Source organism: Pseudomonas sp. PDM27 (genome assembly GCF_019219205.1).
GTDB lineage: Bacteria > Pseudomonadota > Gammaproteobacteria > Pseudomonadales > Pseudomonadaceae > Aquipseudomonas > Aquipseudomonas laurylsulfatiphila.
This window is the reverse complement of record NZ_JAHUWF010000001.1, coordinates 399781-456406: the sequence shown is the minus strand read 5'-3', so window position 1 is coordinate 456406 and position 56626 is coordinate 399781. Positions and strand designations below refer to the sequence as shown.

51 protein-coding genes and 1 pseudogene (2 of these 52 running past the window's edge) are annotated in these 56626 nt (G+C 60.8%); 16 read left to right on the top strand and 36 right to left on the bottom strand.

The features are described 5' to 3' along the window. From KW838_RS02150 to KW838_RS02110, 9 genes are all read right to left on the bottom strand, one after another. Window positions 1-744: the start of a methyl-accepting chemotaxis protein gene (locus KW838_RS02150; RefSeq protein WP_218500203.1), read on the bottom strand. It extends 885 nt beyond the left edge of the window; the window shows 744 of its 1629 coding nt (coding positions 1-744); the start codon lies at window positions 742-744; the stop codon falls past the left edge of the window. 66 nt (window positions 745-810) lie between these two features. Continuing rightward, the gene (locus KW838_RS02145) at window positions 811-1962 is read right to left on the bottom strand and encodes an acyl-CoA dehydrogenase family protein (protein WP_218500202.1); all 1152 of its coding nucleotides are present in this window, start codon (window positions 1960-1962) and stop codon (window positions 811-813) included. Between the two features lie 18 nt (window positions 1963-1980). Next, window positions 1981-3069: an enoyl-CoA hydratase/isomerase family protein gene (locus KW838_RS02140; RefSeq protein WP_218500201.1), complete on the bottom strand. Its 1089-nt coding sequence runs from the start codon at window positions 3067-3069 to the stop codon at window positions 1981-1983. A gap of 2 nt (window positions 3070-3071) precedes the next feature. Then, window positions 3072-3962 (bottom strand): 3-hydroxyisobutyrate dehydrogenase, encoded by an 891-nt coding sequence (gene mmsB / locus KW838_RS02135; RefSeq protein WP_007978273.1) that lies wholly within the window; start codon window positions 3960-3962, stop codon window positions 3072-3074. Between the two features lie 89 nt (window positions 3963-4051). Further along, window positions 4052-5560 (bottom strand): CoA-acylating methylmalonate-semialdehyde dehydrogenase, encoded by a 1509-nt coding sequence (locus tag KW838_RS02130; RefSeq protein ID WP_218500200.1) that lies wholly within the window; start codon window positions 5558-5560, stop codon window positions 4052-4054. Between the two features lie 107 nt (window positions 5561-5667). Beyond that, window positions 5668-7371, bottom strand: a complete 1704-nt coding sequence (locus KW838_RS02125; RefSeq protein WP_218500199.1) for an AMP-binding protein — start codon at window positions 7369-7371, stop codon at window positions 5668-5670. Window positions 7372-7659: 288 nt separating this feature from the next. Beyond that, window positions 7660-8910 (bottom strand): OprD family porin, encoded by a 1251-nt coding sequence (locus tag KW838_RS02120; protein ID WP_218500198.1) that lies wholly within the window; start codon window positions 8908-8910, stop codon window positions 7660-7662. A 173-nt stretch (window positions 8911-9083) separates the two neighbouring features. After that, window positions 9084-10733: a cation acetate symporter gene (locus KW838_RS02115; protein WP_218500197.1), complete on the bottom strand. Its 1650-nt coding sequence runs from the start codon at window positions 10731-10733 to the stop codon at window positions 9084-9086. Further along, window positions 10730-11059, bottom strand: coding sequence for a DUF485 domain-containing protein (locus KW838_RS02110; RefSeq protein WP_095966912.1), 330 nt, complete (start codon window positions 11057-11059; stop codon window positions 10730-10732). Before KW838_RS02110 ends, KW838_RS02115 begins: the two co-directional genes overlap by 4 nt. Before the next feature lie 394 nt (window positions 11060-11453). Between KW838_RS02110 and KW838_RS02105 the strand changes: the two genes are divergently transcribed. Next, window positions 11454-12431: a LysR family transcriptional regulator gene (locus tag KW838_RS02105; protein ID WP_218500196.1), complete on the top strand. Its 978-nt coding sequence runs from the start codon at window positions 11454-11456 to the stop codon at window positions 12429-12431. 701 nt (window positions 12432-13132) lie between these two features. Here the strand turns inward: KW838_RS02105 and KW838_RS02100 are convergent. The 5 genes from KW838_RS02100 to KW838_RS02080 all read right to left on the bottom strand — a co-directional run bounded on the left by KW838_RS02100 (window position 13133) and on the right by KW838_RS02080 (window position 18355). Continuing rightward, window positions 13133-13921 (bottom strand): SDR family oxidoreductase, encoded by a 789-nt coding sequence (locus tag KW838_RS02100; RefSeq protein WP_218500195.1) that lies wholly within the window; start codon window positions 13919-13921, stop codon window positions 13133-13135. 46 nt (window positions 13922-13967) lie between these two features. Beyond that, window positions 13968-15515, bottom strand: a complete 1548-nt coding sequence (locus KW838_RS02095; protein WP_218500194.1) for an amino acid ABC transporter permease/ATP-binding protein — start codon at window positions 15513-15515, stop codon at window positions 13968-13970. A gap of 64 nt (window positions 15516-15579) precedes the next feature. Beyond that, a complete protein-coding gene (locus KW838_RS02090; RefSeq protein ID WP_218500193.1) occupies window positions 15580-16374 on the bottom strand; it encodes an ABC transporter substrate-binding protein in 795 nt (264 codons plus the stop codon). A 44-nt stretch (window positions 16375-16418) separates the two neighbouring features. Then, window positions 16419-17489, bottom strand: a complete 1071-nt coding sequence (locus KW838_RS02085) for an isopenicillin N synthase family oxygenase (protein WP_218500192.1) — start codon at window positions 17487-17489, stop codon at window positions 16419-16421. Between the two features lie 14 nt (window positions 17490-17503). Further along, on the bottom strand, window positions 17504-18355 hold the full coding sequence (locus KW838_RS02080) for a sugar phosphate isomerase/epimerase (protein ID WP_218500191.1): 852 nt from the start codon (window positions 18353-18355) through the stop codon (window positions 17504-17506). A gap of 416 nt (window positions 18356-18771) precedes the next feature. Here KW838_RS02080 and KW838_RS02075 point away from each other — a divergent pair. Further along, window positions 18772-18891: pseudogene (locus tag KW838_RS02075) on the top strand (hypothetical protein); the annotation flags it as partial. A 6-nt stretch (window positions 18892-18897) separates the two neighbouring features. Here the strand turns inward: KW838_RS02075 and KW838_RS02070 are convergent. The 3 genes from KW838_RS02070 to KW838_RS02060 all read right to left on the bottom strand — a co-directional run bounded on the left by KW838_RS02070 (window position 18898) and on the right by KW838_RS02060 (window position 21447). After that, window positions 18898-20112 (bottom strand): aldose 1-epimerase family protein, encoded by a 1215-nt coding sequence (locus tag KW838_RS02070; protein ID WP_218500190.1) that lies wholly within the window; start codon window positions 20110-20112, stop codon window positions 18898-18900. Between the two features lie 171 nt (window positions 20113-20283). Next, window positions 20284-20769 carry a MaoC family dehydratase gene (locus KW838_RS02065; RefSeq protein WP_218500189.1) on the bottom strand — a complete coding sequence of 162 codons (486 nt, stop codon included), beginning with the start codon at window positions 20767-20769 and terminating at the stop codon, window positions 20284-20286. 60 nt (window positions 20770-20829) lie between these two features. After that, entirely contained in the window at window positions 20830-21447 is a 618-nt protein-coding gene (locus KW838_RS02060; RefSeq protein ID WP_218500188.1) for a LysE family translocator, read from the bottom strand. A 151-nt stretch (window positions 21448-21598) separates the two neighbouring features. Between KW838_RS02060 and KW838_RS02055 the strand changes: the two genes are divergently transcribed. The 3 genes from KW838_RS02055 (at window position 21599) to KW838_RS02045 (ending at window position 23649) form a co-directional block, all read left to right on the top strand. Continuing rightward, window positions 21599-22051, top strand: coding sequence for an Lrp/AsnC family transcriptional regulator (locus KW838_RS02055; protein ID WP_095967251.1), 453 nt, complete (start codon window positions 21599-21601; stop codon window positions 22049-22051). 169 nt (window positions 22052-22220) lie between these two features. Continuing rightward, window positions 22221-22610 carry a YkvA family protein gene (locus KW838_RS02050; RefSeq protein ID WP_102702418.1) on the top strand — a complete coding sequence of 130 codons (390 nt, stop codon included), beginning with the start codon at window positions 22221-22223 and terminating at the stop codon, window positions 22608-22610. A 229-nt stretch (window positions 22611-22839) separates the two neighbouring features. After that, the gene (locus tag KW838_RS02045) at window positions 22840-23649 is read left to right on the top strand and encodes a hypothetical protein (RefSeq protein ID WP_218500629.1); all 810 of its coding nucleotides are present in this window, start codon (window positions 22840-22842) and stop codon (window positions 23647-23649) included. 144 nt (window positions 23650-23793) lie between these two features. Here the strand turns inward: KW838_RS02045 and arsH are convergent, their stop codons facing one another. Genes arsH through KW838_RS02025 form a run of 4 tightly spaced genes read right to left on the bottom strand, consistent with a single transcriptional unit; the run spans window position 23794 to window position 26654 of the window. Further along, window positions 23794-24489, bottom strand: a complete 696-nt coding sequence (gene arsH, locus KW838_RS02040) for an arsenical resistance protein ArsH (RefSeq protein WP_218500187.1) — start codon at window positions 24487-24489, stop codon at window positions 23794-23796. 11 nt (window positions 24490-24500) lie between these two features. Continuing rightward, window positions 24501-24971, bottom strand: coding sequence for an arsenate reductase ArsC (locus tag KW838_RS02035; RefSeq protein ID WP_218500186.1), 471 nt, complete (start codon window positions 24969-24971; stop codon window positions 24501-24503). 28 nt (window positions 24972-24999) lie between these two features. Next, the gene (locus tag KW838_RS02030) at window positions 25000-26283 is read right to left on the bottom strand and encodes an arsenic transporter (protein WP_007978309.1); all 1284 of its coding nucleotides are present in this window, start codon (window positions 26281-26283) and stop codon (window positions 25000-25002) included. Between the two features lie 23 nt (window positions 26284-26306). Then, complete coding sequence (locus KW838_RS02025) at window positions 26307-26654, bottom strand: metalloregulator ArsR/SmtB family transcription factor (protein ID WP_218481940.1); 348 nt, start codon at window positions 26652-26654, stop codon at window positions 26307-26309. Window positions 26655-26798: 144 nt separating this feature from the next. On the opposite strand from KW838_RS02025, the gene KW838_RS02020 reads away from it, so the two are divergent. Next, window positions 26799-27302 (top strand): GNAT family N-acetyltransferase, encoded by a 504-nt coding sequence (locus KW838_RS02020; RefSeq protein WP_218500185.1) that lies wholly within the window; start codon window positions 26799-26801, stop codon window positions 27300-27302. Between the two features lie 30 nt (window positions 27303-27332). Here the strand turns inward: KW838_RS02020 and KW838_RS02015 are convergent, their stop codons facing one another. From KW838_RS02015 to KW838_RS02000, 4 genes are all read right to left on the bottom strand, one after another. Further along, a complete protein-coding gene (locus tag KW838_RS02015; RefSeq protein ID WP_218500184.1) occupies window positions 27333-28172 on the bottom strand; it encodes a DUF2950 domain-containing protein in 840 nt (279 codons plus the stop codon). Between the two features lie 80 nt (window positions 28173-28252). Continuing rightward, window positions 28253-29803: a DUF3300 domain-containing protein gene (locus tag KW838_RS02010; protein WP_218500183.1), complete on the bottom strand. Its 1551-nt coding sequence runs from the start codon at window positions 29801-29803 to the stop codon at window positions 28253-28255. A gap of 168 nt (window positions 29804-29971) precedes the next feature. After that, the gene (locus tag KW838_RS02005) at window positions 29972-31249 is read right to left on the bottom strand and encodes a tyrosine/phenylalanine carboxypeptidase domain-containing protein (RefSeq protein ID WP_218500182.1); all 1278 of its coding nucleotides are present in this window, start codon (window positions 31247-31249) and stop codon (window positions 29972-29974) included. A 39-nt stretch (window positions 31250-31288) separates the two neighbouring features. Beyond that, window positions 31289-32200: a LysR family transcriptional regulator gene (locus KW838_RS02000; protein WP_218500181.1), complete on the bottom strand. Its 912-nt coding sequence runs from the start codon at window positions 32198-32200 to the stop codon at window positions 31289-31291. A 130-nt stretch (window positions 32201-32330) separates the two neighbouring features. Between KW838_RS02000 and KW838_RS01995 the strand changes: the two genes are divergently transcribed. Beyond that, window positions 32331-33161: an oxidoreductase gene (locus tag KW838_RS01995; protein ID WP_218500180.1), complete on the top strand. Its 831-nt coding sequence runs from the start codon at window positions 32331-32333 to the stop codon at window positions 33159-33161. 46 nt (window positions 33162-33207) lie between these two features. Here the strand turns inward: KW838_RS01995 and KW838_RS01990 are convergent, their stop codons facing one another. The 4 genes from KW838_RS01990 to KW838_RS01975 all read right to left on the bottom strand — a co-directional run bounded on the left by KW838_RS01990 (window position 33208) and on the right by KW838_RS01975 (window position 39938). Further along, window positions 33208-35334, bottom strand: a complete 2127-nt coding sequence (locus tag KW838_RS01990) for a TonB-dependent receptor domain-containing protein (RefSeq protein WP_218500179.1) — start codon at window positions 35332-35334, stop codon at window positions 33208-33210. Window positions 35335-36473: 1139 nt separating this feature from the next. Next, entirely contained in the window at window positions 36474-38213 is a 1740-nt protein-coding gene (locus KW838_RS01985; RefSeq protein WP_218500178.1) for a dipeptidase, read from the bottom strand. 160 nt (window positions 38214-38373) lie between these two features. Beyond that, window positions 38374-38673: a DUF4189 domain-containing protein gene (locus KW838_RS01980; protein ID WP_104448432.1), complete on the bottom strand. Its 300-nt coding sequence runs from the start codon at window positions 38671-38673 to the stop codon at window positions 38374-38376. A gap of 347 nt (window positions 38674-39020) precedes the next feature. Beyond that, window positions 39021-39938 (bottom strand): LysR family transcriptional regulator, encoded by a 918-nt coding sequence (locus KW838_RS01975; protein WP_218500177.1) that lies wholly within the window; start codon window positions 39936-39938, stop codon window positions 39021-39023. Window positions 39939-40184: 246 nt separating this feature from the next. Here KW838_RS01975 and KW838_RS01970 point away from each other — a divergent pair, with 246 nt between their 5' ends. Further along, on the top strand, window positions 40185-40949 hold the full coding sequence (locus tag KW838_RS01970) for an SDR family NAD(P)-dependent oxidoreductase (protein ID WP_218500176.1): 765 nt from the start codon (window positions 40185-40187) through the stop codon (window positions 40947-40949). A 44-nt stretch (window positions 40950-40993) separates the two neighbouring features. On the opposite strand, the gene KW838_RS01965 is transcribed toward KW838_RS01970, so the two are convergent. Then, complete coding sequence (locus tag KW838_RS01965; protein ID WP_218500175.1) at window positions 40994-41896, bottom strand: helix-turn-helix domain-containing protein; 903 nt, start codon at window positions 41894-41896, stop codon at window positions 40994-40996. A gap of 153 nt (window positions 41897-42049) precedes the next feature. Here KW838_RS01965 and KW838_RS01960 point away from each other — a divergent pair, with 153 nt between their 5' ends. From KW838_RS01960 to KW838_RS01945, 4 genes are all read left to right on the top strand, one after another. Further along, window positions 42050-42490 carry a DoxX family protein gene (locus KW838_RS01960; RefSeq protein ID WP_218500174.1) on the top strand — a complete coding sequence of 147 codons (441 nt, stop codon included), beginning with the start codon at window positions 42050-42052 and terminating at the stop codon, window positions 42488-42490. Window positions 42491-42565: 75 nt separating this feature from the next. Beyond that, complete coding sequence (locus KW838_RS01955) at window positions 42566-43489, top strand: NADP-dependent oxidoreductase (protein ID WP_218500173.1); 924 nt, start codon at window positions 42566-42568, stop codon at window positions 43487-43489. A 132-nt stretch (window positions 43490-43621) separates the two neighbouring features. After that, window positions 43622-44359 (top strand): SDR family oxidoreductase, encoded by a 738-nt coding sequence (locus KW838_RS01950; RefSeq protein ID WP_218500172.1) that lies wholly within the window; start codon window positions 43622-43624, stop codon window positions 44357-44359. A gap of 15 nt (window positions 44360-44374) precedes the next feature. Then, a complete protein-coding gene (locus tag KW838_RS01945; protein WP_015094817.1) occupies window positions 44375-44632 on the top strand; it encodes an Atu4866 domain-containing protein in 258 nt (85 codons plus the stop codon). Between the two features lie 79 nt (window positions 44633-44711). Here the strand turns inward: KW838_RS01945 and KW838_RS01940 are convergent, their stop codons facing one another. The 5 genes from KW838_RS01940 to KW838_RS01920 all read right to left on the bottom strand — a co-directional run bounded on the left by KW838_RS01940 (window position 44712) and on the right by KW838_RS01920 (window position 50207). Beyond that, on the bottom strand, window positions 44712-45782 hold the full coding sequence (locus KW838_RS01940; protein ID WP_218500171.1) for a low specificity L-threonine aldolase: 1071 nt from the start codon (window positions 45780-45782) through the stop codon (window positions 44712-44714). 111 nt (window positions 45783-45893) lie between these two features. After that, a complete protein-coding gene (locus tag KW838_RS01935; protein ID WP_218500170.1) occupies window positions 45894-46709 on the bottom strand; it encodes an AraC family transcriptional regulator in 816 nt (271 codons plus the stop codon). Between the two features lie 115 nt (window positions 46710-46824). Further along, window positions 46825-48039 carry a sodium/glutamate symporter gene (gene gltS / locus KW838_RS01930; protein ID WP_102699731.1) on the bottom strand — a complete coding sequence of 405 codons (1215 nt, stop codon included), beginning with the start codon at window positions 48037-48039 and terminating at the stop codon, window positions 46825-46827. Between the two features lie 232 nt (window positions 48040-48271). Beyond that, a complete protein-coding gene (locus KW838_RS01925) occupies window positions 48272-48832 on the bottom strand; it encodes a YSC84-related protein (RefSeq protein WP_218500169.1) in 561 nt (186 codons plus the stop codon). Window positions 48833-49100: 268 nt separating this feature from the next. After that, window positions 49101-50207: an acyltransferase gene (locus tag KW838_RS01920; protein ID WP_218500168.1), complete on the bottom strand. Its 1107-nt coding sequence runs from the start codon at window positions 50205-50207 to the stop codon at window positions 49101-49103. A 503-nt stretch (window positions 50208-50710) separates the two neighbouring features. On the opposite strand from KW838_RS01920, the gene KW838_RS01915 reads away from it, so the two are divergent. The 4 genes from KW838_RS01915 to KW838_RS01900 all read left to right on the top strand — a co-directional run bounded on the left by KW838_RS01915 (window position 50711) and on the right by KW838_RS01900 (window position 55569). Further along, on the top strand, window positions 50711-52846 hold the full coding sequence (locus KW838_RS01915) for a calcium-binding protein (RefSeq protein WP_218500167.1): 2136 nt from the start codon (window positions 50711-50713) through the stop codon (window positions 52844-52846). 85 nt (window positions 52847-52931) lie between these two features. Then, window positions 52932-53384 (top strand): VOC family protein, encoded by a 453-nt coding sequence (locus tag KW838_RS01910; RefSeq protein WP_218500166.1) that lies wholly within the window; start codon window positions 52932-52934, stop codon window positions 53382-53384. Window positions 53385-53760: 376 nt separating this feature from the next. After that, window positions 53761-54042, top strand: a complete 282-nt coding sequence (locus KW838_RS01905) for a hypothetical protein (protein ID WP_218500165.1) — start codon at window positions 53761-53763, stop codon at window positions 54040-54042. Window positions 54043-54369: 327 nt separating this feature from the next. Next, window positions 54370-55569: a patatin-like phospholipase family protein gene (locus tag KW838_RS01900; RefSeq protein WP_218500164.1), complete on the top strand. Its 1200-nt coding sequence runs from the start codon at window positions 54370-54372 to the stop codon at window positions 55567-55569. Between the two features lie 174 nt (window positions 55570-55743). Here KW838_RS01900 and KW838_RS01895 read toward each other — a convergent pair whose 3' ends face one another. Further along, a protein-coding gene (locus KW838_RS01895; protein ID WP_218500163.1) for an acyl-CoA dehydrogenase family protein crosses the window boundary here: on the bottom strand, window positions 55744-56626 show its 3' portion. The gene runs 260 nt beyond the window's last position; the window shows 883 of its 1143 coding nt (coding positions 261-1143); the start codon falls outside the window, past its right edge — the gene reads right to left on this strand; its stop codon occupies window positions 55744-55746.

Genomic DNA, 56626 nt, shown 5'->3' with positions numbered 1-56626 from the left:
GTCTGTCAGTTCATCACGCCAGCGGTTATCCAGATGGCGGGTCAAATCGGCTTCGCCGCTGGCGATGTTCTCCATGGCATCGACCACCCGCGCCAGTGGCGAGGCGATGCTGCGGGCAATCAGCAGGATCAGCGTACTGAGCAGCAGGGTGATCGTCAGCAATATGACGAAAGCCTGGAGCAGCTGGCGGCGGAATTCGACCTGCACGTCGTCGATGTAGATGCCCGAGCCGACAATCCAGCCCCAGGGCTTGAACAGTTCGACGTAGGAAACCTTCTCCACCGGCGCGTCGGAACCCGGCTTGGGCCAGCGGTAGTGCACCAGGCCGGCACCATCGCGTTTGGCCGTGGCGACCATTTCGTCGAACAGCGCCTTGCCGTCCGGATCGAGCGTGCCGGCCATGCGCTTGCCCTCGAGCTTGGCATTGGGGTGCATGACCATGCGCGTGTCGAGGTCTTCGAGCCAGAAGTAGTCCTGGCGGTCGTAGCGCAAGTCGCGCATGACCGCGATGGCCTGCTGCTGCGCTTGCTCACGACTGAGGCCCTGGGCTTCCAGGCTCTGGAAGTGGCGCAGGATGCCGCTGGCAGTCTCGACCACGTGGCGGGTTTTCAGCGCCTTGGCCGCATACAGGTCGTCATGGCTCTGCTTGAGCATCAGGCCGGCGAGAATCAGCAGCATCAGGATGGATGTCAGCAAAATCAGCCACAGACGACGGCTAATGGAAATATTGCGCAAGCCGGGCATGGGCAACTCCGCGAGAGGGAAGGCAGGTGAAAGCCGGAGGCGGCAGTCGCGTCCGGCTCGAGGGGGTCAGAGTGCGTAGTGGTTCAGTTCGCGGGCGATCAGCAGGCGCTGGACTTCGCTGGAGCCTTCGTAGATCTGGGTGATGCGCGCGTCTCGGTAGTAGCGCTCCACCGGGTAGTCTTCCAGGTAACCGTAGCCGCCATGGATCTGCATGGCGCTGGAACACACACGCTCGGCCATTTCCGAGGCGAACAGCTTGGCCTGGGAGGCTTCGGACAGGCACGGTTGCCCGGCGCTTTTCAGGCGCGCGGCATGCAGGACCATCAGGCGGCTGGCGTTGAGCCGGGTGTGCATGTCGGCGAGCAGGTTGGACACGCTTTGGTGTTCGATGATCGGCTTGCCGAACTGGACGCGTTCGCGGGCATAGCCCAGGGCGGCTTCGAAGGCGGCGCGGGCGATTCCCAGGGCCTGGGCGGCGATGCCGATGCGGCCGCCTTCCAGGTTCGACAGGGCAATGGCCAGGCCCTTGCCGCGTTCACCCAGCAGGTTGGCTTCGGGAATGGTGCAGTTGTTCAAGGTCACGGCGCAGGTATCGGAGGCCTTGATGCCCATCTTGTGTTCGCGTCGGTCGACCACGAATCCGGAGTTGTCAGTGGGGACCAGGAAGGCCGACAGCCCTTTCTTACCCAGTTGCGCATCTGTGACGGCGAAGACAATGGCCAGCTTGGCCCGCTCCCCGTTGCTGACGAACTGCTTGGCACCGTTTAGAATCCACTGACCGTCGCGCAGTTCGGCACGGGTACGCAGGTTGTGCGCTTCGGAGCCGGCCTGTGGCTCGGTCAGGCAGAAGCAGCCGATCGCTTGACCACTGACCAGCTGCGGCAGCCAGCTGTCCTGTTGCGCGGGGGTGCCGTATTTCAGCAGGGGGCCGCAGCCCACCGAATTGTGGATGCTCATCAGCGCGCCGAGGGCTCCGTCACCGGCCGAGATTTCTTCAACGGCCAGGGCGTAGGCCACATAGTCGGTATAGCTGCCGCCCCAGGTGTCCGGTACGACCATGCCCAGCAGGCCCAGCTCGCCCATCTGCGCCACCACGGCGTCATCGATCCAGCCGGCCTTCTCCCAGGCCTGGGCATGCGGCGCGACTTCGCTGCGGGCGAAGTCGCGCGCCATGTCGCGGATCATGCGTTGTTCTTCGGTCAATTCGATATCGTGCATTGCAAAGTCTCCTGCCGATCAGGCGGTGCGTACGGGCTTGCCGGAGGCGCGTTCAAAGTCGTTGAAGAAGGCTTGCACCTGGGCAGGTGCCAGTTCTGTCAGGGTTGGCGGGTTCCAGCGTGGGCACTTGTCCTTGTCGATGATCAGGGCGCGCACTCCCTCCATCAGGTCGCCCTTGTCGAACCACTGGTAGTCCAGGTGCAACTCAAGGGCGAAGCACTCGGCCAGGCTCAGGTCACGACCACGGCGCAACAACTCGAGCGTCGTGGCCATCGCCAATGGTGAGCGGCTGTCGAGCAGCTTCACCGTCTGCTCGGCCCAGTCTTGCAGCTCGGGGCGTTGTTCGCGCTGCAGCGCGGCGTGAATGGCCGGGACATCGGGCAGGGCGAAATACTCGTCGATCGCCTGGCGACAGGCCTTGAGCTCGGAACCGGCAAGTCGCTCGGTGGCCATGTCGGCGAGCAGGTCCTGCAAGTCTTCGACGGGCGCAGCGGTCCAGTTCAGGTGGTCGAGGCAGGCATCCAGCTCGGCCAGCCGTTCGCTGGGCAGGTAGTAGTCGGCAAGGTTCGCATAGAGGGCATCGGCGGCACGCACCTGGCAGCCGGTGATACCCAGGTAGGTTCCCAGTTCACCTGGCAGGCGCGGCAGGAAATAGCTGCCACCGACATCGGGGAAAAAGCCGATGCCGACTTCCGGCATGCCCATCCGCGTGCGTTCGGTGATCACCCGCAACGAGGCGGCCTGGGCCAGGCCCATACCGCCGCCCAGGACAAAACCATCCAGCAGTGCCAGCACTGGCTTGGTGTAGCCATGCAGGTACTCGTCGAGGGCGTACTCTTCCTCGAGGAACAGCTCATGCAGGTTGTCGCCGGCCTTGTAGCTGTCGTACAGCATGCGGATGTCGCCACCGGCGCAGAAGGCCTTTTCACCGGCGCCGCGAAGGGTCACGGCGACGATCTCCGGGTTCTGCTCCCACGCCCACAGGTGCCGGCAGAGCAGGCGCACCATGGGCAGGTCCAGGGTGTTCAACGCGCTTGGCCGATTCAGTGTCAGGTGGCCGACACGGTTGCGTACGCTGGCCAGCACCGGGGCTTGCTGCTCGCTCATGTTCAGGCTTCTCCGCGGAACAGGTTGATGATGGCGGAGAAATCCAGACCGCCGTTACCTTGCAGGCTGAAGGTCTGGTACAGCTGCTGGGCTACGGCACCGAGCGCGACCGGTTGGCGCGCGTGCCGGGCCGCTTCAGTGGCCAGGCCCAGGTCCTTGAGCATCAGGTCGCTGCCAAAGCCGCCGCTGTAGCCCCGTGAGGCGGGCGCGTTTTCCAGTACGCCCGGGAACGGATTGTTGACCTCCGAGCTCCAGCAGCGACCGGTGGAGGTGTTGATGATCCCGGCCAGCACCTTGGCGTCGATCCCGAGGGCTACACCCAGGGCCATGGCTTCGGCGACACCGACCATGGAGATGCCGAGCAGCATGTTGTTGGCGATCTTGGCCACTTGGCCGTTGCCTGCTGCGCCGCAGTGCACGATGTTCTTGCCCATCGCCGAGAGGATCGGCAGGGCCTGGTCGAACACGCTGTCCGGGCCACCGACCATAAAGGTCAGGGTGCCTGCCGCCGCACCGCCGGTGCCACCGGATACCGGCGCGTCGAGCATCGGGTTGCCTTGGGCGAGGGCGTATTTGGCCACCTCGCGGGTGCTCAGCGGGTCGATGGTCGAACTGTCGATCAACAGCACGCCCGGGCCGATATTGGCCAGCAGTCCATCCTTGCCGCGATAGACCTGCTTCACGTGCTCGGCGGTCGGCAGCATGGTGATGATCACCTCAACCCTGGCCTTGGCCACGGCCGCGGGTGAGTCGGCGGCGCTGGCGCCGGCCTCCACCAGGGCGGCGACCGCCTGGGGGAAGGGATCGAAGACGGTCAGACTGTGGCCGGCCTTGAGCAGGTTGCGGGCCATTGGGCCGCCCATGTTGCCGAGGCCGAGAAATCCGATATGCATGTTGGCTACCTTTTACGAGTGGGGGCAGTGGCGCAGGAAACCCTGCGCGCGCTTGTCGTCGGCCGACGCAAGGCGCCGGCCGGCAAAGGTCATTTCAGGGTGATGGTGGTGTTCACCGCGCCGCCGGTGTCGTCCTCGTCGAACCAGCGCTGGGTGATCGTCTTGGTCTGGGTGTAGAAGGTCACCACTTGCTTGCCGTAGGGGCCCAGGTCGCCCAGCTTGGAGGCGCGCGAACCGGAGAAGGAGAACAGCGGGACCGGTACCGGGATTGGCACGTTGATGCCGACCTGGCCGACGTCGATCTCTTCCTGGAAGTGCCGCGCGGCAGCGCCGGAGCGGGTGAACAGGGCCGTGCCGTTGCCGTTCGGGTTGGCGTTGATGATCTCGATCGCCTCCTCCAGGTTGGCGGCGTGCATGACGCACAGCACCGGGCCGAAGATCTCTTCGCGGTACACCGACATTTGCGCGGTGACGCCGGAGAAAATGGTCGGGCCGACGAAGTTGCCGTCCTGGTAGCCCGGCACGCTCGGGTTGCGCCCATCCAGTTCGAGGCGGGCGCCTTCTTCGATGCCACTGGCGATCAAACCGTTGACGCGCTCCAGGGCGGCGCAGGAAATCACCGGGCCGATGTCGGTGCCCGGCTCGGTGCCGCCATTGATCTTGAGAGTCTTGGTTCGTTCGATCAGGTCCGGCAGCCAGGTCTGCGCTTCACCCACCAGGATCACCACTGGCAGGGCCATGCAGCGCTGGCCGGCAGCGCCGAAGGAGGCGCCTAGCAGGTTGTTCAGGGTCTGTTGTTTGTTGGCATCAGGCAGGACGATGGCATGGTTTTTCGCGCCCATCATGCACTGCGCGCGCTTGCCGTTCTGGGTGGCGCGGTTGTAGACGTGGGTGCCGACTTTGGTCGAGCCGACGAAGGACACGGCCTTGATGTCCGGGTGGTCGCAGATCAGGTTCACCGCGTCGACGCCGCCGTGGATGACGTTGAGCACGCCCTTGGGTACCCCGGCTTCCAGCGCCAGTTCCACCAGGCGCATGGTCACCAGCGGATCCTGCTCGGATGGCTTGAGGACGAAGGTGTTGCCGGTGGCAATGGCCATCGGGAACATCCATAGCGGGATCATCGCCGGGAAGTTGAACGGGGTGATGCCGGCGCACACGCCCAGCGGCTGCAGCAGGGTGTAGGTGTCGACGCCGTTGGCTACATTGTTGGCCAGTTCGCCCATCTGCAGATTGCCGATGCTGGCGGCGTGCTCGACCACTTCCAGGCCGCGGAACACGTCACCTTCGGCATCCGGCAGGGTCTTGCCCTGCTCGGCGGTGAGCAGGGCGGCCAGTTCCTTGATGTTCTCGCGGATCAGTTGCTGGTACTTGAGGAAGACACGGGCACGCACACCGATCGGGGTCTTGCGCCAGGTCTTGAAGGCTTGCTTGGCGCTGGCCACGGCGGCGTCCATTTCCTCGGCGGTGGCGAAGGGCACACGGGCCAGGACTTCCTGGGTGGCCGGGTTGACCACGTCGCGCCACTGGGTGCTGCGCGATTCGACGAATTCGCCGTTGATGAGAAGCTTGACGTTGGGAACGATGGAAGAGGTCATTTACGGGTCCTGCCTGCTTTCGTTGGGTCGAATGAGTCCCCTCGGCGTGGTTGGCCGAGTGGTCGGGTCTGGATTCGGGGGAGGGGCCGGCATGCCGGCCCCGGGGGTCAGCCTTTGAGTTGCGGGAAGTCTTCTTCGAAGTATTCCTGCGGGCCACGTGCGTCGCCCTGGCGACGTAGCACTTCCATTTGCCGCAGTTCCACCCGGCGGATTTTTCCGGAGATGGTCTTGGGCAGCTCGCTGACAAATTCGATGCGCCGTACCCGCTTGTAGGGCGCCAGGTGCTCGCGGGCGAACGCGAGGATGCTGCCGGCCAGTTCGTGACTGCCCTGTGCGTCATGGGCCAGGATCAGATAGGCCTTGGGCACTGCCAGGCGCACGGGGTCGGGGCTTGGCACCACGGCCACTTCCATCACCGCCGGGTGTTCGATCAGCGCGCTTTCCAGTTCGAAGGGGCTGATGCGGTAGTCGGAGGCCTTGAACACATCATCGGCACGGCCGACGAAGGTGATGTAGCCCTCTTCGTCGATCTGTGCGGTGTCGCCAGTGCGGTAGTAGCCGTCGCGCATCACTTCGGCAGTCTTTTCCGGGCTGTCCTCGTAGCACAGCATCAGGCCAAGGGGGCGTACGTCCAGCGGCAGGGCCACTTCGCCTTCGTTGCCCGGCACGCCATCAGGATCGAGCATGGTCACCCGGTAGCCCGGCAACGGACGGCCCATGGAGCCCGGCTTGAGTCGCTGGCCAGGCGTGTTGCCGACCAGTGCGGTGGTTTCCGACTGACCGAAGCCGTCGCGCAGCAACAGGCCCCAGGCATGCAGGATCTGCTCAATGATCTCCGGGTTGAGCGGCTCACCGGCGCCCACCAGTTCGCGCAGGCGCAGACGAGACTTGTAACTGGCCAGGTCTTCCTGGATCAGCATGCGCCACACGGTAGGCGGCGCGCACAGGCTGGTGACGCCGTAGCGCTCGAGCACGCCGAGCAGGGCTGGCGCGCTGAAGCGTGCGGTGTTGTGGATAAAGATGCAGGCACCGGCATTCCAGGGTGCAAACAGGCAGCTCCAGGCATGCTTGGCCCAGCCCGGGGACGAAATGTTCAGGTGCAGGTCGCCCGGCTGCAGGCCAATCCAGTACATGGTCGAGAGGTGGCCGACCGGGTAACTCTGGTGACTGTGCAACACCATCTTCGGCTTGGAGGTGGTGCCGGAGGTGAAGTACAGCAGCATCGGGTCGGTGGCCAGCGTGCGACCCTCTGTTTCGAACTGCTCGGAATGCTCGCTGGCGGCGCTGTGCGGGGTCCAGCCGGCGGGGGACTGACCGACGCAGATGCGGCTGCAGTCTTCACCCAGCCCGTCGAACTTGTCGACATGGGCGCTACCGACCACCAGGTGGCGGACATGGCCACGCTCGATGCGGTCGCGCAGGTCTTCGGGGGTCAGCAGAGCGGTAGCGGGAATGACCACGGCGCCGAGTTTGAAGGCGGCCAGCATGGTTTCCCACAGGGCGACATCGTTACCGAGCATCAGCAGGATGCGTTCGCCACGGCGCACGCCAAGGGCGCGCAGGTGATTGGCCACCTGGTTGGAGCGCGCTGCCAGTTGCTGGAAGCTGTAGCGTTGTTCGCTGCCGTCCTCTTCGACGATCCACAGGGCGTTGGCCTGGTTGCCCTCGGCCATGGCATCGAAGTAATCCAGCGCCCAGTTGAATTCGTGCAGTTGCGGCCAGCGGAAGTCACGTACGGCGGTGGCGTAGTCGGTACGGTGGGCCAGCAGGAAATCACGAGCGGCCAGGAAGGGTTGGCAGTGGTTGTTCATTGGAGGCTCCCAAGACGCGCGCGGGTACCTGAAAGTGGGGAGACGACGGCAAGCAAAGATAGCTTCACGGTGGGTGCCCTATTTATTTTTATTGGGACTGACCGGGTTCATGGCCAGGTGGTTGAATCGAGTATAGGCAGGCATAAATCAAATAAGAATGCTCAAAAAATCCCGTATGTTGTGCAAAAAAGCATGGGCCTGCTGCATCGTTGAATCGACAGAAGTGCACAAGGCGTGCGCTGTCCGCACCGTCAAGCGATGCAGGCAGCGCACGCCTTGTGCGGGGACTTACCAGAGCGCCAGGCTATAGCTGAGGATCAGGCGGTTTTCGTTGAGGTCGTTACCGAAGTGGGCGGTGCGCACCGTAGCGTTGCGCCACTTGAGACCGAGGTTTTTCAGCGGGCCGCTCTGGAGCACGTAGCCGATGTCGGTGTCGCGCTCCCATTCGTGGCCGTCGGGCTTGCCGGCGCCTAGGTCGATGCTGTCGCCGGATAGGTAGCGGGTCATGAAGGTCAGGCCGGGAACGCCGAGGGCCGCGAAGTTGTAGTCGTAGCGCGCCTGCCAGGAACGCTCGTCCTTGTTGGCGAAATCGTTGATCTGCACGAAGTTGACCAGGAAGGCGTCGGTGCCATTGACGTAGGCAAAGCCGGTGTCGCCGCTCATGCGTTGGTAACCGAGACCGAAGGCATGGCCGCCGAGGGCATAGGTGAACATGGCGCCGAAGGCATTGTTGTCGATGTTGCTGTGGCCATCGTCGGTGGAGCGGGCGTAGCGCAGGTCGCTCTTGAGCGTCTGGCCTGTGCCCAGCGGCAGCACGTGGACCAGACTGAACTGGTGCTGGTGATAGAAGTCGTCCAGGCCGCCGTAGTTGTAGCCCGTGTTCAGCCGCTCGTTCCACTGGTAGGCCAGGCCGGCGAAATTGAAGGCGTCGCTGCGGGCCTGGCCACCGACAATGCCCTTGGCGCCGGTGGTGGTGATGGTCATTTTCTCGTAGTCCGAGGAGTCGCGCTGGTTGACCCGATCCAGGCGCCCCGCATCGACGCTCAGGCCTTTGATCTCCTGAACATTCAATTGGCCACCGCGGAATGTTTGCGGCAACAGGCGCGAATCATTGGCCAGCAGCACCGGTAACTTAGGGGCCAGGGTGCCAAGCTTGAGCACGCTGTTGGACGCTTTGAACTTGGCCGTCAGGCCCAGTTCGCCATACTCGTCCTTGGCGCGCCTGGGCGGCTGGCTGTCGCGTTTGAGCAGGCCGGTGCCGGCGCGATCGGGGCTGGAATCGAGCTTGACGCCGAGCTGGCCGAGGGCATCGATACCGAAACCGACCGTGCCATCGGTATAACCGGATTCGTAGCGCAGCAGGAATCCCTGGGCCCATTCTTCTTGCTTGGACTGGGCGGCATTAGCCTGGCGGAAGTCGCGGTTGAAGTAGAAGTTGCGCATCTCCAGCCTGGCCGTGCTGTCTGCCAGGAAGTCGGCATGAGCCTGTGCAGCGAGGCCGCTGCCGGCCAGGAACAGAGTGAGGGTGGTGGGTTTCATTGGATGCCTTTTGTTGTTTTTGTTGTCGACGAGCCGCTCCCGCGCCACTTGGAGTGGCGAGGGAAGGGCGCTATTGGGGGTGTCCTGCGCCGAGCGGCGCAGGGCGGGTGTAAAAAAGCGCGAAGCAAAGGAGCGGACTCGCGCTCGGGGCGTCAGCCCCGGAAAACTCAGCGTCAGTGACTGCTGGCCATGGCAGCTCCAAGGCCGGTCTGGGCACGCACGAACTGGTCGGCATAGGCAGCGCGTTCGCGGTCGGCGCGTTCGCTGCGGTCAAGCCTGGAAGCGACCACTATGACCAGGAAGGCCAGTGGCATGGAGAACAGCGCCGGCTGGTCGTAAGGGAAGAGTGCCTGGGCATGCCCCAGTACGCCGACCCACACCGACGGCGAGCCGATCACCAGGGCCAGGGCGCTGAGCAGGCCGGTCAGGCCGCCGTAGAGGGCGCCACGTGTGGTCAGGCCGCCCCAGTACATGGCCATGATCAGTACCGGGAAATTCGCCGAGGCAGCGATGCCGAACGTCAGGCCGACCAGGAAGGCGATGTTCTGGCCTTCGAACAGAATGCCGAGGGCAATCGCCACGATGCCCAGGCAGACGGTGGCGATGCGTGACACGCGCATTTCCTGTTTCTCGTCGGCGCAGCCCTTCTTCAATACCGAAGCGTAAAGGTCATGGGAGATGGCCGAGGCACCGGCCAGTGCAAGGCCGGCCACCACCGCGAGAATGGTGGCGAACGCCACGGCCGAGAGGAAACCGAGAAACAGGTTGCCGCCCACCGCCTTCGCCAGGTGCATGGCCACCATGTTGCCGCCGCCGATCATGGCCCCGCCGAGCTTGCCATCGACGTAGTACTGCGGATCCGTGCCGACGATGACGATGGCGGTATAGCCCAGGACGCAGACCACCAGGAAGAAGAAACCGATGAACACCGTGGCGAACAGCACCGATTTACGTGCCTCCTTGGCGTTGGGCACAGTGAAGAAGCGCATCAGGATGTGCGGCAGGCCGGCAATGCCGAAGACCAGGCCGAGGGATAAGGACACTGCGTTGATCGGGTCGGCCAGCAAGGTGCCCGGGCCCATGATCTGCACGCCGCTCGCATGCACCGCCACAGCCTGGGCGGCCAGGGTCTCGAAGCTGAAGTCGAAGCGACTCAGGGCCATCAGCACCAGGGTGGTGCCGCCCGCCAGCAGCAGGACCGCCTTGGTGATCTGGACCCATGTGGTGGCGAGCATGCCGCCGAAGATCACGTAGACCAGCATCAACAATCCGACCACCACCACCGCTGTGCGGTAGTCGAGACCGAACAACAGCTTGATCAGTTGGCCGGCACCGACCATCTGCACCACCAGATAGCAGCACACCACGGTCAGCGATCCGAGGGCGGCGAAACTGCGCACGCGGGTCTGATCGAGGCGGTAGGAGACGATGTCGGCGAAGGTGTAGCGCCCCAGGTTGCGCAAGCGCTCAGCCATCAGGAAGGTGACGATCGGCCAGCCGACAAAGAAGCCGATGATGTAGACGAAGCCGTCGTAGCCTTTGGCGAAGACCAGGCTCGACAGGCCCAGCAGTGTGGCGGCCGACATGTAGTCACCGGCGATTGCCAGGCCATTCTGAAAGCCGGTGATACCGCCACCGGCGCTGTAGAAATCGGCGGCGGAGCGGGTGCGCCGTGCCGCCCACCAGGTGATCAGCAGGGTGGCGAGGACGAAGACGAAAAACATGCCGATGGCGTGCAGGTTGAGCGGTTGCTTCTGCGCAATGATGGGGTCGGCATGGGCCAGCACAGGGCTGAGGGCGAGAAGGGCGGACAGGCGTTTCATGCGCGGGACTCCTGGAGGATCTGCGAGCTGAGCACGTCGAAGCGGGTGTTGGCGCTGTGCACGTACCAAGCGGTGAGTAGCCAGGACAACAGGATGATCGTCACGCCGATTGGCATGCCGAGGCTGAGGTGGCTGCCGTCATACAGCGGCAGGTGCAGCCAGGCAGGAGCGAAAGCCACCACCATGATGAAGCTGTAGTAGATCGCCAGGACCGCGCCGCTCAGTGTCCAGGCCAGCAGTGCACGCTGACGCGCGAGGCGTTGGAACTTGGGGTTGGCCCTGACCCGTGCACAGGTCTGGGTGTGGTTCGGATGGTCAGTCGTCATGGTGCGGCTCCGCTTTTTCTAGTTGTTTTTGTTGTTCGGCCTTTTGAGGGGCGTACGGGTACCCGGGCAGCGACCCGATGCGGGACGCCACCTGAATGCTGATGTGCTGGAGTTATTGCCGCCTGGATGATCTTGCGAAGGAGAGTGGGCGGGGCAGGAGGGCGGGCCTGATCGGCTGCGAGACGAGCAGAGGATCGGGCCAACGGCACACGAAAAGCGTGACCGCGATTGCGCTGTTGCGCAGCTGTTTGTGTCCGGCGTGCAGGCCGGCGTTTATCCATGCGCTCATGCTGTCAGCCCTCGTTATTTATTATTGGGGAGGGGACTTTCCTGGCCGGAAAACGACGCTGGCCAAGTTGGGTGAGATGCGAGTATATAAGGGCATATTTCCCATATGTATTGGCAGAAAAGCCCGATGGATATGCAAAAACGCACAACGCAGCCCCCACTGAACTGGGACGACTTGCGTTTCTTCCTCGAAGTTGCCCGTGCTCGAACCGCCAGCGGTGCGGCCCGTCGCCTGGGCGTGGACTACACCACGGTGTCGCGGCGCATCCGTGCCCTGGAGCAGTGCCTGGGCGCCCTGCTGTTCGAGAAATCGCGAACCTCAGGCTTCGTCCTGACCGTGGAAGGGCAGCGTCTGGTCAGCCACGCCGAAAGCCTGGAAAGTACGCTGCTGGTAGCCTGCGAGCAGGTTTTTGGCACCACCGGGGGGCTCGCCGGGCATCTGCGCATTGGTTGCACGGAAGCCTTTGGAACCTGTTTCATCACGGCACAGATGAGTCACTTCCTCGAGCACTACCCGAATATTTCGGCGGACATTTTGCCGGTCCCGCACTTCATCAACCTGTCACGGCGCGAGGCGGATATCGCCATCACCCTGGAGCGCCCCGAACGCGGTCCATACGTGTGCTCGCGACTGTGCGACTACCGCCTGCGCCTGTATGCGACGCCGGAGTACCTGGCCAATCATCCGTTGATCGGAAGTCGCGAAGACCTGTCCGGCCACCCGTTCGTGACCTACGTCGAAGACCTGGCTTTCAGCTTCAAGCTGCTCTACCTGAACGACCTGATGCCTGGCGCCAACTGCCGCCTGCGCAGCACCAGCGTGGTCGCCCATTACCATGCAGCCCTGGAAGGGCGGGCGCTGGCCATCCTGCCTTGCTTCCTCGCCGGCCCCGATCCCCGTCTGTGCGAAGTGCTGCCGGGTGAGGTGGAGGTCACGCGACAGTTCTGGATGTATTACAGCGAGGACCTGCGCAAGCTCAAGCGGGTCACCCTGGTAGCCGACTATCTGCGTGCTTGTGCGGAATTGAATCGTCCGTTGTTGATGGGGGAGTCCCATACGATGCACTACTTGCCGTCGCCCTGAGGGAATGGGAGGTGTAGCTTTGCAGGAGCTGCCGCAGGCTGCGATCTTGCTTCTGAAAGTCAAAAGATCGCAGCCTCGTTGCACTTGACAGCTCCTACAGGAGCATGGCGTCTGCAGCGCTTTTTGTAGGAGCTGCCGCAGGCTGCGATCCTTTGATCCTGCTTTTGAAAATCAAAAAATCGCAGCCTCGTTGCACTCGACAGCTCCTACAGGAGAGTGGCGTCTGCAGCGCTTTTTGTAGGAGCTGCCGCAGGCTGCGATCTTTTGATCCTGCTTCTGAAAATCAAAAGATCGCAGCCTCGTTGCACTCGACAGCTCCTACAGGAGCATGGCGTCTGCAGCGCTTTTTGTAGGAGCTGCCGCAGGCTGCGATCTTTTGATCTTGCTTGTGAAAATCAAAAGATCGCAGCCTCGTTGCACTCGACAGCTCCTACAGGAGCATGGCGTCTGCAGCACTTTTTGTAGGCGCTGCCGCAGGCTGCGATCCTTTGATCCTGCTTTTGAAAATCAAAAGATCGCAGCCTCGTTGCACTCGACAGCTCCTACAGGAGCATGGCGTCTGCAGCGCTTTTTGTAGGCGCTGCCGCAGGCTGCGATCCTTTGATCCTGCTTTTGAAAATCAAAAGATCGCAGCCTCGTTGCACTCGACAGCTCCTACAGGAGCATGGCGCTGACGAATGGCATGGGGGTGCCTGCCGTCATCACTGGCTGGAGCGAACGGCCCCTCCGTCAATCAACAGGTTCTGCCCGGTCAGGTAGCCCGCATGGCTGCTGCAGAGGAAGGCACACAGCGCACCGAACTCCTCGGGTGAGCCGAAGCGTTTGGCAGGGATTTCGCGACGGCACTCGTCAAGGAATGCCTCACTGTCTTGCCCCATTTCGTGGGCAGCGGCGACCAGGTTGTCGCGCAGTCGATCGGTGTCGAACGAGCCAGGTTGCAGGTTGTTGATCGTCACATTGCGGCTGGCAATGTTTTCTTGCCGGGCCAGCCCCGCAACGAACCCCGTCAGACCACTGCGCGCACCATTGGACAGGCCCAGGCTTTCGATCGGGGACTTCACGGCGCTCGAGGTGATGTTGATGATCCGGCCAAATCCGCGTGCCGCCATGCCATCTACCGTTGCCTTGATCAGCTCGATAGGGGTCAGCATGTTGGCATCCAGCGCCTTGAGCCAGGCGTCGCGATTCCATTCGCGGAAATCCCCGGGAGGAGGGCCACCGGCGTTGTTGATCAGGATATCGAAATGCTCATGGGCCTTGAGCGCTGCCGCCCGACCCTCGGGCGTGGAAATGTCTCCGGCCACGGCGATGACCGTCACTTCAGGATTGATCGCCCTCAGCTGACGGGCTGTTTCATTCAGCGTGTCTTCGCCCCGTGCGGTGATCACCACGTTCACGCCTTCGGTGACGAGTGCCTGTGCGCAGGCTTTACCCAGGCCTTTGCTGGCGGCGCAGACCAGCGCCCAACGTCCTGCAATTCCAAGATTCATGCGTGTGTTCCTGACAGAAAGAAGCTCATGTAAAACGCTTGCCTGGTCATGCGTGATCCACCGCTGCAGACAGGTTTGGCGATCGGGCGCCGATGCCCATGAAGCGTCGTACCCTCTCGCCTTCAGCTTCGCAGCGAATGGTTTCAGGGGCGGCATCGAGTTGAATATTGCCGTTCTCCATGAAAATCACCCGATCGGAGATCGACATGGCAAAGTCCATTTCGTGGGTCACGATCAGCATGGTCATGCCTTCCCTGGCCAGGTCGCGGATCACGTTGAGCACGTCGTTGACCAGTTCCGGGTCGAGGGCCGAGGTCGGCTCGTCGAACAGCATGATCTGCGGTTCCATGGCCAGGGCCCGGGCGATCGCCACGCGCTGTTGCTGGCCGCCGGAGAGCTGGTGCGGGTACTTGTGGGCATGGGCCAGCAGGCCGACCTTGTCCAGCAGCGCATAGGCACGATGTTCGCTCAGCTCGCCCGGCTGGCCGTGGTACCGCGGTGCCAGGGTGATGTTGTCGAGGATGGTGCGGTGCGGGAACAGGTTGAAGTTCTGGAACACCATGCCGATGTGCCGCACGCCTTTGCGCAGGCGCGAGCCGTTGGGTTTGTCCGAGGCTTCGATGAACGTTTCGCCGAACAACTTGATGTCGCCGGTATCGATGCTTTCCAGGCCGTTGACCGTGCGGATCAGCGACGTCTTGCCGGAGCCGGATGGCCCGATGATCGAGACCACCTGGCCGTAATCGACATTCAGGTCGATACCCAGCAGTACCTTGTGGGTGCCATAGCTCTTCTGGATGTTGTTCAGTTGCAGGATCGGCGTGGTGTTGTTGCCTGCGGCTTTGCGCGCAATGTCGGGCAAGGCTTCGGCGCTGGCCTTGAACCTGGCAATGGTGGCCGCGTCGAGTGTGTGCGGCTTGCGGAAGTTCAGGTCCAGGTAGCGCTCCAGGCGCTGCAGGAAATAGCCGAATACAGTGACGATCAACACGTAGTAGACGCCCACCGCCGCCAAGGTTTCCATGACCAGGAAGTTGGTGGCATAGAGGCGTTGGCCGACCGTGAGGATTTCGGTCAGGGAGATGACCGAGACCAGCGAAGTCAGCTTGACCACCGTGATGTATTCATTGATCAGGGTGGGCAGCGAAATACGGAAAGCCTGGGGGATCACGATCAGGCGTTGCATGCCGAGCACGCCGACACCCAGCGCGCGCCCGGCTTCCTTCTGGCCCTTGGCCACGGAAATCAGGCCGCCACGATGGATCTCCGCCATGTACGCCGCTTCAGTGACCACCAGGGCCAGCAACCCTGCGTAGAAGGGGTTGGACAGAATCGGTCCGCTACCGGGAAACAACTGCGGCAGGTTGTAGACGAACACCACCAGCACCAGCAACGGGATGCTGCGGAAAAACCAGATGTAGACCGCTGCGGGAATGCGCAGCAAGGGCGATTGGGACAGCTTGGCGGTGGCCAGGACAAAGCCCAGCAGCATGCCTATGAACCAGGCCAGGGCACTGAGCTGGATGACCGTGACGCAGGCATTCCAGAAGTCCGGCAGGGAGAACAGGGAGAAGAAATACGACCAATCGAATTGCATGGGACACCTCGATCTGCCGCCCCCATGCAGGGGCCGCAGATAACCAGACTACAAGGACAGGTTCTTAGTTGGCGGTCGGTTCTTCCAGGCCATATTTCTTGAGGATTGCTGCGTATTCTCCGCTCTTTTTCGTTTCCTCGAAGGCCTTTTGCACGGCCTGGTAGGTTTCGTCGTTACCTTTCTTGACGAAGATGCCCAGGGTTTGCTGATAGATCGGATGCTCGGTGGTGATCACGACCCGGCCATTGGTCTTTTCCGCGATCATCTTGGCGGCACCGGCGATTTCAACCTGGGCCTGGATGTTCTTGGACAACAGGGCCTGGGTCACTTCGGGCGCCGAGGGGTATTCGCTGACGGTGATGGCGCCCTTGTTGTTCGGCACGCAGTATTCGTCGGACAGCTTCCTGAATTCCTTGACCCAGGTGGTGCCCTGTTCCAGGCCCAGCTTCAGGCCACACAGGTCTTCAGGTTTTTTCGCATTGATCTCGCTGCCCTGGGGCACCATGACCGCGGCACCGGTGTTGGCATAGGCGATGGTCTGCGCCTGGGTCTGGCGCTCCGGCGTGATGTACATGCCGGAAATGATCGCGTCGTACTTGCCGGAGTTCAGGCCCAGGATCAGGCTCGGGAACTTGGTGTCGACGAACTCGACCTTGGCGTTCATGTGCTTGGCCAGTGCCGTTGCCAGCTCGGGGTCGGAACCCACCACATTCTTGTCCTTGTCGTAGGACTCGAAAGGAGGGTAGGTGATCTCCATGCCGACCTTGAACGAATCTGCCGCGGCCATGCTCGCCGAGGCGCCGAACATGCCGGCTGCCAATACAGCCAGGCTCAAGAGGTTCTTTTTATTGTTTTTCATTTTTACTGACTCCGGCGTAGGTAGGGGTTAGCTGAAAACTTCAATCAGGACGGTTGCGCCTGATTTTTCAAATGTCCGAAACTGGCGGGCTTGCGTGCCTTGCCTGGCAGTTGAACGTCCCCGTTGGCCACCCTCTGGCGCAGATACTGATAGGTCTGCAGCGCTTGGCCATACATGTGTTCGCCGATCGTGATCTCTTCGTAGTTGTTGCCGGCCTGGGCGAACCCGGGCAGCGGTTTGATCTGGGTGTGGTAGTCACAGGCATAAAACAGCGGGAAGGAATAACGCTCCTCCTTCACGCTGCGCACCCGGTGCGCAGTGGCAACGAATGCGCCTGCCGTCATCACCTCCAGCATGTCGCCGATGTTGACCACGAAGGCATCGGCAATCGGTGGTGCATCGATCCATTGGCCAAGATTGTTCATCACCTCGAGGCCGGGTTTGTCGGCCAGGAGGATGGTGAAGCACTCGTAATCAGTATGGGCGCCAAGACCCGGTGCGTCATGGGCGGCACCGTCGAACGGGTAGTGGATCAGGCGCAGCTTGGACGGCGGACGGGTGACCAGGCTGTCGAAATAGTTTTCTTCCAGGCCCAGGGTCAGGGCAAAACCGCCGAACAGGCGCCGACCCAGGGCGAAGATCGCTTCATAGTAGGCCTGCACCGAGGCCTTGAAACCTGCCAGCTGCGGCCAGTCGTTGGGCCCCAGCAAGGGGGTGTTGGCCAGCACCAGCGGGTCATCGGCCGGGACTTCGAAACCGACGTCGAAGGCTTCCTTGTGGTCCGGCTTGCCCTTGGAATAGACCTCTTCGCCTTCGGGCACAAAGCCCTTGTGGGTTTGTGAGGTGCCGATGTAGTGGCGCATCTTGGTGTCGAGGGGCTGGTCGAAAAAGTCCTTGGCCGCCTTGCGCAGGTTGGCGATCAGTTGCGGGTCGATACCGTGATTGGTGATATAGAGAAACCCGACTTCGCTGGCGGCACGCCCCAATTGTTCGGCCACGGCCAGGCGGTGTTCCAGTTCAAAGCTGAACAGACCGGCGATGTTGATCACCGGGATGCTGTTGAAGTTGGCTTTGAGTGTGTCAGTGCTGGCGCTGTTGTTTTTATTGTCAGGCATGACGCATCGGCTCCCTAAGGATGGCTTGAGTGGTGGAAACGCTCGAAGTGTTTGCGCTCGGTCTGGCCCATCCACACGTTCAACGACCACAGGTCGGCGACCGGGACATTGGTGAAGGGCAGGTGATGCAGGTAGCCGTCGGCACCGAATTCCGGCGTCAGGGTGCTGACCTGGTAACCGCGGGCCTGCTGCGAGCGCCAGATGCTTTCCCAGTGCTGCTGATGGAAGGCCAGTTCTTTTGCATATTCGGGCGCCGCCGGGTGCGGAACCTGCGGCCCCTGGTCATAACCGACCCGGGCCTGGATATGGTGAACCCGCTCGATGAACGCGCTCAGGTCATCGGCCGGATCATTCAACAGACGCTCGCAGGTCACGACCCAATGGCTGATGTCACTGGTGAACAGCAGATCGGGCAGTTGCCGGATCAACTCCAGGGTCACCCAGGGGTTGAACAGCGAACGCGAGCGATGGGTTTCGAAACTGCAGACCTGACCGTGCTTGCGCGCCAGGTCCAGCGCCTGGCCAAAAAACTCCACCTGTTGCGGCAAGGACCAACGGTCGTTGCCCGCCAGTACGTTGACGAAGCGCGGGGAGAGTTCAGCGGCCCAGGCGAGCTTCTGGTCGAGGTCATTGAGGTGGACAGCAGGCGTTGCCGACTGATCCGGCAGCACGTCGTAGGCACTGAACACGGTGCTGATATAGCCCAGGCGGTTGGCCTGGAGAAAGGCGCCAAACTCAGCCCGTTCGCGGGCGTCCAGTGGCAGGCGCGCTTCCATGCCATCAAAGCCCGCTTGCAGCAACTCCTCGAGCGCCTGAGCCTTGCTGGCGGTGTAACCCCACAGCGTACGGAAAATTTCCAGCTTCATCGGTGATCCTCAAAAATCCCAGGGCCTGCTGCAAAAGCACTTCGACGGCACCAGGCGGCTGAGCGATCAATGGTCGGTGGCGGCAGAGGATTTCGAAACCGGATCCCTGCGTAACCTGATTCCACTGAGCGATGCCGAGGCTGGTTCGCTGTGGAGCCGATGTTAGGCACAGGCCGCGCGGTGGAAGAATCCGAAAGTTCAAATGAATACTTCAGACTTTCGTCAACCAATAGCTGGCTATTTATCCCGCTGGCAAGGAGGGGTTTTGTGGGTGAGTGCGTGTCTACGTTGGGTGTTGGCGAGGGGTGCCTTTACTACGACATCATTTTGAAGACTGCCAAGCGACGTCGGGCCGCGAGGTGGGCTAGCCGATTGCTGACTGTTGCATCGACCGGTTGAATCCACAGCCAAGAGCGTTGCGAGCAGCCCATCGAGTGTTCAAGGTCGCGCGCACGCTGGCGGACCCTGAACAAGCCGACGGGATCAGACGCGAACATTTGGACGAGGCGCTGCAATATCGATCGACAATGCTCTAGCCGGTGTCACCCCTTGGTCAGATCAACCAACGGCGTCTGCCGCACCTCTGTCTCCCGCCCGCCCTGAATCTCGCTCACCTGCTTCAAGGCTTTGTCCACAGCCACCTTATCCGCCAACAAGCTGTAGCTGATGCGGAACTGCTTGTGTTCCTTCGGCCCAATTGTCGGTACCAGGTTCAGTGGCCGCTGATAACGGCGGTTGTAGGAAAAACTTGTCCCCGGCTCCAGCCCCGTGACATAGCCCTGGCCTTGGGTGTCGGTGTTTTTCCATAGGGAAAACACCGGCAGTGTCTGAGTGTTGAAGCCGACCGAAACGCCCAGGCTGCCGGACTTGTTATGCAACACGGTCAACGTATCGCCCTTGGCATCGGCATACGGCACCACGTTGTAAACCGTTTCGTCGTAGTCCTTGGTCGGTGCGCGGTAGGTTTGCCAGTCGGGCAGATCGCCCTTGGCCTTGTCGTTGAACGGCGACACCTGTTTCACCGGCGCGGCGAAACGAGCGCCTTGCTCCAGGAACGGGGTGCTGAAGTTACTGTGATACAGCGCCTGGTATTCCTTCGGATAGTCGCCGTCGTTGGTCAGGGTATCGTTGAGGGCGAACACTACGCTTCCGGGTTCGGTGACCAGTTCGGTCGCGACGGAGAAGTCGACCTTCTTGAACGCCTGCTCTTTCAGTTCGCCACGCAGGGTGATGGCGTACGGTGGTTTTTCATCGATGTGCAGGGTGACTTTGTTCGCAGGAATGTTGGCGGCCCGACCGTGCAGGGTCAGCAGTTCGCCATTGTCGACGCCGGGGTGGCCGACCCATTCGTATCCGCAGCGGGTGACCAGCTCATTGAAACCTTCCAACCAGCCCAGACCACCGCGGCCATTGAGTTCGATGAAGGACGGATTGACCACTTCCTTGACCGGCGAATCCCAGCCCATGCGCACATTGCCGACCGAGGCCTGCAAGACGTTCATTCCGCGAGTCGGCACTACCGAGAGTTTCATCGTACCGTTATCGATGTCGACGATGCTGACGCCCTCCTGCCGACCGCCGTGCAAAGTGCGCAGGGTAACGCTGAAGGGGTTGTCGGTTTTTATGCCGAGTTGCTGGCTGGTGATCTGCCAGTTCTGGGCGGCTTTGTCGGTGTCGAGCAGAACGTAATCCCAGGCCATGGCGTGGGAGGCAGCGGACAGTGCGCTGAGGGCAACAAAGAGTTTGAGCGGGGTCATGGCAGCAGCCTTTCTTGGAGTTGGGCCATTTTTATAGACTTGAAGAAACGTTTCAGCAAGCTTAAAAAGCGGTAAAGCGCCGGCAAATGCCACGAATGATTTGGAACAAATCGGGAAATTGAGTCGGCAGGCACACGAAGGGGGCACCCTTTGTCCCCCATTCCAAGGACATCAAGTCATGGTCACGGCAGCTCCGTTAGTGTGATCGCCTTCAGCAAGCATTTGCTTAAGGCGTTCACGCTCTTTGGCTCCAGGCAGGACGCCAGTCGTCGTTGCCTCCAGCATCGTGATTCCCTGCGCGTCGAGTATCCTGACTTCGGCTTTTGCGTGACCACGTTCATCGATGTCGACGATGAGCCAGTGGCAGGTGATGGGTTCATCTGCATAAACCGGTTGTTTGAACTCGAAACTCATCCCTGTCGCCAGCCAGCCGATTTGCCCGCCAATTTCGGTGACGAGGCTGGCGGTCAGAAGGCCATGGGCAATGGGCGCCTTGAACCTGCGCAGTTGCGCGTAGCGCGCATCGCAGTGAACGGGGTTGTAGTCTCGAGAGATTTGCGCGAACTGACGAATGTCATCCTCTGTAAAACAGCGGACTATGGTGAACCGGTCACCGACCTGGAGACCTTCGGCGGCACGTTCTCTCGGGCTTTTCATAAGCGCTCCCTGGTTCGGTGAAGCAGTGGCTAAAACGTAAAATGTTTTGCTGATAAAGGATCAACCGCGGGCCTGTTCGATCAGCAGCACCAGCGCGATGATGATCATGGCGGCTCCAGAAAATCGGCTGACTCGTTGAGCGGCCGCAGGGCGCGCCCGAAGAATAACTTGCGAGCCAAATCCCACCAGCAGGTAGATCACGCCACAACTGACAGTGTGGACGAGTCCCAGCGCAATCATTTGCATCGGTACGGGCCAGGGAGCGGTCGCGTCGGCAAATTGAGGCAAGAGCGCCAGGAACAGCAGGAACACTTTCGGATTCAGCCCGCTCACGCAAAGCCCCTTGAGCGCCCAGCGCTTCCATGAGCCCGACGCCTGAGTTTCATCCGCGTGAGGTGTAGTAGGGCGGGCAAGCATGTTGGCGCCCAACCAAAGCAGGTAACACGCTCCGGCAATCGTGAGCCCCCACAAGGCCACAGGATGGTTGGCGACCAATGTGCCCACACCGCCGGCAACAATCATGGTGGCGATCAAATGGCCGGATAACAGGCCGCCCACTGCGGGCAGGACGACCCGATGCTTCAACCCTGCCGAAATCGCGTAGGCCCAATCGGCGCCCGGCGTGACGATGAACAGGATCGATACAGCCCAGAACGCAACGAAAACGCTAAAGGTCATGACGCTACCTACTCCTTGAATCAACGGCCGCATCTGCATCGTTTCGAGCGCTGCGCGGCAATGAATGATTGAAGGAAGAATAATGAAATCTTGTTAGAATTTACTTTCAAAGATGGTCATCAGAACGGCTCTGACTAGGAGATTCTTCTAAATGGACAGGATTGATCGAAAAATTCTTTCCGAGCTACAAAAGGATGGTCGCCTGTCGGTCACCGAACTGGCCGAGCGCGTGGGCCTGAGCCTTTCCCCGTGCCATCGGCGAGTCAGGGCCTTGGAGGAGTCTGGAGTGTTGCTGGGTTATCGCGCACGACTGGACCCCGGCGCACTCGGCCTGAACTTTTCCGCCATGGTGTTTGCCACGCTTCGCGAGGGTGACCGGCAAGCGGTCGAAGCTTTTGAAACTGCGCTCGTCGAAATACCCCAGGTGGTCGATGCCCAGCGTCTGTTTGGGGAGCCGGACTACCTGCTGCACGTGGTAACCCAGGATCTGCCGGCCTTCCAGAGGCTTTACGATGAGAGCCTCTCGACGTTACCCAACGTGCAACGGCTGACCTCGACGCTCGTCATGAAGCGGGTCGTCCAGGACAGGCCCCTTCCTTTCTGATGGGCAGGGTGCATGTGGTTCTTCATGAGCGTCGGTAGCGACCGCTTTTGGCCGTTCCATGCCGGTCACGGCTGGCTGCTTTTGGCGGCAGCCCTCTCGACTCATGGCTGTCAATCCCCCAAGGCGCTACGCTCGCTGGCTCGCTCCTTCAAGGACAGACGATGCCGATATGAAACACATACTTGATCGTTTACGTGGCTGGGCCAGAAAGCTCAAACGGGAAACGATGGTTCTCTGGTTTTGCTACCAGCATCCGCAAACCCCCTGGTTACCCAAATGGATTTCGGTTTTTGTCGTGGCGTATGCGCTGAGTCCAATCGACCTCATTCCCGATTTCATTCCTGTGCTTGGGTATCTGGACGATGTGATTATTTTGCCGCTTGGCATTCTGCTCGCTATTCGCTTGATGCCTGCACAGGTGCTGGAGGAGTGTCGGTTCAAAGCGAGTGAGTGGGAGAAAAACCACAGGAAGCGGCCAGCGAACAGATTGGCTGCGGTGATCGTTGTATTGGTCTGGCTCGTTGCTGCGGGCAGTTTGGCAGCTTGCTTGCTGTCCTGATCTTTTTTGAACTTGGGTTGAAAGCACTTATCCAAAAAATATGTGGGAATGTTTCCCACGCAACGATGCCAACTGGCTCTGAGGGATCGTGCGGATACCGCAGTAGCTCGTCAATGTTGCAGGTTGATGGCCGTGTCGGTTGGCCGGCTGCTCCAATGGGCGGCCGGGAACTTACTGGACATTGCGTTCGATACGGAGATGAGTTCGCAACTCCATGCGGAGGTGCATCATGCTGCTCAAGAAATGTTTATTGGCTCTGGCAATCGGCGGAGTCCTGTCGGCATCGACTGTCCTGGTGCCCGATTACATCGGTAGTTTCTCCAGCGTGTATGCCAAGGATGGCGGCAGCGGTGGAGGCGGTAGTGGTCACGGTGGCGGTGACGGCGGCGGTGGCCACGGTGGTGGTGACGGCGGTCACGGTGCCGGCGGCCATGGAGGCGAGGGTGGCGATCATGGTGCAGCAGGCCATGACGGTGACGGACGCGGCGACGCTGACCATGGTGGTGTAGCCGGGAACAAAGGCCCGGGCAATGCCCATGACAACGACGCGGACGACGCTGATCATGACGCTGACAACGATGCCGCCGATGCAGCCAGGGACGCTGCCAAGGCTGATGCCAATGCAGCCCGGGACGCTGCCAAGGCTGATGCCAATGCAGCCCGGGACGCGGCCAGAGCGACTGCTGATGCCGCTCGTGATGCGGCAAAAGCGACTGCAGATGCTGCCCGGGACGCCGCCAGGGCTGAAGCAGATGCCGCCCGGGATGCCGCAAAAGCGGCTGGCGTAGCGGACGATGACGCAGACGCAGCCAGAGACGCTGCCCGTGCCGCTGCAGATGCCGCGAGGGATGCCGCCAAGGCCGAAGCAGATGCCGCCAGGGATGCTGCCCGGGCTACCGCGGATGCCGCTCGGGACGCCGCCAAAGCCGAGGCGAAGGCAGCCAGAGAGGCCGCCAAAGCCGACGCGAAGGACGCCAGAGAGGATGTGGCGGATGCTCCGGACGAACCGGATTTCGACACGGTTGAGGTAGAGAACTGAGCCTGCACGTTCGGCAATGAACACGGCAGGCAAACCGTAGAAAACGTCCCGGGAGCTTGAGGGACGTATCGGCAAAGAGTCGCAAGCCCTGAAACGTCATGGGGTTTGCGACTTTTTTTCGGCTATCGAGCCAAATCTCTACTGTCAGATCGACCGCTGATTCACGCGCTGAGTCAGTTCTTGCGCGGACTCTTTGCGTTCCGAGTAGCGGTCAACCAGGTCGGGGCGATCCCGTAGCAGCAGGGTAAATTTCACCAGCTCCTCCATGACGTCCACCACCCTGTCGTACAGCGATGAGGGTTTCATGCGATTGGCGTCGTCAAACTCCAGAAAAGCCTTTGGCACGGAAGATTGATTGGGAATGGTGAACATGCGCATCCAGCGTCCCAGCACGCGAAGCTGATTCACCACATTGAAGGACTGGGAGCCGCCGCAGACTTGCATGACCGCAAGGGTTTTACCCTGGGTTGGGCGAATGGCCCCTAACGCCAGCGGCACCCAGTCGATTTGCGCCTTGAACACCGCAGACATGGAGCCGTGGCGCTCTGGCGAGCACCAGACCTGTCCTTCAGACCACTGCATCAGCTCGAGCAGTTCCTGGACTTTCGGGTGGTTGGAGGGCGCGTCGTCCGGTAGTGGCAGGCCGGATGGATTGAAGATCCGCGTCTCGGCGCCGAAGTGTTCGAGCAACCGGGCAGCTTCCTCGACCAGCAGGCGACTGAACGACCGCGCACGAGTCGAACCGTATAACAATAGGATGCGTGGTTTGTGCAGGTCGTTGTGTCCATGGGCGATGGGTGGGGTCAGTGCCGTGTCGAGATTGGGCAAGGAATGGGTCATAAGGGCTCCGGTCAAAGCGTGCCGATGCGTTCGAGTTCGCGCTTCAATGCATCGCGGTCAAGGTGTGCAAAAGGCAGTTCGAGGAAGGCCCGGCAGCGCGTTTCGATGCGCGCCAGGGTTGAGTGGAACGCTGCCGCTACCCGTGCTTCATCGCCCGTTATGTCCGAGGGGTCTTCCAGGCCCCAATGGGCTTTCAGTGCCGGGCCGAAGTACACCGGGCACGCTTCGCCGGCAGCCTTGTCGCAGACCGTGATGACGATGTCCGGCGGGTTGGCTTCGAAAGCCTCGTTGCCTTTGCTGCTCAAGCCGTCGATGGCAATGCCGGCCTCTTGCAAGGTGCTCAGGCTGCGGGGCAGCACTTGTCCCTTGGGGAAGCTGCCGGCACTGATCGCCTCGAAGCCTTCTGGCGCGAGATGGTTGAACATGGCTTCGGACAGGATGCTGCGACAGCTGTTGGCGGTACACATAAACAGAACGCGCATGGTGACTCCTCTTTGCAGGCGCACAGGGCTAGACGCTCAGGCGCAGGGCCAGGGCAGACAGGGTGATGAGCAGGATCGGCAGCGTCAGGACCACGCCGACCTTGAAGTAGTAACCCCAGGTAATGCGGATGCCCTTGCGCTCCAGAACATGCAGCCAGAGCAGGGTGGCCAGGCTGCCGATGGGGGTGATCTTGGGGCCCAGGTCAGAGCCGATGACATTGGCGTAGATCATGGCTTCACGCACTACGCCGGTGGCGTCACTGGCTTGAATCGACAGTGCGCCCACCAGCACCGTGGGCATGTTGTTCATGCCCGATGACAACAAGGCCGTGAGCAGGCCGGTGCCCAGCGCGGCGCCCCAGATGCCGAACTCGGCCATGCGGTTCAGGGCCATGGTCATGTAGGTGGTCAGTCCGGCGTTCTTCAGCCCGTACACCACCAGGTACATGCCCAGGGAAAAGATCACGACCTGCCAGGGCGCTTCACGCAGCACCCGGCGGGTGGAAATCACATGCCCGCGCGCCGCCACGGCGAACAGCAGCGCGGCACAGACCGCTGCGATGGCGCTGACCGGAATGCCCAGGGGCTCCAGGGCAAACAGCCCGACCAACAACAGGGCCAGAACGATCCAGCCGACGCGGAAGGTCAGGGGATCACGCACGGCGCGTCGCGGATCCATCACGTCATCGAGCGCGTAGTGCCGAGGAATGTCACGGCGGAAAAACCGGTACAGCACCACGAGGGTGGTCGCCACGGCAACCAGATTGACCGGCACCATAATGGCCGCGTATTCGGCGAACCCCAGGTCGAAGTAGTCCGCCGAAACGATGTTGACGAGGTTGGACACCACCAGGGGCAGGCTCGCCGTGTCGGCGATAAAGCCGGCCGCCATGACGAACGCCAGGGTGGACGCTGGCGAAAAACGCAGGGCGAGCAGGATTGAAACAACGATGGGGGTCAGGATCAGGGCGGCGCCGTCATTGGCAAACAACGCGGAGACGCCGGCCCCCAGCAGTATCGTGAAGACGAACAGGCGTCGCCCGTCACCCTTGGCCCAGCGTGCCACATGCAAGGCGGCCCACTGGAAGAACCCGGCCTCATCGAGCAACAGGCTGATGATGATCAGCGAGATGAAGGTCGCGGTGGCGTTCCAGACAATGGCCCACACCAGCGGAATATCGTGCAGCGTCACGACGCCTGCCAGCAGGGCCAGAACGGCGCCCAGGGAGGCGCTCCAACCGACGCCCAGGCCCTTGGGTTGCCAGATGACCAACACCATGGTGAGCAGGAAAATGGAAAACGCAGTCAGCATGTGGATTCTCGACGGTTGAAGGGTCAGCAGCAGGCGGCAGTGTTGAGAGGGCGGTCGCCCATGGCGTTCAGGCGGGTGCTGTTGTCCTCGAGCCAGTCGGCGTTCGCTGCCAGCGTGGTCTGCAGAACATCACGCACCCACGCGGGCAGATCAGGGTTGAGCCGGTAATACACCCACTGCCCCTGGCGGCGGTCGAGAAGCAGGCCGCATCCGCGAAGCTGGGCAAGATGGCGGGAAATTTTCGGCTGGCTATCGTCCAGGGCGCAGACCAGCTCACACACGCATAACTCGCCTTCACGGGCGATGAGCAAAGTGGCCCGGGCGCGGGTTTCGTCGGACAGGCATTTGAATACGACGGCAGGGTTGAGCATTGGCGTGGCTCTGTATATATGGTTATTCGAATATACGTTTATCCATATGTTATGTGCAAGTCGCCAAGGCTCAAGAAGGGCGGGGATGTTCGGGTATGCGATAGACTTGCGCTGTTTCGACACAAGGCAAAGGAGATGCAGTGCATGGAATCGTTTAGCGTTCGCGAGCTGAAAACCACTGACGCTGAAGCTTTACTGGCGTTCGAAATCCGCAACCGTGAATGGTTCGAATCGCATATCGATGCGCGCGACCCTGGGTTTTATTCGTTGCGCGGTGTCGCCGATCATATCGATAGCTATCTGTCGGGTTTGGCCAGCGGCGCCTGGCACCCGTTTGTCATCGAGGACTCAAGCCAGGCAATCGTTGGTCGAGCCAATCTGAAAAGCATCGACCTGGCGATGGGGTCTGCCGAAGTGGGTTATCGAATTGATCAGCGCGTGTGCGGGCAGGGGCTGGCAACATGGGCGCTGAGGCATCTGATCCAGCAGGCACAGGCGCGCTGGGGACTTGCGCAACTGGTGGCCTATGCCTACAAGGAAAACCTGGGCTCCAGAAAGGTACTGGACCGCTGCGGATTCAAGCTTGAGCAACCTTGCCGTGACGACAGTACGGGCAGCGAAGAGCGATTCGTCCTGTCGTTCCAATAGTTCTGCCAGCCCGCAGCAGGTTGCAGCGGGCTACTCCTGATCCTGATCTGCCGCCACCTCTTGCCAGCTGTCATCGGGGTCAAAGCGCTTCATCGCCAGCGCCAGTTTTTCACCTTCGGGCCCCAGGTCTTTCTCGAACACCTGGCCTTCGTGACTGATCATGAAGCTCATCACCCCGGTGACGTTGTACTTCGCCGGCCAGGCGATCAGGGCAAAGCCGCGGCTCATCTTGTCACCGATGAGGTAACTGTAGGCACCACCGGGTGCCGAAGGCCCCTGGCCGTGAAGGATGCGGAAGCGGTAGCCATGCCATTCTTCGTCGGCAATGGCTTTGCCGAACGAAGGCCCCAGCGGGCTGATCTGGCCGCTATCGTCTTGCGCCCAATAGAGTCCGTCGTGCTTGCCGGGGGTGCTGAAGATTTTCTGCGCATACTCGAGTGCGCCATCACCGTCCCGATCGACTGACGCATAGTCCATCTGGGCGTCGTGATAGGCCAGCACCGATTGCACCGCGTCGAGTTCATTGCGGCCGATCTGGCGTGCGCGGATCTCGGCACTGCCGGCCTTCAAGTCGAAGCGCCAGCCGCTCGCCACTTTGACCAAGGGGATCGGCAGTGTCCAGTTCTCGGGGCCGACCGCCAGGATGCCCTTGTTGTCACCGCTTTTTTCAATGTGGTGTTGCTCGCGGTACTGCTGCAAAAACGCATCGACGTCTTTGCGCTGCACGCCTTCACGCGGGATGTAATTGTGCCAGTCACTGCCGAGCAGTTCCGTCAGGCGAGCCTGGTCGGCGTGTTCCGTACCCAGTGCCTGGACCAAGGCTTCTGCAGCCTTTTCCGGGGTTGGAAAGGCCTGCTGCGCCGTCGCCATGCACGACCACAACAAGCCCGCAGCTATCGCAAGGACAGGAGGCAGCAAGCCCGTGAGTCCTTTCACTCGAGGATGGTTTTTCAACGACGGCCCCCCCTTTGACGCGCTGGTGGATTGGACGGCCGACTGACCTGGTGACCGGCCGAACGGGCGGCACTGGGGCGATGGGCGGATGCCTGGCTGGCCCGGCCACGATTGGCCTGGATGTTGGCCTGGGACGGTGAGCGTGCGCCGGCGAACGCATTGTTACGGGCACTGCCGGCACTGGCGGCGGGCCGTTTGTTCGGCGCTTGCCGCGTCTGCGCGGCGCCTTCTCTGCGCTGGTTCAACTGAGCGGACTGGTTCCTGGGTTCCTGGCGGGCCTGGGTCCTCGGCTGCTGATTTTCCCGGGTGTTTCTGGCGGTACCCTGGCCTCTGTCAGCCGCCTTGGGCCTGTCCGCACCGCCCTGTAGCCGATTGCCGTCCGCGGCTGCGGACTGGAGTTTGCGCGTTTGATCTCGGGCTTCGCGGTTGCTGGTGGCGGGTCGTTCGATACCGTGCTTGTCCATTGAACTGCGGGCCTTTTCACGGGCCTGGGCGCGCTGGGCAGTGTCCCCGCGATAGGCTTCACGCTGACTGGCACCGTTGAGTTGGCGGCCGTACTGTGCGCGGCTCGCATTGTCCCGATAGGGCACGCCATTGCGGTGCACCGGGTTGTGCTGCCATTTGTTGTTGGTGATCCGGTTGTTGGCGTTGATGTTGTTGTAGCGATTGACGTCGATGTCGATGTCGTTATTGCCCCAGTCACACTCACCCCACAACGACCCAATGATCGCCACGCCGGCGCCAAACGCGAGCCCGGCCATCAGGGCCTGGCCAGGGTAATAGGCCGGTGGCGGTGGATAGTACGCAGGCGGCGACGCCGGGTAGGGCCAGGTGCCGTAGGTGGTCGTCGGGTTATACGTGGGGACGTACACCACCTGCGGATCGGCAGGCTGAATGATGATGGTGGAGTTGCTGGCCGGCGCCGGTTCCGCAGCAGGCGCTGGCGCTGGTGCCGCATTCGTGGTTGCAGGTGCGGGCGCCGCGACATTCTGGATCGTCACGTTCTGATACTGGTTGCTCTGCAGATTGCCGGCTGCCTGTGCCTGGCGACGCAAGCGTTGCGCGCTTTCCATGACATCGTCGGGCTGCGCCAGGAAGGCATCACCCAGGCGTTGCACCCACACGGGATCCTGCCCCAGCGTTGCCAGGACCTGCGGGAAGGCAACCAGCGCCTGCACGCTCGGGTCCCAGGGCTGGTTCGCCACCTGTTTGACCGCGTCGTCACCCTTGGCGTCCGGGTGCGCTTTGGACCAGCTGACGGCCTCGCCGACTTCCCCGGGATAGGTGGTGGCCATCAGCACCTGCGCAAACAGAGGGTCCGGGTACAGCGCAATGGGCGCCAGCATTTGATCCAGCTGTTCCTGGTTGAACACCGGATCCTTGGTCGCCGGGGCGACGGGCGCCGCATCGGCCGCGCTTGCCGGTGCGGGGGCTGCGGCGGGTGCCGGGGCCGGTGCGGCAGCGGTCTCATCCGCACCCCGTACCAGGCTGGAAGCTCCGCTCAATACCAGTACGGCCGACAACGCGTAAAGAAATGGAATGTGCATCGCACCCCCCATGTGGTCAGGCTTGAAATGAGTGGATCAATCCCTGGCAGTTGAAAGCCGACTCTGCAAGCCACAGAGCTGCGCCTCGACACCGCTTCCTAATGGTAGCAGCTCATTAGAAGGACCCCGGCTGGCTTTGAAACGCTGTGATCCAGGTCCTGATTCTGATCAATGTGCGCTGGCATCGCTTTCGTGTTCTTCGGCAAATGCCATGAACACGTCCAGGTCCAGCACATCCAGCTTGATCCGGGAGATGAACGCCGAGAAGGCCAGGTTGGCCGCCAGCAGACGCAGATCAGAGGCCCAGGCCGGAAGGTAGGTCGGTCCCTTGAGCCAGCCGGATTCGAACAATGGCGCCAGGCGCACCGTGTCCGCCAGGCTGAGGCGCCCTGCAAACAAATGCCCGATCAGTTCCGGCCGGTTATCGCGGATTGCAATGCGCAGCAGGGTGTGGACGCCGAGCAGCCCGGTCAGGTAAGCGGCGTCCTTGGTAAAGGCTGAACCGCCCCGCAGATCGGCGCCGCGGAACACCCGTTGGGTTGAGCGGAAGGATTCCTCTTGCGTCTGCCCGGCAGCCAGAAAACCTTCGAATACCTGGATGAAGTCGGCGCCCTCCAGCGCCTGCTGGACGGCCAGTACGCGCAGGGCCAGGCGACGCAGGCGGTTGATGTCCATGCTGCCGGTGAACAGTTCGGCCAGGGTGGCAATGCCCTCCTGGGTCTGGGTTGTGCGCGGTGCGCCCAGGCCCAGGCTGGTGAGGTTGGGCTGCCGCGCGCCGTTCTGTGCGGTGGCGACATGCACGAAGGCCTCGTGTTGCAACAGCTGATGCTTGTCCAGCTCCGAGAACAGCGCACTGGCCCGCAGGCGAATGCGGCTCGATCCGGCGATGGCCTTGGCGGCCAGGTTCGGATCGAGCACGACCGTGATCTGGCCGACGCCGAAGAAACGGTCCAGTTCCGGTTGAATCCAGGCGGCGAACACCTTGGCCGGGATCTCGGCGGGGCAGGGTGGAATTCGTGCCCCTCCCAGCAGGGCGTCGGTGGTCTGGAGGAAGAATCGGGCCGCGTCGAGCATGCTCAGTTGCAGGCGCGAATAATAGAAATCCGGACGCCGGTACAGCGCTGACGAATATTGGGTAAAGGCGGGCGTACCGATGGCCCCCAGCATGTGCCCGGCCGTGGCATAGCTACGGGCGGTCAGGGCCAGGAAGTTCCCGGCCGGATGCCCCACATCGCAATGGCTGATAAAGGTTTCCAGGGCGGCGATGTCGGCGCTGTGGTCGCGGGGCTGCAACTTGACATCGGGCAGCGTGGCACGCCCGCTGCGCCATTTCGCCAGGAAGTCCTCCTCGACGCCATCGGGCCAGGACAGCGCATCGAGCACGCGGATCTTGCGGGTCAGGCCGGGCAGGGCGGCATCGAGTTCGGACAGGGCAGCGGCACTCATGGATAGCTCCTTGAGGGACGAGGTGAGGTTACAAAAAGCTTAGTCGTCGCGGGCGGTGGCGTGTCGAGCCGTAGAGGCAAAGTCGATGAAGGCCTTGAGCGCTGCGGGCACATGACGGCGGCTGGGGTAATACAGGTGCAGGCCCGGGTAAAAGGGGCACCAATCGGCCAGCACCTGGATCAGGCGACCATCGGCCAGGTACGCGGTGACCATGTCCTCGAACACGTAGGCCAGACCCACACCTTGCAACGCCGGGCCGATCATCAGGCTGACATCGCCGAGCGTGAGCGGGCCGCTGACGTCGATTTCCTGGGTGATCGCGCCGCGTTCGAATTCCCAGCGGTACATCGAGCCGCTGGGGAAGCGATGGCGAATGCACGGGACGCCATGCAAGTCCTCGGGTTTTCGGGGGGCGGCATGTCGCTCGAAGAATGCCGGCGAGCCCACGACCACCGAGCGCATGTTCGGCCCGATGGGCCGCGAGACCATGTCGGCTTCCAGACGGTTGCCGAAACGTACCCCCGCATCAAAACCGCCAGCCACCACGTCGACCAAGGCGTCGCTTTCGACGATCTCAAGGCGGATATCCGGATACTCCTTGAGGAACCGGCTGACGATCGGCAAGAGCACCAGCTCACAGGCCTGTCGCCCTGCGGTCATGCGTAGGTTCCCTGAGGGCTTGTCGCGAAAGCTATTGAGGTCTTCCAAGGCATCATCGATGTCCCGGAAGGCTGGTTTCAGCCGTGCGAAAAGTCGTTCCCCGGCGTCAGTCAACGCCACGCTGCGCGTCGTGCGATTGAACAGGCGTACGCCCAGGCGATTCTCCAGCGCTCGCAATGAATGACTGAGTGCCGAGGGTGTCAGGCCCAGTTCGACTGCTGCCCGGCTGAAGTTCAGGTGCCGGGCGATGCACAGGAAGATCGACAGGTCGGCGGTGGAGGGGGATTTCATTTGTGAGCACCATTCACAAAGGCATGCAAAATTGCTGGGATTATCACATCAGTAGCACAGCCTTAAAGTGGCATCAACTCATCGAGAAGGCCCGGCAACAACGCTCGGGTCGCTGACAGGAGGAGTTGAAATGCGTACCTGGTTCATTACTGGCGCTACCCGTGGTTTTGGCACCCTCATCGCAGAACACGCCCTGCGTGCCGGCGACGCTGTGATTGCTACCGCTCGTCAACCACAAGACATCACTGCTCGCTTGGGCGATCACCCGAACCTGCTCGCCGTGCGACTGGACGTCACCCGCGAGGAAGAGGCGCATCAGGCAGTCGCCGAAGGCATCAAGCGTTTCGGGCGCATTGACGTGCTGATCAACAATGCCGGTTTCGGCGTGCTGGGCGCGGTGGAAGAGACCAGCGCCAGCGAAACCCAACGCCTGTTCGCCACCAACGTGTTCGGCGTGCTCAACGTCACCCGCGCGGTACTGCCGCACATGCGACGCCAGCGTAGCGGTCATGTGATCAATATCTCGTCGATCGGTGGCTATCAGGCCTACATGGGCTGGGGCGTCTACGGTTCCACCAAGTTTGCGGTGGAGGGCATTACCGAAGCGCTGCATCAGGAGCTGGCGCCGCTGGGCATCCATGCGACGGTTGTCGAACCCGGGTTTTTCCGCACCGACTTCCTGGACGAGCAGTCGCTGATCAAGACCGCCCTGGAGCTGCCTGACTACGAGGAGACCGTCGGCAAGATGCGCCAGTTTGCCGAAGGCGCCAACCATGCGCAGCCTGGCGATCCGGTGAAGTTCGCCGAAGCGATGCTCGCGCTGGTCAACGCCCCGAAACCGCCACAACGCCTGGCGCTGGGCAGCGACACCGTGGCACGCATCGAGGCGAAAAACCGCTTTGTGGAGGCGGAGTTGAGCGAATGGAAAACGTTGGCGCTGTCCACCGACTTCGAGGTGTGACGTGTACAGGGGCCGTGTGGCGGTTCAATACCTGTCCAACGCGGCCTCAGAGCAGGCTCCACGACACCCCGACGTACATCGCCATGCCCTCGCCGGGGGTGGAGCGTGCCGCGTCCAGGCCTTTGTCGTCGTAGCCCGGCGTGACCGTGGCGGCATAGTGCTTGTCGGTCAGGTTGCGCAGGTCCAGCCAGGTCTGCCAGTCGCCCTTGGGCGCGTTGTAGCCCAGGGTCGCGCCGAATAGGGCGTAGGGATCGGCGTAGTAGCTGTTGGCGTAATCGACCGCCACCTTGGACACCCATTGGGTGTTGACCGCGGCGAAGAAGCCTTGTGGCCAGTCGTAGCGCAGTTCGCCCTGGTAATAGTGCATCGGCAGGCCCGGCAGGCGGTTGTCGCCGAAGCGGTCATCGTCGCGGTAGTGGAAGTCACTGAAGGTGTAGCTCTGGCGCAGGCTCAACTGGCCGCCATCGCCCGGCGACCAGAGCGGGCTCAGCAGGCTGGCTTCGACGCCCTGGTGCACGGTGGGGCTGGCGTTGAGCTCGTACGGCGTGGTGGCGTTGGCGTCCGGCAACACCGAGAGCAATTCGTGGTGCACCTGGGCGTAGTACCAGGCCAGGCTCCACTGTCCCAGGGTGCTGTCACCGCGACCACCGATTTCCAGGGTGGTGGCGGTCTGGTTTTGCAGCGTGACCGGATCGCGCTGGGCGCCTGTGGCGGGGCCGCTTCCGGCGGGGAAGCGAATATTGGAGCTATAGATCAGCGACCAGGGATGCGGCGCCTCGACCGAGCGACTGAGATTGCCGAACAGTTGCAGGTCAGGTGTCAGTTGGTAGCGCAAGCCCACGCGCGGGGCATAGTCCCAGTCGTGCAGGCTGGTCTTGCCGCCTTCCTGCGGATAGGTGACGTCGCTTTCACGGCGGGTGTAGATGGCGGCCAGGCCGGTGGTCAGCCACAGATCGTCGGCGATCTCCAGGTCGTTGCCGACATGCAGGACCGTGTCCGAGCCCTGGTAGGTGAAGTTGCGCATCAGCGTGCCCGGTGCATAACCGGCGGTGTTGCCGGTGGGGATGCGCACGAACTCGCTGGCGCCTGAGTTGGGCAGGTGTTTGGTCACCCGCAGGCCCAGGGTGCTCTGGCTTTGCAGGCCCCAGAGGGTGTCGCGGCGCTTGTAGTCGAACGTGCCGCTGACGTCCGTGTACGCCACCTTCAGGCGGTTGGGCCCCTCACGCAAATCCATGGGGTAGTCGTGGTAGACCAGGCCGGTCTGGATGCTCGAATCGTCATCGAGGTACCAGGTGGTCTTGTTGCCGATAAAGGTGCTGCCCGGCTCGTCGCGGCGATCGTCCCGCGCCACGTAGGCGGGGTTGGCCGCCCGTGGATCGTGCTCGATGGAGTGCTTGGTCACGCGTCCCGCGAGATCGTTGTCGGTCTGGCGGTGACGCAGGTAGAAGCGCGTTTCCAGGTTCGGGTTGAAGCGATAACCGAAGTTGGCGATCACGCCCTGGCTCTCGCTGGCCGTGTGGTCCTGGTAGCCGTCGGCGTTTGCGTCGGTCATGGCCACGTAGTAATCGAAGTCACCCAGCACCTGTCCGGAGCTGACCTGACGCTGCTGATACCCGTGACTGCCCGTTGCGTAGCGTACCTGCAACTTCGGCGCGTTGTAGCCGGTATGGCTGACGTAATCGATGGCCCCGCCCAAGGCCAGGGCACCGCGGTCGAAACCGTTGGCGCCGCGCAATACTTCCACATGGTCGAGCCACAGCGGTTCCAGCAGTTCATAGGGCGTGCCGCCAGGGCCGGTCAGCGGCAGACCGTCGAGCATGGTGTACAGCCCCGAGGCGTGGGCACCCGGTGCACGGTTGATGCCCGATCCGCGGATCGAGATCTTCACCCCCTCATTGCCCGCCGACTGGGCATAGATCCCGGGCTGATAAGCCAGCACATCCTGGTTACTCGCCACACGGCCCTGCAGCGGACGGCGCATGTCGACCACATTGGTACCGCCGGGTACCTGGGCCAGCCGGGCCCTGGCGTCCTCGATCCCCTGGTCTTCGTCACTCTGGTCCTCGGCCCCGATCAGCACCTGCCCCAGTTCAAGGCCCTGAGCCTCGGTCATGGCCGGACAAACAAGGGCCAGGCCCAGCAGCGCGGCGGGCAAGGAATTAGGCGAGGGCATGGGGGAAACTCCAGACGTACAGGGAACGGACAATGAACAGTGCGACGCAAGAATGAACGAAGGGAACACATGGCAATTTGGTTTTTTGCCCACCGGATATTTCCAGTGGCGTTAAGGTCACTGCAACGCCCGGGGCCGGGTCTGGCTGACCGGTCCGAAGGGGGGGGAGGGTTCTTCACGCATTTCCGGAAAACTGGCGCGTAATCGTTAACGACCATCGCTGGCAAGCCAGCTCCCACAGGGGACCGTGCCCACGCTGAAACTGTAGGAGCCAGCCTGCTGGCGATGGACTCCAGTGCGCCGCGTTTATCCGGTTAACACGCGTTATCGTTAACGACCATCGCAGGCAAGCCAGCTCCCACAGGGGACCGTGCCCACGCTGAGACTGTAGGAGCCAGCCTGCTGGCGATGGACTCAGATGCGCCGCGTTTATCCAGCTCACCCGCGTTATCGTTAACGACCATCGCTGGCAAGCCAGCTCCCACAAAGGACCGTGCCCACACTGAAACTGTAGGAGCCAGCCTGCTGGCGATGGACTCAAGCGCGCCGCGTTCATCCGGTTAACACGCGTTATCGTTAACGACCATCGCAGGCAAGCCAGCTCCCACAGGGGACCGTGCCCACGCTGAAACTGTAGGAGCCAGCCTGCTGGCGATGGACTCAGATGCGCCGCGTTTATCCTGCTCACCCGCGTTATCGTTAACGACCATCACTGGCAAGCCAGCTCCCACAGGGGACCGTGCCCACGCTGAAACTGTAGGAGCCAGCCTGCTGGCGATGGACTCAGATGCGCCGCGTTTATCCTGCTCACCCGCGTTATCGTTAACGACCATCGCTGGCAAGCCAGCTCCCACAGGGGACCGTGCCCACGCTGAAACTGTAGGAGCCAGCCTGCTGGCGATGGACTCCAGTGCGCCGCGTTCATCCGGTTAACACGCGTTATCGTTAACAACCATCGCTGGCAAGCCAGCTCCCACAAAGGACCGTGCCCACGCTGAAACTGTAGGAGCCAGCCTGCTGGCGATGGACTCCAGTGCGCCGCGGTTATCCGGTTAACACGCGTTATCGTTAACGACCATCGCTGGCAAGCCAGCTCCTACAGGGGACCGTGTCCGCGTCCAAACCTGGGAAAGAACCGATCAAAGCGTCGGCAATTGCCCGATGCGGCCCATCATCTCGGTCACGATCTGCAAGTCCAGCAGGAACTGCTCGGTCGTCTTGAACTCGTTGTCGTTGTGACCGGTGTATTTGACGTCCGGCATGGCCAGGCCGAATTGCACGCCGTTGGGCAATTCATGCACGGACGTGGCGCCGGCGGAGGTGCCGAATTTGTGTTCCATGCCGAGGTTTTCGCTGGCCACCGCCAGGAGGGCCTTGACCCATTCACCCTCGGGGTTGCGGTACATCGGTTCGGCAATCGACAGGTCGAAGGTCGGTGCGATCCCGGTCTTCTTGCTCCAGGCGTCCAGCTTCGCGGCGATTTCGGACTTGAGCACCTCCGGCGTCTTGCCCTTCGGCACGCGCAGGTTGACGGCGAGTTTGAAGGCTTTGTCATCCATCCCGACATATGTCAGGGACGTGGTCAGCGGGCCCATGAACTCATCGGCAAAACCGACTCCCAGCTTGCCACCCAGGTAGTCCAGCCCCCAGTTGTCGGCGGCGTAGCGGGCGGCGTCGGTGATCTGGTTGTGCTTGAGCGCGACCTTGCCGTCGAGGCTATTGATGAAGTCGAGCATCCTGGCCACCGGGTTGACGCCGGACTCGGGCTCGGAGGAGTGGGCGGAAACGCCGGTGACCGTCAGTTTGACGTCCTTGCCGTCGGCCTTGGCAGCCACTTCGAAGTTGCCGCCATTTTGCTTGGCGTACTCAGTGCCGGCCTTTTGCAGGCTGGCAGCCAGTTCGGCGGGCTTGTCGGTCACCAGGGTCGCGACCGATGTCGACGGAATCTGGTTGGTGGCCAGGCCGCCGGTCATCGAAATGATTTCTGCGCCTTTGCCCTCGCCAGCACGCTTGGCGAAGTTCGCCATGACGGTGCCGTAGCCTTTCTCGGCGATCACCACCGGGTAGCCGCCATCCAGCGCCAGGTTGTAGTTGGGTGTCGGGTTGCGCTCGAAGTAGTAGGGGATGGCATCACCGGTGGTTTCTTCGGTGGTGTCGACCAGCAGCTTGAAGTTGCGCGCCAGCGGCAGTTGCTCCTCCTTGATGATCTTCATGGCGTAGAGCGCCACCACGATGCCGTTCTTGTCATCTTCGGTGCCGCGGCCATACATGCGATCGCCGACCAGGGTGACCTTGAACGGATCGAGGCGGGTGCCGTCCTGCAGCACCCAGTTCTCCGGCGTCACCGGCACCACATCGGCATGGGCGTGAATGCCCACGACTTCATCGCCCTTGCCTTCGAGGGAGATCTCGTAGACGCGGTTGTCGATGTTGCGAAAGTTCAGGTTGAACGCCTGGGCAAGGCCCTTGATCTTCTCGGCGATCTTGAGGAATTCGGGATTGTCGTGCTGGTCAACGCCGTCCACGCGCACGGTCGGAATGGCCACCAGCTCCTTCAGGGTTTCGGTGGCCGCGCTGCCGTACTTCACTCGGGCATAAAGACCCAGCAAGCGATGGATTTCGTTCTGCTGCTCAGCGGACAGCGTCTTGTTGCCGAGGAAGGCACTGATGGCCGGGCCGAGGTCGTCGGTTTTGGCGACATCGCTCTTGGCCAGGGTTTGCAGGAACTGGCGGAAATCCTTGACCGAAGCATCATTGAACGTCTTGAGGATGATCGAGCTCTGTTGCGGTGTGATGTTGGCGTGGGCAGCGCTGGTGAACGACGAAAGGCTGGCGAGCATGAGGGTGGTCGCAGCCAGGTGCTTGAGTGAAAAATCCATTGCTGGGGGCATTCCTTTGCAGGCGGGTTGTAAGAAATATCTGATCGCTTGATCAGAAACATTTCAAAACTAACACCATGCGCGTGTGAAACGGGAGCCCCTGAAGTGGGATCTGTCGCACAGAAATGCAAAAGCGACGCAGAAACGAAAAAACCCTCTATCAGTGTTTACATTCCGCCAACACCACTTGGCAGGTATTCGGCGTACCGCCCGATCGGCCGGCATAGCGGATGCAGTTACTCAGGGATTTCTGGCGAGCCATGTTCAGCGTGTCGCCCCAGGCGAGGCCACCTTCGCCGACAGTGGGGAGGGCTTTTGCATAGCAGGCTGAGCCGGTGTTTGAGGCTGAATAGCGCGCGGTGGTGGTTTTGCCTGAGCATCCGGCTGTCAGCGCCAGATTGGCGGCGAGCAGGGAAAGCAGGAGCCATGACGAGCCTTGGCGTGCAGTCTGTCCCGTCATTGCGTTTCCCCTGTATCAAGAGGCGATCAAGGTCGTGTCTATTCAGATTAGGCCTGTTTCAGGACATCCTCCACCTTCGGCTGGACCTGTCTCAATCAATAGAGTTATGTGTTTTTGGTATTACTGCTATCCGATTGGGTCTATTCATTAATTAGTTCCCCTCGTTGTTTGGTGGTGCACGCGTTCCCCTGTAGGAGCTGCCGAAGGCTGCGATCTTTTGATCTTGATCTTCAGCAATCTCCAGATCGCAAAAGCAAGATCAAAAGATCGCAGCCTTCGGCAGCTCCTACAGATATTTCGTAATCTCTGTTCCCCCGGGATTTCCAGAAAGTCGACAAGTACCATCCTCAAGCCAATGCCACCTGCGCCGAGCCTTGCTGAACGAAACGTTCAATCAACCATCGCGCCGCCGGCCCCGGTGGCACATCCGTGCGGTAGATGACGTCGAAGGTATATTGGCCGCTTTTGTATTCCGGAATGTTCAGTTGCACCAGTCGGCCGCTCTGCAGATCTTCCTGGACCATCGGGGCCGGCATGTTGCCCCAGCCGATGCCTTCACGCAGCAGCATGTGCTTGGCGCCCAGGTCCGCCAGCCGCCAGGTGCGGTTGCTGAGCACGGCGAAATCCTTGTCCTTGGTCAGCACCGAACGGTCGGACAGCACCAGTTGCGTGAACTCTCGCCCGGCGCCCGGAACGTTCGAGTCGCTCGATGCCAGTGGATGATTCGGGGCTGCCACCGGAATCAACTCGACACTGCCGACGCCGATTCTTTCGATACCGTCGATGCCTTCATTCATGGGCCCACTGACGCCGATGATCGCGCCACGGTTGATCACCAGCTCAGTGACGGCGCCGAGCGCTTCCATATGCAAGTGCAGGGCAACGGTCGGGAACGCTTCGCGAAAGGATTTGAGTGCATCCACCACCCGGTCGGGGGGAAGCATCACATCGAGTACCACGTGAACCTCGGCTTCGAGCCCCTGGAGCAGGCCTTTCACTTTGGCGCGCAATCCATGAACACCGTTGGCAATGGTCCTGGCTTCGGCCAGCACGGTGCGGCCGGCATCGGTGAGCTGGGGTTTGCGGGTGGTCTGACGGTCAAACAGCGACACGCCGAGCTGCATTTCCAGATTGGCGATCGAGTAACTGATGACCGAGGTGGCCCGGTGCAGTTTTCTGGCCGCCGCGGCAAAACTGCCGACTTCCACGACCGTCAGGAACACGCGCAGCTGATCCAGTGTCGGTGTTCCGGGGTCAGAGATCATGCCAGTTTCCTCGAACGTAATGGCCAATATTATCCCGGTACATCGTATAGCGTCATGCATCTGCCCGGTGTGCTGAAAAAATGAAACACCAGGCAGATAAGCGCAAAACCGCGACAGGTTGAACAAGGCTCCTAAAGAGTGGCGAACCGTGATCGGCGACAGTTGAGTCGTCGAAAGCGACACCCGCATACGGCGTATGCGCAGCGGCTGGAATGGTTCAGCTGCTCTCTGGAAAGGAGAAACGAAATGACTGATTTTATGCCTACCCCCAACGAAATCGCCGACAAAGTCGTGATTGTGACGGGCGCCGCCAGCGGTATCGGCCGTGCCATCGCCGAGCTGTTCCATGCCCGTGGCGCCAAGGTCATTGCCGAAGACATCAACCCTGAAGTGAACGCTCTCGAGCGTCCGGGCCTGGTGCCATTGGTGGCCGACATCACGGTCGATGGCTCGGCGGAAAAAGCGGTTGCCCTGGCCGTTCAGCACTTCGGCAAGCTCGATGTGCTGGTCAACAACGCGGGACGGATCATCTACAAGCCTCTGGTCGAGATGACACGCGAGGACTGGAGCTGGCAGATGGAGACCAACGTGACGGGCGCGTTCCTTCATTCCCGTGAAGCGGCGAAGGAAATGATGAAGCAAAAGTCAGGCGCCATCGTCAACATCGCGTCCTATGCCTCCTACTTCGCGTTCCCGGGCATCGCGGCCTACACCGCATCGAAAGGGGCCCTGGCGCAACTGACCCGAACCCAGGCCTTGGAAGCGATAGAGCACGGCATTCGGGTCAATGCGATTGGCGTGGGCGACGTGGTCACCAACCTGCTCAATCACTTCATGGAAGACGGCCCGGGCTTCCTGCAGGAGCACGGCAAGTCGGCACCGATCGGCCGTGCGGCTTCGCCCGATGAAATTGCCGAGATCGTGGCATTCCTGGCCTCCGAGCGCGCCAGTTTCATTGTCGGCTCGGTCGTCATGGCCGATGGCGGCATGAGCATTCCCGTGGGCAGTTGATTGGCCGGTTGTACTGGCGGCACGGCGAGCGCCGTGCCGCGTTTTCATTTGCGGTAATGACTGGGCGGGACGCCGACCTCCCGTTTGAATGCCTGGGAAAAATGGCTGGCGCTGCTGTACCCGACCTCAAGTCCCGCATCGATGATGCTCATGTCGGTTTCAATCAGCAGTTGCCTGGCCTTGGTCATTCTCAGCCTGATGAAGTAGCGCGAGGGTGAAAGCCCCGTGGCGCGCTTGAACAGACGGCTGAAGTGGTACTCGCTCATCCCGGCTGCGTCGGCCAGATCCCCCAGGCAAAACGTCTCTCCCAGCGACGTCTCCATCGCAGTCACCGCACGCTTGAGCTTGAAGGCCGGCAGGGCGTTGCGCTGAACGATGTTATCGGCTTGCGCATCCAGATAGTGGCGCGCCAGGTGCACGGCGATGCACTGGGCGATGCCTTGCATCAGCAGCGGGCTGGTTTCTCCCCGGGATTGCAGTTCGACTCTGAATTGTTCGAACAACAACGACAAAGTCTCGTCACGCCCCCCGGATATTTCATGCAGACAAATCGACCCCGTGACCTGTTTGCCGGTTTCCTGGATCGCTCGTTCCAGCAGGGGCAGGCCGAGGTAAATGTGCATCACCACAAAGGGCTCCGCACTGGTCACTTGCCAGCGCATTTCGTAGGGCATGGCGCTGGTGGTGAGGAAAAAATCCCCTTGTGTCACTTCACTCGCCCGCCACGCTTCGCCTGCCTCCCGTTCCTCAATGGTGGCGCTCCCGGACAGTACCCAGACGATCAGCGGTTCAGCCACGGCGGGAACGATAACGCTTTGCTCGATCCGCTCGCGGGTAAAGATCTGCACCAGCACATCGTTGGAAAAAACCTCGTCGGAGGCGGCCAGGCGCTGACCGCGAATGTGGGCCTCCAGGCCTGTTGCAGACGTTCGCTCAGCGGTTTGCACGATTGAGCTCCCTTTCGATGGGGTGATTGGCTTGTCTATTTTATCGAATCTAATGATCTAAATTAGTCGGCTATTCAGATGAGCTGTCCAAGAGCAACATTTCCTCAACAGGGCGGTTCATGTCGAATCGCACCCCATTGAAGGAAATGCCTCATGACGACTTCCGCAAACATCGCTCATTCCGCCACCGCTGAACAGAGCCGTTCCGACCTCACCCAGGCTTCGGCCTCGTTGATCGGCCGCGTACTGCTCAGCGCAATCTTCATCCTCTCCGGTTTTTCGAAACTGGCCGCTCCGGCCATGATGGTCGGCTACATCGGCTCAGTGGGTCTTCCGCTTCCGCAATTGGCGCTGGCGCTGGCGATCATCGTTGAAATCGGTGGTGGCCTGGCACTGATCGCCGGTTACCGCACCCGCACCGTTGCCGCCGTACTGGCCGTGTTCAGCGTGTTTACCGCACTGGCCTTCCATAACGCCCTGGGCGATCAAAACCAGTTAATCCACTTCTTCAAGAACATCGCCATGGCGGGTGGCCTGTTGCAGGTCGTGGCCTTCGGTGCCGGTCGTTTCAGCCTCGACGCCCGCCGTCGTTGATACCCCCGCGCTGCGAAGGCCAGCCCCTCGCAGCGCAATGTTCTTCTCCCTTCTTTTTCGATAGTCGAGACCTCCATGAAAGCCATACGTGTGCACGAATACGGCAGCCCTGAAGTGTTACGTCTGGAAGACATTGCCGACCCGGTGGCCGGTGTCGGTGAAGTGCTGATCGATGTCGCCGGAGCCGGGGTGAACCCGATTGACTGGAAGATCCTCTCCGGTGCCATGAAAGCGTTCATCCCTTTGCCGCTGCCCTTTACCCCGGGGGTTGAAGTGGCCGGTACCGTGATCGCGCTGGGGCAGGGCGTCACTGAGTTCAGCCGCGGCGATGAAGTGTTTGGCTTCATCAACATCGTCGGAGGTTATGCGAGCAAAGCCGTCGCCCAGGTTGCAAAACTGGCGCTGAAACCCACATCACTCAGTGCCTTGCAGGCCAGCGCTGTCCCCGCAACGGCCCTGACGGCCTGGCAAGCCCTGACCGAACACGCGGGTGTGCAACGTCGGCAGAAAGTGTTGATCCACGCCGCGGCCGGTGGCGTGGGCAGCATGGCCGTGCAGATCGCCAAGTACCTGGGTGCCGAAGTCTACGCAACGGCCTCCGCGCATAATCATGCTTACCTGAAAGACCTCGGCGCGGATTACACCATCGACTACAGGACCCAGGCATTCGACGAGCTGGTGTCCGGTGTCGATGTGGTACTGGACCTGGTGGGCGGCGACACACAGACCCGTTCGTTTGCGGTGCTGAAAAAACACGGCGTGCTGGTATCGCCCGTAAGCCTGCCGAACATGTCGCTGGCCAACGACTACGGTGTGACCCCGGCCAACTTTGCCACCCGCTCGGATGGCCGGCAGCTTTCGCTGATTGCCGAACTGTTCGACAAGGGACACCTCAGGGTCGACGTCGAGGCATTCCCGTTGAGTGAGGCGAAAGTGGCGATCGAAAAAAGCATGGGCCGGCATTTACAGGGCAGGCTTGTCCTCGACGCCACGAAGTAAAGGGTTCCCCGACAGGATCAGGCAAGTTGTCAGAAGGATCTGACTAACTGGCCGACCGCCGTTATCCCTAATCTGGACTGGCAGCGAGACACTGCTCTCGCGTCACCAGACACTCAAGTGAGGGATTAGGTCATGTCGGATATCTCGAAAAAAGTCGTTCTGATCACGGGCGCGAGCAGTGGCATAGGCGAGGCGACAGCGCGCCTGTTGGCCAGCAAGGGGGCGCATGTCGTACTCGGGGCGCGTCGTACCGAGCGCCTCGAAACACTCTGTGGCGAAATCAACGCGAGCGGTGGAGTCGCTCACTTCCAGGCATTGGATGTCACCCGCCGAGACGACATGCAAGGGTTTGTGGACTTTGCGTTGAATTTGCATGGCCGGGTCGATGTGATCGTCAACAATGCCGGGGTGATGCCGCTGTCGAAACTCGAGGCGCTGAAAGTCTCCGAGTGGGACCGGATGATCGACGTCAATATTCGCGGCGTGTTGCACGGTATCGCGGCCGGTTTGCCGCTGATGCAAAAACAGCAATCAGGCCAGTTCATCAATATCGCCTCGATCGGTGCCTACACCGTCAGCCCGACGGCGGCGGTCTACTGCGCGACCAAGTTTGCCGTGCGTGCCATCTCGGAAGGGTTGCGCCAGGAGGTCGGCGGGGACATCCGTGTCACCGTGATTTCCCCGGGCGTTACCGAGTCCGAATTGGCCGAGAGCATTTCCGATGAAGGCGGGCGGGCCGAGATGCGCGAGTTCCGCAAGATCGCCATCCCTGCCATGGCGGTTGCTCGTGCGATCGCTTACGCCATTGAACAGCCTGCCGATGTGGACGTCAGCGAACTGATTGTCCGCCCGACCGCCAGTGCGTTCTGAACGGAGGACCTGAACATGACGATGAAAAAATCCGCGGATCAGGATAAGTACGTCGGTCTGTGGGTCACGGCAGACGGGCTCATCCGCCATGAGCTGTTGCCGGGTGGCCGGTACGATGAAGCCCGGGGCCGCAAGACGAGTGCCTATCAGGGCCAGTATTGGCTGGAGGGTGACCACATCGAGTACGTCGATGACACCGGCTTCACGGCTGACGGGGAGTTCCGCGACGGGATTCTGTATCACGCGGGCATGATTCTTTATCGCCAGATGTAGACGCCTGACGCCGCAGTGGCGGGTGCTCATTCGACTGAGAGTGAGCACCGCCGCCATCCGTCATTGCGCCTTGCGCCCGTTATGCGTGTACCGACCTCACCACTCGCCTCACATGGCTCAACAGGTGATCGACATCCTCGGCGGTGGTGGCGAACGAGGTGACAAAACGCACGATGTTGGGGCCCCAGCGATCATGGTAGAAGACGAACCCGGCCTTCAGCAGTGCATCGATCACGGCTGAGTCCAGCCGACAGAACAGGATATTCGCCTCGGTGCCACCCAGCACTTCAACGCCGCTCAGCCCGGCAAGCCCCTGCGCCAGGCGCTGGGCGGCATCGTTGGCCTTGCGGGCATTGCGCAGCCAGAGATCATCGCTCAGGTACGCATCGATCTGCGCCGAAAGAAAACGCATTTTCGAGAAGAGGTGACCTGCACGCTTGCGGCGGTACCTCATCTCGGTGGCGAGCGAGGCGTTGAACAGGACGATGGCTTCCGCCGCCAGCACGCCATTCTTGGTGGCGCCAAACGACAGGGCATCCACGCCGGCCTTCCAGGTCATCTCTGCCGCCGAGCATCCTAGGGACACCAGGGCGTTGGCGAAACGGGACCCATCCATATGGAACCCGAGGGAAGCCGACTTGCAGACCTCACCGATAGCCGCGATGTCGTCCAGGGTGTAGAGGCTGCCGACTTCGGTGGCCTGGGTGATGCTGACGCAAGCGGGCTGGGTCGTGTGCACGTCACCCAGTTTTTCGCGGGTGCGCTCACGCAGTCGGGTGATGTCCAGCTTGGCCGACGGGCCGTCGATGGTCATCAGCTTCGCGCCGTTGGAGAAGAACTCCGGCGCACCACATTCGTCGTTGTTGATGTGACTGGCGGGGTGGCAATAGATATTGCCCCAGGGTGGCGTCATCGCGCTCAGGCACAGGCCGTTGGCGGCGGTGCCGGTGGGCACGAGAAGGACCTCTACGTCGCGCTCGAAGATCTCGCTGAACTTGCGCTGGACCCGCGCCGTCAACTCGTCGGTGCCATAGGGACCCGCCTGGCCCGTGCAGTGTTTCACGAGGGCGTGTGCCACCTCCGGCGATGCGCCGGCGATGTTGTCACTTGAAAAACCCAGGGCGGGCGGTCTGTTTGTTTCACCGTTCATCATCGAATTCTCGGCTGCGCAGGCGAAGGTGTTTCGCCTGGATTGGCGCATCCTAGGGAGAGGGACGGTTGTCGCGCTTGTAAAAAATTGACGCTCGCCTGATGCGACGCCCTAAGTCCTGTAGCGCGAGGGTGCGACGCCGAATGCCTGGCGAAAGGCGCGGTTGAAATGGCTTTGATCGTAAAAGCCGACGGCGTGGGCGACATCGACGATCGGTTGCCCGCTGCGCGATAGCAGGCCACACGCCCGTTCCAGACGCAGCCGAAGCAGCCATGCGTGCGGCGTCATGCCGATGGTCCGCTTGAACTGCTTGAGGAACGGGAATCGGCCCAGACCGCACAATCCGGCAAGATCATCGAGCGTGATGCGCTGATCGATGTGACTGAAACAATAGTCCCTGACGCGGGACCATTGCAGGGCTGAGAGCGATCCGGGAATGCTTTCGGGCGTGATTGCCCGTGACTGGCGCAACAGGCGTTCAAACAGGGTGATCCATTGTGTCTGCAGCGCGAGACTGCCGGGGCCAACGGCCTGCTGCATCGCTTCGTGCAGCCCGCGCAGGTTGCCGACAAGCCGCGGGTCTTCCAGCAACACACTGCCCAACTCAAGCTCTCTCGGTTGACCGCTGATCTCCTCGGTCATGCCCGCGATCAGTGCCTGCGACAGGCGGAACGTCTTGAGCGTATAGGCGCCGCCGCCTTCAGACGCACCATCGTGAATTTCACCCGGCGGCATCAGGGCAATACGGCCCGGCCCTAAAAGAAACGACTCGCCTTTCGAACGATGACGCTGGATGCCTTCGGTGACAAAGCCAATGTGGAAATCGAGGTGGTAATGGCGATCGAAACCGACATCCGCAAAGCGTGCGGAACCCAAGACCAGGCCTGGTACTTCGGACACGTGATGGTACTTGGCATGCTCAGTCATGGGACCCGTTCAACAATCGGCGAGGAGGGCAGGGGCGCACAAAGTCTAGGTGCTCACGCGGTTTGGATCCATGGGGTGCCAGCAACGGAGGTGGTTACTGAGGCACCCGCGGTCGCTACAGGCCACTGAACAGGCTGATGATCACGGCGTTGACCAGGTCAATGAAAAAACCACACACCAGCGGCACGATCAGGAAGGCCTGGTGTGCCGCGCCGTACTTCTGTGTCACGGTCGACATGTTGACGATGGCTGTCGCCGTGGAGCCGAGGGCAATCCCGCCGAATCCGGAAGCGATCACGCTGGCTTCGTAATCGCGCCCCATGAAGCGGAAGACCACAAAATACGTATAGGCGACTGTCAGCAGAATTTGCAGGGTCAACGCACACAGAATGAACAACAGCGCGCCGCTGAGCTGCCATAGCTGAAGCCCCATCAGGGCCATGGTCAAAAACATGCCCAGGCAGATATCGGAGATCAGCGACAGACCCAGGCTGGCGCCGCTCCAGCTTTTCAGACGTTGATCACCCACAAAGGCCAGTACGAGGTGGTGAATGACGATGCCCGCGAACAGGCAGCTGACAAATTTCGGCAGGGTGATGCCGGCATCGACCAGCAACAGGTTGAGTCCATAGCCGAGCATCAGGGTCAGGTTGAGCCACATCCATGCCCAGAGCACGTCGTAGTAGTCCAGCGCCTTGCTCGGTTGTTGCTCGAGGATGCCGACTTCCAGTTCCGCATCCCTGGACGGCGTCAGTCGATAACGACTTATGAGTCGGTTGGCGATTGGGCCGCCGATGACGCAAGCGGCAATCAGGCCGACGGTGTTGCTGGCGATGCCCAGTTCATGGGCGTTACTGATGCCCAGTTTCTCGACGAAAAGCGGTGCCCAGGCCAGGGTGGTGCCCACTCCGCCCGTGAGGGAAATGGAGCCCACCATCAGGCCTGCCTTGGGATCAAGCCCGAACGCCTGGGCCACACCCATGCCCAGCGAGTTCTGCAGGAGAATGAACACAGCGGCGAGTAACAGCAGGATCAGCAGCGGGCGGCCACCCTTGAGCAGTTGGCGCATGTCCGATTTCAAGCCAATGCCGGCGAAGAAATACAGCAGCAGGGTGTCGCGAACCTGCAGATCGAATTCGACCTGGATATTCAGGCCGAAGTAGAGCAGGGACGTCACCGCCGCACAGACGAAGCCGCCGACGACCGATTCGGGGATGCAGTACTGACGGAGAAAGGCGTTGTGCTGGACGAGGGTTTTGCCGAGGAAAAGCAGGAGGATGGCAAGGGTAAAACTCACGAGGCCGTGAACCTGGAAGAGCTGTGAAGTCATTTAAGGCCTACCTAAAAACTGATCAATCATTATCAGGATTCGATCATTCAATGTTTAGACCTGGATCAATGAATGGTCGATACAGCCACTGCCAGCCTTGCTCGTCCAGATAGTCCAATCATCAGCTACGTCTGTGCGCCAGCAGTGAGGACAGCCTAGCCTGAATGGGAAAACCCACCAGTATTGGCATAGGCCGCCATCACGCTCCCGATAGCCAGTCAAACGGCTGGGTTCAGCGCTTGATCAGGGAAATCTTCGTTCCCTCGATACTGACCCCCGCCATCAACCCTTGCTGGTCGAAGATGAACGCGTAGGCGTCGTCCTTCAGCGTCGAGCTGGACAGGTTCTTCGCCACCCCTTCATCAACCACGACAACTGTTGGCCCCACACCGATTTCCCAGCCCTTGGTTTCGGCTATGTATTTCACGGCTTTATCGGTCATCAGGAAAACCGCATAGCCGTACGACTGGGCGCCGGCCTGCAGCCCCCATGAACCGCTGACGGAGTTGTAGTAATTGTCGACTGTGGTGCCTTTCATCAGGACGCCTTCGCCGTAGCTGCCACCGAACACAAGGCCCGCCTTGATGATTTTCGGGAAAACCAGCACCGCTTTGGCTTCGTGCGAGATTTTTTCGGCAAAGGGATGGGCCTTGTACAGCGTTTGCAAGGCTTGTTTGGCATCGGCATTCAGATCCTCGGCGGTGGCCGCTCCTGCAGTGTTGAGGAAACCGGTCGATGCCAACGTTGCAGTGGCGAGGAAGAACGAGAGGAAGAACCGCATTGATTGAGTCATTTGCATACTCCGCTGAGGGAGCATTGGATGAGAGCAGCGGCAGGCGCCTGCATTTGGCAGGAACTGAATCCGCTGAAGTTATCCGGCGCACCCTGAAATGTGTGAATTCAAGCGTCGCTTTGGTATGAAGCAGGTTCGTAACCACCTGTCATTTGCGATGCCATCAGATGTTGTGACCACTGCGTAATGGTGGTGTTCGTTCGCCGGGACTTTCTTTGGGTTTCTGTCGAATAAAAGAAGGCCCGCTGATTGGGCGGGCCTTCTTTTATTACGCCAGTGTCTGGCGCTCTTTCTGTGGTTCCGGCTCCGGTGCCGTAGTTGGCAATACGTAGCTATCGGTGAAGCTTTTTTGCGGAGGTTCGCGGTGACGACCTTCGGAAACCAGGCGGATCACTTTCCGCGCCGGCTCTTCAATGCAGTGATAGAGGAACATCGAGAAGGCCACGATCAGGGGAATCTCATACTTGAGATCCATCATGCCAAACATCTTGCGCTCTACGAACAACACCATGATGTGACACATGTAGAGACTGAAACTGATTTTCCCGAGGTAAACCGACACCGGGTTGGAATAAGCCCAAATCGGTCCTGCACGGAACAGGCTGGCAATCATCACGATCACAAGGAAAGGGAAAACCATGTCGAAGTAGTACTGGATGCTGGTTGCCCAGAACATCAGCAGGATCAGTGGGGCAATTGCGATTGCGGTGACTCTCCAGAGTCTGGAGTCCGGCAGGTCATGGCATACCTGATAGGTGCAGTACCCGGCTACAAAGTAGACGATGCACTTGATGGTCCAGATGCCATTGGCAAGCAAGTTCGGTTGCAGGAAGGGCGCATAAAGTGCCAGACCGATCAAGAGGAGTGAGAACGAAATCTTTCCCCACTTTCTTGTGAGGTAGGCGATGAACGGAAAGGTCAGGTAGGCCGCCCACTCGCAACTGATCGACCAGGACGGCTGATTGAACGTCAGATTGGGGGTTACGCCCCACGCATGCACCAGAAACAGGTTCGCGTAGAAAGTGTAGGCGGTATCGACAGGCGACCATTCATACAAACGATGCATCGGCAGAATGAACGCTGTAATGACCAGCATAAACAAATGCACCGGGTAGATCCGGGCAAGCCTGGCCACCCAGAAACTGATAGCCTCTTTAGGGCGAAGGCCGTCTGCAAAGTCTTTGCCGTGGACATAAGCCAGAATGAAACCGGAGAGGATAAAGAATATATCTACCCCGAGGCCTCTTGTCTGGAAGAGAAATGCCAGGCCGCCGTAGGCATTGGCGAGATCCCCGTATCGAATGTGAAGCAGCAGAACTGACAAGGCAGCGAATCCCCGTAGCCCGGTCAGGTTTTGTATGTGTGCGGCGCGCATCAAGCACTCCATTGCGGTTGTCTGGCAGGTCGAGCCTGCAGGGAGGGCGGCGATTAAATCACAGCTTTGGTACAAAGCCTACAATTGGCCATCATGCCGATTTGTGCTTGTTACTGATAATCATGATGACGTCGGAGATTAGCGAATTTCATACCACTTTTTGCACCACTGGTCGGTGAAAAGAGAGTGAAATCGTGCATTGAAAAAGTGAGCAGGTGTGCGGCTCTTGTCAAAGTTCACGCCGGGGGAAGCCTTTAGTGTTTCCTAATGTTTCTTCCATTCGCCGGGGGATAGCAGCTTTTCAAGCCTTCCTGCCCTGGAACCCCAGAGCCAGCCATGTGTCGGCGTTGGAAGGTTGGCGAAGGCTCCAGTACACCCGTCTGCATTCGCGATAAACGGTGAGGCCCAAATGGCGCACTTGTGACCCCTTGGGTTTGTCTAATTTCCTCAACCCGCTGTAACGCAGTTAACGCTTACCATTTCCTTTAATGGAGGGTAGTACCATGGCTGTTATCAATGGGACTGAACAAGGCGACTTCATATTTGGCAACCCGGAGGCTGATCAGATCTTCGGCCTGGGTGGCGACGACTTTATCCTGGGTGACGGAGGCAACGACACGATAGAAGGGGGGGACGGCAACGATCAACTCGTCGGTGGTGACGGCGATGACCTCCTTCGCGGTGGCGCCGGACTCGACAGTCTCACGGGCAATGTCGGGGCCGATACCCTGACCGGGGGCGCGGATAATGACGCTTTCAACTGGTTCGTCGGCAGTGGCGCTGATTCCACTTCGCTCGCCCGCGACACAGTGACCGACTTCCAGGGGGCCGGCGTTGCCGGTGGTGACAACCTGCTTCTCTCCGCGAGTAACCGCCTGGTTTTCGAGGGGGCTCGCCCCACGGTGCCGACGCTGGGCGCTTCGCTCGGTTTCGGCGGCAACGGCTTTACCGAGGTGTTCTATGCAGTAGGTGCCGCCAGCACGCTGCTGTTCGCGGACTCCAACGACAATGGCGTGCTCGACGCCAGTGACTTCTCCGTACAGTTGACGGGACAGCACAACCTCACAAGAGCCGATTTCGGCACCACGGCCTTCGTCGTGCGTGGCACCGAAGGCGGTGATGTGATCAACGGCACCCCGGACGCCGATACAATCTTCGCGCTCGGTGGCAACGACGTGGTCAACGCCGGCAACGGCAATGACATCGTCGACGGCGGCGCCGGCAACGACATCCTCAACGGTGGCGCGGGAATCGACCGGCTTACCGGGGGGCTGGGCAATGACATCCTCAACGGTGACGATGACCGCGACCTCATCACGGGGGGCGACGGCAACGACATCATTGATGGTGGCGCAGGCAATGACACGACGCTTTCCGGCGGCAACGGCACTGACATCGTCAATGGTGGTGCCGGCAACGATACCCTCGACGGCGATGCCGGTAACGACCAGTTGTTCGGCGGTGTCGGTAACGACGACTTCTTTGGCGGCGAGGGTAACGACCAGATCTTCGGCGAAGACGGCAACGACGAACTGTTCGGCGATGCCGGCAACGACCAGTTGTTCGGCGGCAATGGTGACGACGCGCTCGAAGGCGACGCCGGGGCAGACCAGTTGAACGGCGGCGCCGGCAATGACGAGTTCGAGTTCTTCCTCGGCTCGTTCAACCCGAGCTCGACCTTTGCGACCTTCGATACGGTCCAGGACTTCCAGGGCGCCGGTGTGGCCGGGGGCGATACGCTCGAGCTGAACGATGAGTTCGTATTTCGTGGCCAGGTCACGCTCAATCCACAGCTTGGCGCGGTACTGGTCGGCGGCGGAAACGGCATCACCGATCTGTTCTACACGGTCCGCCAGGGCAACACCTGGCTGATAGCGGACGACGATGACAACGGCCGGCTCGACAACACCGACTTCACGGCGAAGTTCCTCGGCGTCAACAACTTCACGGTGGGCGACTTCGGTAACAATACCGAGTTCGTCACGGCGGGCACCGATGGCAACGACATCATTGTCGGCACCGATGGCGACGACAAGATCTTCGGCCTCGGCGGCAACGACCAGTTGTTCGGCCAGGCAGGTGAGGACCTGCTCGATGGCGGTACGGGTGACGACGTGCTGCTCAGCGGCGCAGGCCTGGATAATCTGTTCGGCGGTGAGGGTAACGACACGCTCACCATCGAGGATTTTGGCAGTGCCTTCGGTGGAGCCGGCAACGACCTGGTGATCGGCAGCAGCGCCGCGTTCGCCTTCCAGACGACCCTTGAGGGCAATGAAGGCAACGACACACTGCAATCGGGCAGCGCAGGCGCCTTCATGATTGGTGGCACGGGGGACGACCGGCTGGTGGGCAGCGCGGCGGATGACTTCATGGTCGGCAGCGCCCAGTTCGAACCCGGCCTCGATGCAGACAGGTTCCAGTTCGGCGCCCTCTGGGGAACGGACACCATCGCCGACTTCGAGGACGGCACTGACCTGATCGACCTGAGCACCAGCGGTCTGACCTTCGCCAACCTCACCATTGGAGAACAGTTCGGCGAGGCCATCATCAGCGTCACGGGCCAACCGGGGGTGGGAACCATCACCTTGAGCGGCGTGCCACAGGCCGCCATCACCGAGTCGGACTTCGCCTTTACCTGAGTGATCGACGCATGCTCACGCCTGGGGAGGGCGTGAGCATGCCTCAGGCCGGGCGTCGGGCCCCTTCAAGCGCCAGGGAGACACCATGACGGTCAAGCGCATGGACAACATCGGCATCGTTGTAGAAGACATCGACGTTGTCATTGAGTTTTTCACCGAGCTGGGCCTTGAGCTCGAAGGGCGCGCCCCCATTGAGGGCGACTGGGCAGATGGCGTCACAGGATTGCGCGACATGCGCGTCGAGATTGCCATGATGCGCACGCCGGACGGTCACAGCCGGCTCGAAATTTCCCGATTCCTCGCACCCCCCGTGGTGGCCGATCACCGCCGCGCCCCGGTGAACGCGCTCGGTTACCTGCGAGTCATGTTCACTGTGGAAGACATCGACGACACACTCGCCAGGCTCCACAAATATGGCGCAGAGCTCGTCGGCAAAGTGGTCCGGTACGAGGAGATGTATCGTCTGTGCTACATCCGGGGCCCCGAAGGCATTCTCATCGGACTTGCCCAGGAGCTCGGGCAGCACGCTTCTCGATGAGCGGCACCACCGGAGCGGTTGCAAGCGCGAGAGAACCTGGGTGCCTTGCATATCGCTGATCTTAACGATTGAAGTTCAGCATTAACCTAGTTGGCTTGTCGGCTTTATTATTGGTTTTCCAATAGTTAAACAGTCGGTTTTTATGTTTGATGGAATTCGATGCTGCATAAAAAGCTAGCAGATATCGCATATTGACAGGTAGTCAGGCCAAAATTACCATTCGGCGCCATGAACTTTAAGGCAGCTAATCACGGGTATCTTGCATTTGCTCCGACACCCGGGTGGAAATATATATTCATGTGCCTGTTGTGTCTGCAGTATTGCTGAATGCCGAGCCTGTCAGATTCAAACTAAATGTGCGTTAAGGCGAGCCAAAGTGAAAAAGTCACTCATTCTGTTGACCCTGCTTGCACCCCTTATCGCCATTGCTGGCGAACCTGATCATCTGGCCATTTGCAACGAGCTCAAGCCCGATATCACTCGTAGTTACGGCGTGCACAACTTGATGCTGGTGGATAACGGAAGTTCATACGTGTCGAGTGAAGGGGTTGTGCTCTGTGTATATGATGGTGTTATCCAGAAGTTATACGCTGATAGTTCCGTCAGGGTTATGGCAACACTGAATATCGCCAGCAATAAATACAATGTCCTGTTCTAATAGTGGGTTGTCACTCGCGAGCTAGAAGTTCTGGTAGCTCTTCTGCTGGTTATTGAAACCATGCTCTTTCATCAGACGCTCCAACCCGGCTTGTTGAATATTACGCTCAGCCCCTTGACCTGGTGAGTCCAACAGCTTTCGCATAAAACCTGGCGCGCGCGGCCAATGAGTTTTTTTATCAGGTAAAGGAGCGCAGAATGAGCAGCCCGGCGTTCGAATGAAGTGCCGCAGGCGGGGCTGGCGTGTAGTCATCTCGAGCACCAGGGGTAGGGACTCTCTCGGGGATGATGAGCGCTTGCTGACGACGGCAAGGGCTGGAGACGCGCTTTGAAACCATTCCCGCTCAGACCAGGCGCCTCAACCCTGGACATGTTTCTTCAAGCGTGTCTGCCACGTCGTGACGCTGTTCCGCCAACCTTGACGGAAAAAGCGATCATCCCCGGCATTCCCAATGCTCGCTACAGGCTGGACCACGACCTGACGCCTTTCATTGAGGATGCGGTTCAGTCCAACAAGCGTGAGAGCGAGGAGCTCGCCAAGGCCGGGAAGCCGAACCATATCCTGCCGCTGGCCAATATGCTGGCGGTTTCCGGTGGTGGCGATGCGGGCGCCTTCGCAGCGGGACTGATTGCGGGATGGACAACGCACGGGACTCGCCCCCGGTTCAAGGTCGTCACCGGCATCAGCGCGGGTGCCCTGGTCGCCCCGTTCGCTTACCTGGGGTCCGATTACGACAGCGTGATTCGGTATGTCTCCAACGCAATCGGCCCCAAAGACATTTTTCATTCGCGAAACGTATTAACCCGTTTTGCCAGCGACGGTATAGCGGACAGCAAGCCACTGTCGCGGCTCATCGCAAAATACGTCACTGCACAGACTCTTGAGGCCATTGCGACGGAGTACGCCAAAGGACGAATCCTGCTGATCGGCACAACCGACCTCGATTCGGGTCGGCCCGTCACCTGGAACATGGGCGCGATTGCCGCAAGCCAGGCACCGGGAGCGCTCGACCTCTTTCGCAACATCATGCTCGCGTCAATGAGCATTCCCGGTGCAGTCTCACCCGTCATGATTGATGTGGATGTTGACGGCAAACAGTTCCAGGAAATGCACGTGGACGGAGGGGTCATCACCCAAGTGTTTCTTTACCCACCCAGCACCGTGATGGCGCTGAGCAAAGCCACCGGAGCACCGCTGCGATTCGACCGTCATTTCTATGTCATTCGTAACGGGACACTGGAGCCGCAGTGGTCCGGGACCAAGCGCCGTACATTGAGCATCGGCGGCCGAGCCATCAGTGCCTTGATTCAAACCCAGGGGATCAGCGACCTGGAGCGTATCTACCGTATGGCGCAACAGGATGGGGCGGACTTTAATCTTGCGTACATCGGCTCCGACTTCAACTTTGCGCACGATCGGAAATTCGATGGCGAGTACATGAAGCGTTTGTTCGATTACGCCTTTCAACTCAGCGCGAAGGGTTATCCGTGGCATAAATTGCCGTACCTGGAAAACGCTAAACGGTGAAGCAACCGTTGAAGAGAGGCTGGAGCAACTGCGTCGGTCGGGAGTGTTGGCTTTCGGAGCAGGAGGAGGGAGGCAACAACAGAAGATGCCCGCTTCGATGAGCGGGCTTTTCATTCAAGAAAGAAGCAGGCACCAGGGAGGGGCGACTGCAAAAGTAGAAGGCGCAGCCCAGACCTACAGCTGACGAGCGATCAGGTCCTTCATGACTTCATTGGCACCGCCATAGATCTTTTGTACGCGCGAATCGACAAACATCCGGGCGATAGGGTATTCGTCCATATACCCGTAACCACCGAACAGTTGCAGCAGTTCGTCGGTGACCTTGCACTGCATATCGCTGCACCACAACTTGGCCATGTAGGCGGCTTGAGGATCGAGCTTGCCGTCGAGCAGGCGCTGGGTACAGTCGTTGACGAATGTGCGGGCGATGTGGGTGATGGTGGCACACTCGGCCAGCTTGAACTTGGTGTTCTGCAGGTCGAACAGTTTCTGGCCGAACATCCGGCGTTCCTTGGCGTAGTCCGTGGCCAGTTCCAGCGCACGCTCCATGACCGCCACGGCGGGCACAGCCAGCAACATGCGTTCATAGCAAAGTTGGCTCATCAGCTGGATGAACCCGTTGCCTTCGACCGGGCCGAGCAGATTGGCGACCGGTACGCGCACGCTGTCGAAAAACATTTCGCATGTGTCCGAGCCATGCAGGCCGATCTTTTTCAGCTTGTTGACGCCGTAGCCCTTGAGGTTCCCGGTCTCGATCACCACCAGTGAAATACCCTTGGCGCCATCGTCGGAAGTGCGCACGGCGATCACCACCAGGTTGCCGCTGTAGCCGTTGGTGATGAAGGTCTTGGAACCGTCGATCACGTACTCGTCGCCATCACGACGGGCGCGTGTGCGCAGGGTCTTGAGGTCGGAGCCGCAATCGGGTTCGGTCATGGCGATGGCGGCGAAGAGCTCGCCGCTGGCCAGGCGGGGAATCCATTTTTGCTTCTGCTCTTCGGTACCGTAGTCGAGGATGTAGTGGGTGGCGATGGAGTGCACCGCAGTACTGGGCGGC

Excerpts from the sequence above, each read along its gene's own strand:
- KW838_RS02145 (WP_218500202.1), bottom strand. The coding sequence starts at position 1,962 with ATGCACGATATCGAATTGACCGAAGAACAACGCATGATCCGCGACATG.
- KW838_RS02140 (WP_218500201.1), bottom strand. The coding sequence starts at position 3,069 with ATGAGCGAGCAGCAAGCCCCGGTGCTGGCCAGCGTACGCAACCGTGTC.
- mmsB (WP_007978273.1), bottom strand. The coding sequence starts at position 3,962 with ATGCATATCGGATTTCTCGGCCTCGGCAACATGGGCGGCCCAATGGCC.
- KW838_RS02130 (WP_218500200.1), bottom strand. The coding sequence starts at position 5,560 with ATGACCTCTTCCATCGTTCCCAACGTCAAGCTTCTCATCAACGGCGAA.
- KW838_RS02125 (WP_218500199.1), bottom strand. The coding sequence starts at position 7,371 with ATGAACAACCACTGCCAACCCTTCCTGGCCGCTCGTGATTTCCTGCTG.
- KW838_RS02120 (WP_218500198.1), bottom strand. The coding sequence starts at position 8,910 with ATGAAACCCACCACCCTCACTCTGTTCCTGGCCGGCAGCGGCCTCGCT.
- KW838_RS02115 (WP_218500197.1), bottom strand. The coding sequence starts at position 10,733 with ATGAAACGCCTGTCCGCCCTTCTCGCCCTCAGCCCTGTGCTGGCCCAT.
- KW838_RS02110 (WP_095966912.1), bottom strand. The coding sequence starts at position 11,059 with ATGACGACTGACCATCCGAACCACACCCAGACCTGTGCACGGGTCAGG.
- KW838_RS02105 (WP_218500196.1), top strand. The coding sequence starts at position 11,454 with ATGTATTGGCAGAAAAGCCCGATGGATATGCAAAAACGCACAACGCAG.
- KW838_RS02100 (WP_218500195.1), bottom strand. The coding sequence starts at position 13,921 with ATGAATCTTGGAATTGCAGGACGTTGGGCGCTGGTCTGCGCCGCCAGC.
- KW838_RS02095 (WP_218500194.1), bottom strand. The coding sequence starts at position 15,515 with ATGCAATTCGATTGGTCGTATTTCTTCTCCCTGTTCTCCCTGCCGGAC.
- KW838_RS02090 (WP_218500193.1), bottom strand. The coding sequence starts at position 16,374 with ATGAAAAACAATAAAAAGAACCTCTTGAGCCTGGCTGTATTGGCAGCC.
- KW838_RS02085 (WP_218500192.1), bottom strand. The coding sequence starts at position 17,489 with ATGCCTGACAATAAAAACAACAGCGCCAGCACTGACACACTCAAAGCC.
- KW838_RS02080 (WP_218500191.1), bottom strand. The coding sequence starts at position 18,355 with ATGAAGCTGGAAATTTTCCGTACGCTGTGGGGTTACACCGCCAGCAAG.
- KW838_RS02070 (WP_218500190.1), bottom strand. The coding sequence starts at position 20,112 with ATGACCCCGCTCAAACTCTTTGTTGCCCTCAGCGCACTGTCCGCTGCC.
- KW838_RS02065 (WP_218500189.1), bottom strand. The coding sequence starts at position 20,769 with ATGAAAAGCCCGAGAGAACGTGCCGCCGAAGGTCTCCAGGTCGGTGAC.
- KW838_RS02060 (WP_218500188.1), bottom strand. The coding sequence starts at position 21,447 with ATGACCTTTAGCGTTTTCGTTGCGTTCTGGGCTGTATCGATCCTGTTC.
- KW838_RS02055 (WP_095967251.1), top strand. The coding sequence starts at position 21,599 with ATGGACAGGATTGATCGAAAAATTCTTTCCGAGCTACAAAAGGATGGT.
- KW838_RS02050 (WP_102702418.1), top strand. The coding sequence starts at position 22,221 with ATGAAACACATACTTGATCGTTTACGTGGCTGGGCCAGAAAGCTCAAA.
- KW838_RS02045 (WP_218500629.1), top strand. The coding sequence starts at position 22,840 with ATGCTGCTCAAGAAATGTTTATTGGCTCTGGCAATCGGCGGAGTCCTG.
- arsH (WP_218500187.1), bottom strand. The coding sequence starts at position 24,489 with ATGACCCATTCCTTGCCCAATCTCGACACGGCACTGACCCCACCCATC.
- KW838_RS02035 (WP_218500186.1), bottom strand. The coding sequence starts at position 24,971 with ATGCGCGTTCTGTTTATGTGTACCGCCAACAGCTGTCGCAGCATCCTG.
- KW838_RS02030 (WP_007978309.1), bottom strand. The coding sequence starts at position 26,283 with ATGCTGACTGCGTTTTCCATTTTCCTGCTCACCATGGTGTTGGTCATC.
- KW838_RS02025 (WP_218481940.1), bottom strand. The coding sequence starts at position 26,654 with ATGCTCAACCCTGCCGTCGTATTCAAATGCCTGTCCGACGAAACCCGC.
- KW838_RS02020 (WP_218500185.1), top strand. The coding sequence starts at position 26,799 with ATGGAATCGTTTAGCGTTCGCGAGCTGAAAACCACTGACGCTGAAGCT.
- KW838_RS02015 (WP_218500184.1), bottom strand. The coding sequence starts at position 28,172 with ATGGCGACGGCGCAGCAGGCCTTTCCAACCCCGGAAAAGGCTGCAGAA.
- KW838_RS02010 (WP_218500183.1), bottom strand. The coding sequence starts at position 29,803 with ATGCACATTCCATTTCTTTACGCGTTGTCGGCCGTACTGGTATTGAGC.
- KW838_RS02005 (WP_218500182.1), bottom strand. The coding sequence starts at position 31,249 with ATGAGTGCCGCTGCCCTGTCCGAACTCGATGCCGCCCTGCCCGGCCTG.
- KW838_RS02000 (WP_218500181.1), bottom strand. The coding sequence starts at position 32,200 with ATGAAATCCCCCTCCACCGCCGACCTGTCGATCTTCCTGTGCATCGCC.
- KW838_RS01995 (WP_218500180.1), top strand. The coding sequence starts at position 32,331 with ATGCGTACCTGGTTCATTACTGGCGCTACCCGTGGTTTTGGCACCCTC.
- KW838_RS01990 (WP_218500179.1), bottom strand. The coding sequence starts at position 35,334 with ATGCCCTCGCCTAATTCCTTGCCCGCCGCGCTGCTGGGCCTGGCCCTT.
- KW838_RS01985 (WP_218500178.1), bottom strand. The coding sequence starts at position 38,213 with ATGGATTTTTCACTCAAGCACCTGGCTGCGACCACCCTCATGCTCGCC.
- KW838_RS01980 (WP_104448432.1), bottom strand. The coding sequence starts at position 38,673 with ATGACGGGACAGACTGCACGCCAAGGCTCGTCATGGCTCCTGCTTTCC.
- KW838_RS01975 (WP_218500177.1), bottom strand. The coding sequence starts at position 39,938 with ATGATCTCTGACCCCGGAACACCGACACTGGATCAGCTGCGCGTGTTC.
- KW838_RS01970 (WP_218500176.1), top strand. The coding sequence starts at position 40,185 with ATGACTGATTTTATGCCTACCCCCAACGAAATCGCCGACAAAGTCGTG.
- KW838_RS01960 (WP_218500174.1), top strand. The coding sequence starts at position 42,050 with ATGACGACTTCCGCAAACATCGCTCATTCCGCCACCGCTGAACAGAGC.
- KW838_RS01955 (WP_218500173.1), top strand. The coding sequence starts at position 42,566 with ATGAAAGCCATACGTGTGCACGAATACGGCAGCCCTGAAGTGTTACGT.
- KW838_RS01950 (WP_218500172.1), top strand. The coding sequence starts at position 43,622 with ATGTCGGATATCTCGAAAAAAGTCGTTCTGATCACGGGCGCGAGCAGT.
- KW838_RS01945 (WP_015094817.1), top strand. The coding sequence starts at position 44,375 with ATGACGATGAAAAAATCCGCGGATCAGGATAAGTACGTCGGTCTGTGG.
- KW838_RS01940 (WP_218500171.1), bottom strand. The coding sequence starts at position 45,782 with ATGAACGGTGAAACAAACAGACCGCCCGCCCTGGGTTTTTCAAGTGAC.
- KW838_RS01935 (WP_218500170.1), bottom strand. The coding sequence starts at position 46,709 with ATGACTGAGCATGCCAAGTACCATCACGTGTCCGAAGTACCAGGCCTG.
- gltS (WP_102699731.1), bottom strand. The coding sequence starts at position 48,039 with ATGACTTCACAGCTCTTCCAGGTTCACGGCCTCGTGAGTTTTACCCTT.
- KW838_RS01925 (WP_218500169.1), bottom strand. The coding sequence starts at position 48,832 with ATGACTCAATCAATGCGGTTCTTCCTCTCGTTCTTCCTCGCCACTGCA.
- KW838_RS01920 (WP_218500168.1), bottom strand. The coding sequence starts at position 50,207 with ATGCGCGCCGCACACATACAAAACCTGACCGGGCTACGGGGATTCGCT.
- KW838_RS01915 (WP_218500167.1), top strand. The coding sequence starts at position 50,711 with ATGGCTGTTATCAATGGGACTGAACAAGGCGACTTCATATTTGGCAAC.
- KW838_RS01910 (WP_218500166.1), top strand. The coding sequence starts at position 52,932 with ATGACGGTCAAGCGCATGGACAACATCGGCATCGTTGTAGAAGACATC.